Source organism: Legionella saoudiensis (assembly GCF_001465875.1).
Taxonomy (GTDB): Bacteria; Pseudomonadota; Gammaproteobacteria; order Legionellales; family Legionellaceae; genus Legionella; species Legionella saoudiensis.
The window spans coordinates 233187-290857 of record NZ_LN901323.1; the positions used below are offsets into that span (position 1 = coordinate 233187).

A 57671-nucleotide genomic window follows, 5' to 3' on the forward strand; every position below is an offset into this window, starting at 1 on the left:
ATCTAAAAGCGAAGGAAGCTTCAAGGCAGCCCATAAAGCAAAAAAAGACTGATTATCATGTCGTTGTTTGGAGGTTAGGTGTAAGGTATGCTGCGCCGCGGCATTAATGTAATCAATATGCAGTTGTTGGTTTAGGATAATAAAAGAAACATTGAGAAGATCATAGGCTTTACCAAAATTTGGTATTTCTTGTCGCGTTATATTCATCTATTTATTCCCAATACTTTCTTATCTGCACTCTTGATTCGTCTGGATGAATTGAGCAAGTTGTCTAATTGTAGGCGCTGTATACAAATGATTTATCGACACCGAAACCACAAAGGTTTTATTTATTTTTTCGATCAAACTCAATGCTTTTAGGGAATAACCGCCTAAAGCAAAAAAGTCATCATGAATTCCTACTTCATCAATACCCAAGTTCTCTTGCCATAATTGTGCCAATTGCGACTCGACCTCATTGGTAGGTCCTTCATAATTATTTCTTACATTCAACTCCTGGCGCGTCATTTTCGGTTGTATGACTCCTGTTTGCACCGGTGGTTTCAATAGCATGAGGGCATAACGCTCCGGCTCATAATTGGAAATGATCGCTTGCGCATGCGAACGCTCCATTGCCTGTAAAAATAATTTTTGTCCCTCTTGTGGCGAGATATCATTACCCCGACCCAAGTAGCGAACCTCATGCGGGCGTTGCGTTTCCACCGTCATCCCTACCTCACGCCAACTATTCCAATTTAAACTCAAGATAAAGCGAGTAGAAAATAATCGGGTACAAGCAAAGGCATCTAAACTTGCATTTGCCGCACAATAATCCACCTGTCCCTTTTCTCCAGTAATCGCCGCAAGGGAGGAAGTTAGAACCACAAAATCCAAGGTCACTCCCTGTAACGCGCGCGCTAAATTATAAGTTCCCTGAAGCTTCGGTTCTAATACAGCGTCGGCCTTCGCTTTGGTTTTTAGCTGCACTAGCCCACCACCGGCAATTCCTGCAGCATGAATCACTCCATCAATGCGACCCAACTGCTGTTTATAATAGGCCACAACATCACATAATGACGCCTCCTGGCTTACATCAACCTGATGGCAAAAAAGCTTTGCCCCTAGATCCTGTAATTTTTGTAAGCGGCTTACTTTAGCATACAGCGGGTGTTGGCTGTCTTGCAAAATAGCGGCCCATGTTGAAGGAGCACTAATCAGGCTACGCGATAAGAGAATAAATTTAGGCTGAGCAACATTGTTAGCAATAGCCTCGCACAAACTTAACGCAACCCCTCCCATACCGCCAGTAACCAGATAAACCCCACCATGCTTAAAGCGATTTTTTGCATTGGCAACCTTACTTTCAGTATAGGCCAGCTCCCAGCGAAAGCCATGGCGGTAAGCACTAATGGGGCGATGGCGTTCCCATTGCTCCTGTATGCAGGTACGCACAAGCTCATTCACTAACAAGGGGCTATTCGCCGCTAGCTCATCAGGATGTAGGTCAAATACCCGGTACCTTAAAGCCGGGTGCTCGTGCATAATAGCCCGACATGCCCCAATTAAACTGGCATTGGCTGGGACCATCGCCTCCGTGCCCAGTACTTGCTGGCTACCGCGTGTTATTAGCGCACATTGCAAGGGCATTTGCTCACCAATGTGCTGCACATAAGCCTGAGTTAAATAAAGGAGACTATGAAAACTCAAGGCCAATTGCTGCGCAACTTTCTCATTGCGAAGCAAAGCTACGGAGTTATTATCACAGGAGGATAAATGCACAATAATTGGCCGTTTCAGGATATTTTTTAATGTTTTAAATAGGGTGTCATAATGGGTTTTTTCTGCCACATTGATGCTAAAGCGGGATGCGGAATGGGCCATATATTCTTTAGCAGGCTCAACAGAAATGGGGGTGATTCCTTGTGCGCAAAGGAAATCTACAATTTGTGAGCCGAAACCTTGCTGATCATGAATAATAATCCAGCTATGTGCCGCAACTTCCTCTTTATCCAGTGCTAAAGGCGCAAAGTATGCGGGCTGGTGCGACCAGGCTGGAACATAAATTTGCTCCATGCTGGCCGCCGCATGCACTGCATTATCCGGTTCAACCCAATAACGCTGTCGTTGAAATGCATAAGTTGGCAATGGAATGCGTTGCCTTTTTTCATTAGCATGAACGCTGTTCCAATCGATATAAATGCCTTGCTGCCACAACGCGCCTAAAGCAGATAAAAGCTGTTGATAATCTCGTAATGGGGCATGACGATTAGCTAACACCTGGGTCATCGCAATACGCGAGGCATCGCTTCCGGCAACTTCGCGGAGAAAAGTACTTAAATTACGCCCAGGACCTACTTCAATAAAGAACGAGCGCGCATCCGCAAGTGCGGTACGTAGACCACCACAAAATTTCACCGTCTGACGCATATGACGATACCAGTAGTCAGGGTTCGTGGCCTCCTCTGTAGATAACCAAGTGCCCGTAACATTAGAGATTATCGATATTGTCGGCGCAGACAAAGAAATATTAGCGAGCATGTCTTTAAAAGGTCGCTCCACGGATTCCATGAAACGGCTATGGAACGCATGGCTTACCTGCAATTTTTGATAACGTTTACCTTGATTGGATAAATACTGGCTTAACTCAGCAATTTCCGCAGCCGAGCCTGATGCAACGCACTGATTGCTGGCATTATGCAAGGCCAGCTCGACCGGAATAAGTTGCTGATAGGCTGTGAATTCTTCTGCCGTACATTCAATAGCAAGCATATCCCCGCGCTCCGCGCTCGCCATTAATAAACCGCGTTCACATACAATAATGATTGCATCTTCAAAAGAAAAAACCCCGGCCAAGCAAGCCGCGACGTATTCGCCAATACTATGACCAATAAGTACATCTGGCTTGACCCCATAACTCATTAATAATTGCGCCAACGCATATTCAATAATAAATAAAAGTGGCTGCGCGTACTGAGTTTGGTTTAGGCGAACATCGTCAGGATTTCGAATAAGCGCCAACAGATCGCAATTAATGTAATTCTTAGCAAGATGCGCCCCTTGCTCGACTAACAACGCAAACAAGGGGACTTTCTCTATTAGCTCCATTGCCATTAAATGGTACTGCGTCCCCTGCCCTGGAAACATAAATACCACATTGATGCCTTGCTCAGGGCATTGATCAATAGGGTTTTGTGTTAGGCTGTGAATTAATTCATCAACTGTTTTGCCAACCGCAAATCGGCGCCAGGAAAAATCTTCTCGTCCTTTTTGCAACGTATAGGCAACATCGGCCAAATTAATCGCAGGTGCTTTTGCCGCTAAATAATGTATTAGTCTTTCTGTATTTTGCTGTAACGCACGTTTGGTTTTTGCAGAAAGAATAATTAATTGCTCTTTATTAGCAACCATTAAGCTTGGTTCTTGATGGTGTTCCCCTAATACCATATGAACATTGGTACCGCCCACACCAAAAGAACTGACGCCAGCATAACGTAGGCCTCCCCTCGTCGCCCAATCCTGCAATTGGGTATTGATTACAAAAGGACTGTCGTGCAGAAACAAATCGGGATTAGGCTTAAGAAAATTACACATGGGAGGGATTTGACGATAATACAGGCATAAGGCGGTCTTAATTAATCCCGCAATTCCTGAGGTCACATCCGTATGGCCAATATTTCCTTTAACGGAGCCCAGGAAGCAAAACTGTTTTCGTTCTGTTTGTTCTCGATATACGGCGCTTAAAGCCCCTATCTCCACCACATCACCCAAAGCAGTAGCGGTGCCATGAGCTTCAAGATAACCAACCTCATCAGCCTTTATTTGAGCCTGTCGCAACGCTTCGCGAATGCAAGACATTTGCCCGCTGGTGCTTGGGGCAGTAAATCCTAGTTTATCTGAACCGTCATTATTAACACCTCGTCCTTTAATTACAGCATAAATGGTATCGCCATCGGCAAGCGCATCCGTTAGGCGTTTTAAAATAACAACACCGACACCATTGGAAAAAACAGTACCATTGGCCGCAGCAGAAAAAGGGCGACAATGCCCATCAGGCGAAACGATACTCCCCTGTTGGTAAACATAGGCATCTTCCTGAGGCACCATGATTGATGCCGCACCAGCCAATGCAATGTCACTGTATCCGAGAAGTAAATCCTGGCAGGCATGATCAACGGTAGCCAAGCCCGTAGAGCAGGAGGTATTCACATTGATACTACGCCCCTTAAGATTGAGACGATAGGAAATCTGAGTGCTTAACATACTGGCACTCGTTGCTATTCGCTGTTGTAAAAGATCATGTTCCTTATTAAACCAATTATTTTTTAAAAGGTTTTCTTGCAAATAAGTACTATCCGTCATTCCGGCAAAAACACTAATCGATTGGGTTTCTAATTTTTCGGGAGCAATGGCGGCATGTTCTAAGGCTTCCCAAGCGCATTCAAGAAGAATACGTTGCTGTGGATCAGCTATTTGCGCATCGCCAGGATTAAAGCCAAAAAAATTAGCATCAAATTGTTCAATTCCTCGCAGAATACCTCGTACTGGAACGAACTGTTTCTCCGCATCTCGCGATTTATTTGCTAACGATTCCTTATCAAATCGTTGTAAGCTTTCCTTTCCCAAACAAAGATTATCCCAATACTCCTGCAGCGAGTTAGCTCCAGGAAAACGGCAGGACATGCCAATAATCGCAATCTCATTGCCTCCCGCATCATGCACTACTTTTTCGGTAGGCACCTCAATTTGCCCCTCGAGATAGCAGCTTAATTTATAAATAGTTGGGTGCGAAAAGATATCGGCTACTTGCAATTCCGATTGTAATTCCTGATTAATTTTACTGCACGCATCCGTGACTAGCAGTGAGTTTGCTCCCAATTCGAATAGATTTTTATGAACATCAATAACTTTACGGTTTAATAAATGCTGCCAGATTTTTTTTATCGTTTCTTCAATCCGGCTGGATGAGGAAGTATCAATATGGAATGACAAATCAACATGAGGTAGGGAGTCCAATTTGGATTTATCAACTTTTCCAACTAAAGTTAGCGGTAATGCCTCCACCATGACGTACTTGGCAGGTAGCATATAAAGAGGCAATACCTCACTTAAAAAAGCCCGAATCTCATCCGCACTGACCACCGTCTCTGGAGTCGATAAGACAATATAAGCAGTAAGCATCTTATGCGAGCCCCCGCCTACCTCCACTTTAACGGCTGCGAGGCTAACTCCAGGAAAACGCATGAGCTGTGTTTCAATTTCACTCAAATGAATACGAAAGCCACCAATTTTAACTTGATCATCAAAGCGCTCTAAAAACAGATACTCGCCGGAGGCAAGTTGACGCACACGATCTCCTGTCTTGTATAAACGCTGGAATGGTTCAGTCTGACAGAAAGGATTGATGATAAATTTTTCATCATTTTGCTGGGGCGCATTATGGTAACCTAAGGCTAAATTAATCCCACTGACATACAGCTCTCCTTCATTAGTCGGCTGTTTATTTTCGTCAAGAACATACATTCTGACATTATTAATGGGCGTACCAATGCTGGACAATAAATCATCAGACAGCACGCTATGCTCACTTATTCGGTGCCGGCAGACATAAGCCGTCGCTTCCGTTGGACCATAGCCATTAATCAGCTCAATCGCTAATGCTTGCTCTTTACGATAGGCTAAGAATTTTTTTAATAAGCCGGCATTAACTTGCTCACCACCAAAAATAAGAACCCGGATGCCATCAAGGGTGCTTGCTGCTGATTTAATAAGTTGATGGAAAAAACCAGTAGGCAAGCATAAATAACGTACCTGGTTCTTTTCGATAAACTGCTTAAACTGGAAGGGCTCTGTTCTCATTGCATACGGCACAATGGCTAAATGCGCACCATTAAGCAATGCACTCCACACCTCAAAAGGGCTGGCATCAAAGGCAAGATTACTAAATTGAGCAATCACATCTCCCGCCTGCAGCCGAAAATCATTTTGTTCGCATACCAAATTAACCACCGCTTGATGCGGGACAATCACTCCTTTAGGCCTTCCAGTAGAGCCCGAGGTGTACATCATATACAAAGGCGCATCGGCTGTTATGGGAATAGCTAAGTTTTCTCGTGAAAAGCTAATGGACTCCATATGCAAATTTTTGATGAGATGCACTGTGGTCTTATCATCGCTAATCAAAGACAGATATTGCTCATTAGTAATAACCATTTTTGGTTTAGCGTCCTCTAATAGCTCTACCAATCGATTTTGGGGGGCTAAAGCATCTAAAGGTAAATAGGCCGCGCCCAGTTTCACAACTGCCAATACACTGACAATAAAATCGATTCCAGGCTCTAATAAGACTCCCACAAACTCACCAGCCCGCACCTGGTGTTTCTTTAAACAATGCGCTAATTGATTCGCTTTTTCATTAAGAGAATTATAGGTAAGTTGTCTATCGCGCTCACTAACGGCTGGGTGTTGCGGTATGAGCTGAACCTTGGATTCAAATAGTTCAATTATATTATGTTCATAAGCGGTCTTAAGGTTTTTCATTGAACTAACCCTTTGTCTATTAATCTAAAAAACGCAAAAAAACATGCCCATCCTGATGCGGAGAAGTCCGGAGTATCCTAGTATAAATGATTTAAAATTAAACAGCTACAAAACACTTAATATTTTCTTAATGTTTGGGTCAATAATACCCAAAATGGCAAAACATACTCCTGGCGGTACAGGTTTAATTCGCAGCCCTTAATTTAAAATCAAAATTTAAGCGGCCATCCTACGTAAAACTTAAGACCAAAAAGAGCACGCAATAATAAATAATAATATTATCTATTTACCTTTTCGCTATTGTGCAAATCAGTTACTATAACCGCTTGGCAGTTTTAGGTTATTTAATAGTTAATTTTGGTTGTTCATATTGGTAGCTTAGGCCTATTTTTATGAGTCAAAATACTTAAGAATTTAAACGGTATTTGAATATTCCATCATCGAAAAGGTTCTATTGCTTTATAAATAGGGAATATAAAATGGATAATAGGATTAAAGAAATTTTACCGTTAACTAGCTTGCGTTTTGTAACTGCATTTTATGTTTTCTTATTTCATATAGAAATCTACTGGCATCTCATCCCCCATGGCCGATTGGCTCGCGCCCTGGTGAAAGGCTCATGCGGGATGAGCATGTTTTTTATATTATCTGGCTTTGTCCTCGGTTATCGATTTTATAATGGGGTTAAAAATTATAAACATTATGCGTTTAATCGCTTTACCAGAATATATCCTGCTTATTTTTTAGCTGCTTTAGTCACACTGCCTTGGCTCACCTATTCTTTAGCCCCTTATGATTCAGTAACATTACGCTATTGTTTTATTATCTTACTAAATATTGTCATGCTTCAGGCCTGGATTCCCCAGCTTTTTACTATGTGGAATATAGGGGGTAGCTGGTCGCTTTCCGTAGAAATGTTTTTTTATGCTCTTTTTCCCTTTTTAATTAACCACATCAAAAACCTTAGTAATAAACAATTGTATGTGGCCTTATTTATTTTATATATTACTGCCTCGTTACCGGGTATTTCGTGGATTCTGTTTACCGATAAAAAAGTTGATACTTTAATTTTTTATTCTCTCCCCATTTTTAGAGTCTCAGAGTTTATTATCGGTTTAATTTGTGGGCTGCTATTTGCTAAAGGCTTACGGATAGCTCGGGCAAATTTAGGGACGATGCTGAGTTCCATTTTATTATGTGCGTTTCTTGCACTAGGCCCAACCCTGGGATTTGTTGCTATGGCTTATAATTTTGCTACAGTACCGTTGATGAGTCTTCTTTTATTCAGTGCTGCCTCGCTTTCGTCAGGCTGGTTATACCGTTTAATGACTAATCGTTTTTTCCTGTATTTAGGCAGAATTAGCTATTCATTTTATTCATTCCAAGCCTTTGTCCTTATGACCCTAATAACAAAACACGACTCAATAGTAAGTAGATTTCCGGCCATGTCCAATACCTATGTTTTATCTACTGTTGCCTTTTTCGCGCTATTAGCAATAGCATCTACTTCTTATTATTTATTAGAAAATAAGTTTCGCAATTATTTGAATAGAAAATTTGATAAGAAAACTATAACGGTGCAAACAAATATGATTGGGATTTAGAACTTGAGCCTAAGCCTATTTTCAACGTTATATTAACCTAATTAAGCGTTGATGATTTGGAATAGTTTAAAAGATAATTTCATTAAGCTAATATAGGAGCATCTTCTCTTAACTAAGACCATTATGCGCACAATGAGCTTTCTTGATGCCTTAATATCTGAAGTAGACAATGCGCTACGCACAGTATTACCCCCAAGTAAACGGATTAGTAATCGCCATTCTCCGGCAGTAGAAATCGAAGACCACCCACTGAGCTTGCGAGAAAAAAAACATGTCGCAGGCCTAATGCGGGTTAATCATGCCGGAGAAGTCTGTGCCCAGGCCCTTTATCAAGGGCAAGCCTTAACCGCTCAGTTAACACACATCAAGCAACAAATGAGTGATGCGGCTGCCGAAGAAGTGGATCATCTGGCCTGGTGTGAAGAGCGTTTATACGAACTAGGCTCCAAACCCAGCATTCTTAACCCCATATGGTATAGCGGCTCTATTTTACTGGGGGCTCTGGCAGGATTTGCCGGAGACAAAGTCAGTCTAGGCTTTGTTGCAGAGACAGAGCGGCAAGTAACCGCGCACTTAAAACATCATTTGCAAAAATTGCCAACACACGATAAAAAATCGCAAGCCATACTAAAGCAAATGCAAGAAGATGAAGAGCAGCATGCAACGGCAGCTATCGAATCTGGGGGTATTGAACTCCCCACTCCGGTTAAACGGATAATGAGTCTGGTATCTAAGTTGATGACGCACAGCAGCTACCATATATAACCCAGCAAAAAACAGGAGCGTCATTGTATATGGAACATACCACTGTGCTTATACTCATTGCCATTTTAGCCGCTTATAGCTTTGACTTTATCAATGGTTTTCATGATGCAGCCAACTCCATTGCTACTATTGTTACTACGAAAGTACTTAGCCCTCGGCAAGCCGTCTTGTGGGCAGCGTTTTTCAATTTCATTGCCTTCCTGGTTTTTAATTTAACGGTGGCAAAAACTATTGGCCAAGAGTTAATTGACCCGCAAGTAATTGACGCACATGTCATTTTGGCCGCTTTGCTTGGTGCCATATTTTGGAATTTAGTCACCTGGTATTATGGCCTACCCTCAAGCTCATCCCATGCCCTTATCGGGGGGCTGGCGGGTGCAGCTATTGCCAAAGGCGGTTTCACTTCACTGAAAATAATAGGCTTTACTAAGGTTATTGCGGGTATTTTTATTTCCCCATGCTTAGGCTTAACAGTGGGGCTACTCATTACTTATAGCGTGAAAAAATTTTTCCCGCGCCAACGTAAGACCAGTATGAAGCGCATGTTTAAGGGAGCACAACTATGCACCTCCGCCTTACTCAGTTTGACTCATGGTAGTAACGATGCGCAAAAAACTATGGGCATTATTGCCGTTTTGCTCTTTTCAAACGCTTGGCTTCAAGGCCCTTTTTATGTTCCTTTATGGGTAGTTATCTCTTGCCAAGCTGTCATTAGCCTGGGCACCTTGTTTGGGGGATGGCGCATTGTCCATACTATGGGTACTAAAATCACCCGTCTTAATGCCATGAGAGGGTGTGCCGCGGAGAGCGGTGCGGCAGTTTCCCTATTTCTCGCCACCCATTTTGGGGTACCCGTTTCTACAACACATACAGTAACTGGAGCCATTACCGGTGTTGGCCTTACACGTGGGTTTCATGGTGCGCATTGGCATGTTATACGCCGTATTTTCTTTTCCTGGTTATTGACTATCCCTGCTGCGGGTATGGTTGCTGCTGCATTAATATTGCAAGGGATATAGGGATTACCTATTTTGCCTGGATGAGCGGGTTTTCCCATGAGAATAATAAGGCCATAACCTTCCTCAAAATTAAGGTATTTTCAAAATTTATTCCTTTTTTGCTGATTACGCTATACTTAAAAAAAGCGATTTAATACGCATAAATTTTTTATGTTGATTAAACCAACAGCGCTCATGGATTTTTTTTTTCGTATGAGGCAAGGATCACAAATGTCTAAGCCCCTGAATAAACATACTTATACTAAAACACCGCAGTTAACGTTAAGCGAACAACGAGAAATTGATAAAAAAATAGCATTTGAAACATCTTTCTCTTTTCATAGCATGGTTAAACTTGGTGCATTTGCCAATATAATAGGAGCCTTCCTTTATATTCTGGCCTTATATCACTCACCAGAATCTCGATTAAGCATCTATTGGTACTTTACTCTGGTTGCTGCCAATTTGCTTAATGTCATGTGGGGGCTTCGTTTTGAATACAGTCATATTACACTTGTTGAAATCCATAAGTGTCGCAAAGGATTTCTCTATTTGCTGGTAGCAATCTGCTTGATCTGGGGTAGCATCGGCGTCTTATTTATGGATGGTCCTCAACAACAACTTACGACCATTATATTTTTATCCGCCGTTTTGATTTGTTTTACATTCTCAACATCAATGGATTTAACTATGGGGCTGTCTAGCATTGCCTGCTTATTAGCACCCACGATTCTTTACCATTTTTATGCAGCTTTCTTTCTTTTTCCAGGCGCTGCCGATAATCATCGTATCAATATGCCTATTACTGCCGCTTTTTTGATGCTTGGGCTATTCATGGCTATAGCCTGCTTTATTGGTAATAAAATTATTCTCCAGGTAGTTCGCCTAGGCTATGAAAATGAATTACTTATGGAGAAATTAGCCAGTATGAATGCTATTTTGGAACAACGAGTAAGGGAGCGTACTGAAGAATTAGAAACCTCCTTAAAATTAGTCACCTATCAAGCAACGCATGATTTATTAACCGAATTGCCTAATGAGCGCTTACTCTATGAACAAATACATCTCGCGACTGAAAATGCGCTGAATAAGCATTATAGCTTTGCGATCGCCTGCTTTTCCCTAAATGGCATGATAAAAATTAATGACAGTATTGGTCATCAAGCTGCCGCAACCATTATTCATCGTATCGCGCAGCGGTTTGCCCTGTTGTTCGGCAAAAATAATCAATATTTCATTTCCTTACTACGCCAAGATGTCTTTGTTATCTTGATTGACGCTATTTCGGATGAGCTAGATATTAGCACCAGTGTGCACGATTTTTTTGCAGTCATCAAAGATCCCGTATATGTTGCCAAACAAGAATTAAAACTCACCGCAAGTATTGGCGTGAGCATCTTTCCCATTAATGGCAGGGATGCAGATACCTTAATCACCAACGCCGAAGCAGCTCGCGTATTAGCAGCCCAAAGCGGGGGAAATAGTGTACGTATTTACAGTACCATGATTAACGCCGATGCAACTCGGCAGCTCAATATTGAAAATCAACTATATCGTGCCATTGAGAAAAATGAATTAACCATAAATTATCAGCCTTTTATCGACTTGGAAACCGGGAGAATCTGCGGGGCGGAAGCCTTGCTACGCTGGAAAAATCCCATATTAGGCAATGTATCCCCCGTAGAATTTATTCCCATTGCCGAAATGAATAATATGATTATACCCATTGGGGAATGGGTACTGCGCACCGCTTGCCTACAATTAAAAAAATGGCAAAAGAGTGGCTTTAAAAACTTTAAAATGTCGGTTAATTTATCTGCAAGGCAACTAGCGCAGCAGAATCTCGTCGAGTGCATCGCCGAAATACTAGCCACCCAAGATTTGGACCCAAAATATCTGGAATTGGAATTAACTGAATCAGAAGCCTTTAAGAATGAAGCCATCCCCATCATTAATAAATTCCGGGAGATGGGTATTTCTTTGGCAATTGATGATTTTGGTACGGGATATTCTGAATTTAGTAATCTAAAACTATTTAAAGTAGACCAGATAAAAATTGATAAGTCTTTTATTCAAGATATTGATGTCAGTGTCGACAGCCGTAATATTGTATGTAACACCATTGCCTTAGCTAATAGTATGGAAATTAAATGCTTGGCCGAGGGTGTGGAAACCATTGAACAAGTCCAATTTTTGAAAGAAAACGGCTGCCACATCATGCAAGGATTTTATTTCAGTGAGCCTCTAGAACCAAAAGAGTTTTTTAAACTTTTAAAAAAATATTCAAAGAGATCCCATGAAAAGCTGTTAATAGTTAAATGATCACCGGTTGGACTATAACGCCTGCCTTAAAGAGGCCATCTGGGACTGATATATCCCTCTGAATTTATTGCTGTTTATATCCGGGCATACAACGGATATTTTCCTCATCAACTCGCTCAAGATAAGGCAAATTCAACACACTAGAATGGCCCCGTGGATTTAACCAAGTTAAAAGATGTTGTGCCTGATGTCGCATGTATTGTCCGCTGCGCGGCCATTGCTCCATGGGATAAATATTTTTTTTATCTTCCATCTTTGCTAATTCGCGAATCATTCCATCTAAAGGATGCTTTTTTAAAATTTCCATAAGCATTTTATCGATAAGATTCAATCCAGCGCGATAACTTACCGCCCCCAGCACACTGACAAATAAGGCAAGAAAGTTATTGGTATCCAATTCAGAAATAGGTGAGAGCTTACCTGCATTTGCAATTAATTTATTAAGCAAATAAAAAAAACTCAACGGAATTATTTCTTGCCCATAAAATACAATTCCCAACGCATTTAAAACACAGACAAGTATCATAAACCGCAGGAAATCATCGATGATGCATTCCATACCGCGTTGCATATAATAGTTTCCTTGTGAAACTAAACTATTGTTATACGCTTTGAGCTTAACACGGCGAATTGTGCCTATATGTTCATTAAAGGTATTAATTAAATTGGGACTAGTTAGATAGGTAAAATATCGCTCGCGAAAGTCCTGAGCATAACGCGCGATATCTTCTTTCTCAATATATTGAGCATAACCTGGGTTTTCAAAACTAACGACTACATAATGCTTCCCTTTTTCTTTAAGCAACTCATAGCCAACAAGCCCCGCGAGCATACCACCTACAGAATATCCTGTTAAATACAGTTGATTATACGATTGGGTACGAATAAATTCACCCAAGCGTTTAAATACCCCGCGTTGATTCCGCGTTTCTTCTACCAGTTGCTTGGCGCTATTTAGCGTGTCCGGTTTACGGCCCCAAAGCAGAGGAATAATCGTTTTAATATTCGCTATAAGATTACTTAAAGTACTGGCATCCGGCCCACGAAATGCAATAACCATTTCATTTTTATTATTTTGGTAAACAGCAACACCCAGTCCATTAGCACTACTCCAGAAAATGCGTTGCCAATCGCCTAATTTGATTTCATTTTTGTAATATACTTGCTTACTAAGAATCGCGAGCTGTAAATGATCAAGCATGCTAAACCTTACCCTAACTGCATTTCATTTTTTGGGCAGAGTATAAGCGCGCATACACTAGATGTCTATTATTTGACAGGGCCGCGCATTCATAAGACAAAGCATAGCCTCTAATCTTAAATGGGCAGGAGATAGCCTTGATGCATTGCATCAAGGCTTAAAAAATGGCCAACTTTCTTATTTAATAATTTGTGTTTCGCTTACAGGATGTACTTTTCTACAACGCATGCCATAACAAGCTCCAATACAGCTTGAAATTGCACCCACGAAGAATAAGATAAACAATATCCAACTAGTCCATGCCGGATATTTAATCGGCTGGTGAGTAGATGCTTGTCCATTATTCCCCATAGAATTCGCAGGAGTTGATGCAGTCTGTCTATTTACTGCTGGATTAGTAACCGGGTTAGTCGCGTTCGCGCCGGGAGCTATCTGACCATTTGCACCAGCAGAAGCATTAGAAAACTCTGATGCAATCAGCGCAGAATTAACATTATCCGCATAAAAACCCACGTAATGGATGGCGGGAACTACCAGTAAGGCACTAAATATCAAGGCCAGACACCAGGTAACAAAACCATAAACTACGCCGCCATGGCAATAACAATGATGGAAACGCCCCAAATACCCCGCAACAAAGCCTGCCGTTGCCATGGCGACAATCACCCCAATTAATAGACCGATGACGCCACCAATAGCCAGTACGGCATCATTTTGATTCATGGTATATGCGCTTAAACCAATTGCTGCACCAAACAAATTTAATAAAAAGCTGATACCAAATCCAACCAGTGCCCCAGCAATAACAGCCGTCCAGCACATGCTGGTTATTTTATGCTCTTCTACTACTGCTACAGAATTATCCGTAATCATGATTAAGTCCTTATTTTGATTAAATGTGAGAAACAAGCCAAATTAATATCAAAATACTAACAGGAATACCAAGCAACCATCCAATAATATAACCCATAGTTATTCTCCTTTTTAGTTAAGTAAAATGTCTATGTGACTTACTTATCAATTTTTACCTGCAATGCTTCCGTTGTACTTTTCCATGCTCTTTTCATAATTTCAGAGTTAAAAGAAAAACCAAAATCACCCTGACGATTTAATGCGATTACTCCCATTTCTCCTTTTAATCGCTGGTTACGTTCATGCACCACATGATCGCAAGCTTGTTGTAAGGGCATATTAAATTCCATCATCATGGAAATAGTATGCGCAACGACACCACGAATTAAGTACTCGCCTACTCCGGTACCCGAAACTGCACAGGTTTCATTATTAGCATAACAGCCGCTACCAATGATGCAACTATCCCCTATTCGTCCAGGAAGGCTATTGCTGACGCCACCCGTTGAAGTTCCAGCAGCAATATTTCCATACAGATCTAAAGCAACCGCTCCTACAGTCCCCGTCATTTTTTTAGTACGTCGTTCTTCTTTACTTTCACTTAAAAATAAACGTTGAAAGGTTTCATATTGATGCGGTTTGATAAAATAAGACTTAGGCTCCAAAGGAAGTTGATAATCTGTTGCCAACTCTAATGCGCCATAACCGGAAAGAAATACATGTGCAGTTTTTTCCATCACTAAACGCGCAAGGCTGATGGGGTTTTTAACGCATTCAACCATGGATACCGCTCCAGCCTGGAGTGAGCTCCCATCCATAATGGAGGCGTCCATTTCTACCTCTCCGCGACAATTTAAAGCTGAGCCACAGCCTGCATTAAATAAAGAATTATCTTCTAGCGTTTGCACTGCAGCGACAACGGCATCGAGGGCACTTCCTCGTTTTTCCAGCACGCAATAAGCTTCCTCTACTGCTTGAGATAAGCCTTGCTCAATCTCTCGCTGATTTTCACGCAAAAAGTTACTGTCTTCGCTTGCACCACCGTGTACCGCTATCGCAATCTTGTTCATATATCCCTCGAACCTTATTCCTTTCCCGTAGGAATTGCCGGATTTTTTAACGCCCTATTACTAATCGAAAATTGGCAACCTTTGACTAAAAGATGCACCTTGAGGTTTTCAACAAATACGGCCCCGCCTTCATCAACATCGGTAATATTGGTTTGATTAATCTCTCTGCCATCAATAATGACTACCATTCCCGAACCATAACATTCTGCATCGGAACCATGCTTGATTACCAAGGCAGTATCTTCCCCTAAGCCAATGCCTAATTGTTCCGGATTCATAATGATGGCATGCGCTAAACGACTAAATCGCCCCCGCTTAATAAAATGTGTGTCAATGATGCAAGATTGTAAAAAGCCTAACCCAGAGCAAGTGGATAAATTACGATAAATTAAGGCCTCTGATAAACCTCCGCCCATAATCATTACCGACGACATCACCATTGCTCCAGCACTGGTACCACCGATAATTACCTCACTATCTTTATAATAGCGCTCACGGATGATATCGACTATTGGTGTTCCCCCTAGAATAGTCGATAAGCGAAATTGATCCCCGCCCGTAAAAAAAATTGCACCCGCTTCCTCAACCCGTTTCAGGTACTCTTTTCCGCGAGCCTCCGCTCTTTTTTTAATGGGTAGAAAATCAATATTGCCATAGCCCATATTCTGAAAGACCTTTTCATAGTCTTTTTTTACTTCATTTTGAATTTCCGAACCCGTAGTAATAATTTCTATTTTTTTATTTGAAGGAGGCAATAATTCACTCAAAATTTCATAACGCTTAAATTCTTTCCTTTGCTCTGAAACATCTGGTGGAGCATCACCTTTATTTTCTGCTCCACCAATAATAAGCAATTTAGCCTTGGGTATCATCATAAGCCTCACTTTGTACATAAGCGTCTTTTACTTTTTCTCGCATGACGCCGGTCACACTAAATACATTTTCTACAGCACAAAATATAAAGGTATCAGAGCAATTACTATCCAGCACCGTTTCTAATGCATGAACCTCATCCGAAATGATCTTAATAGTTGGCTTTGCCTGCGAACGCTTAATTCCCGTTAATAGCAATTCGGTAATTTCGTCATTCGTGCGTCCACGTCCATCAACATCGTGACGAATAATAATTTCATCAAACATGCCTGCAACATGACAACCGATAGCATGAAAATCTTCGGAGCGACGATCGCCTGCAACCCCGATGATGCCAATTTTTTTCTTGCGATAAATTGTATTCAGATAATTTTTTAATTCTAAAAAGGCACCTTCATTATGCGCATAATCAACCAAAACATCGCAGTTATTCGGCAAATGGAACAGGTTCATCCTGCCTGGCAGATTGTCCGGTGTAGGATGAAAATTAAATACCGTCTCCCGGATCGTTTCTAAAGAAAATTGGCAAATAACTCCAGCAAGAACCGCAGGCAAAATATTCTGAATCATGCTCGTTGCCGTCCCTTTAAAACTGATGGGGATTTTTTTAACTTCGGCTAAAATTTCACGCTTATAGCCATTACGAATCACAATATAACCATCTTTAATATAAACTGCTAAGCCGCCGGCATCGCAATGAGTTTGGATTGCCGCATTTTCAGATAAGGCAAATAAGGCAATTTTACAATTCAACTGAGAGCGCAACCCATAAACCATGGGATCATCCGCGTTTAAGATCGCACAGCCAGACTTTTTGGTGCTCAAGGCCACTACCGCTTTAACCTGAGCTAAATCTTCCAAGGTATTAATACCGTTTAGCCCTAAATGATCATTGCCGATATTGGTAATAATACTGACATCACATTCATCAAAACCTAAGCCAGAGCGCAAAATACCGCCACGGGCACATTCTAAAACGGCAAAATCAACGCTTGGATCTCGTAACACGACATCGGCACTCAAAGGCCCACTGCAGTCGCCGTAGTGAATTAATTGAGTATTTAAATAAATTCCTTCCGTTGTGGTAGCCCCCGTAAAGTAATTGGCACGACACGCCATATGCTCAATCAAACGCACTACGGTAGTTTTACCATTAGTACCTGTAACGGCAACAATAGGGATTTTTGCCGCCTCTGGTGTTGGGTAAAGCATGTTCAATATGGGCTCTGCGACATTTCTTGCTTTGCCATAAGTGGGGGCCAAGTGCATACGTAGGCCGGGTCCGGCATTGACCTCAATGATGGCGCCATGATTTTCATTAAGCGGAATTTGGATATTTGCTGAAACCACATCAATACCGCAAATATCTAAATTGAGCAATTTTGCCGCACGCTCTGCAAAAAATAAATTTTGCGGATGTACCTTATCCGTTACATCCGTAGCTGTACCCCCGGCGCTCAAATTCGCAGTTTCTTTTAAATAAACAACTTGTCCTGGCGCTAAAACGGTATGTAACGTTAAATTATTTTGGGCCAGAATCAAAAGTGTACTTTCATCAATACTGATTTTGGTTAAGGGCTTTTCATGCTCGTCACCACGATTAGGATCCATATTCGCCACATGGATAAGCTGTTCAATGGTGGATAAACCATCACCAACAACCATTGCCGGCGTTCTTTGGGCTACGGCAACCACCTTATAATTCACTACTAAAAAGCGATAATCATTCCCGGCAATGTAACGTTCAACGATGATTTTATCGGAAATGTCCTTCGCCAATTCAAAACCAAAAACTGCTTTTTCATACTCATTGATCTTGGTAGTCACCCCCCGACCATGATTGCCATCATAAGGCTTAATCACCAAAGGATAACCTAATTGCTCAATGGCTTGTGGCAGCTCCTCGATTGAATCGATGGTAATACCTGGAGGGACAGGAACAAAATGATCTTCAAGAATGCGTTTGGTTAACTCTTTATCTGCAGCAATATCCACGCTAATCGAGCTGCTTTTTGAGGTAAGAGCAGTCCATATTTTTTGTTGGTTTCGCCCATAACCAAGCGTAATTAGAGAAGAATTATTATGGCGCTTATAAGGAATTTTTCTTTTACGCGCTTCATCAATTATCGCTTGCGTACTAGGGCCAAATCCTTCTTTTCTTTTTATTTCTTTTAAATGTGCAATATCATCGGCAAAGGATGGATACTCTTTGCCTGCAGCCAAAGCACTCACCAAATTCACCGCAGCATAGGCCGCATAAAGACCCGCTTTTTCCAGTTCATAGGAAAATATGACCTCATAAACTCCGCGGTTATCAGTCCCATAAGTTCTGCCAAAACCGCACTCCATGCCCGCTTCGCATTGCATGACTAACGCAACATGTTCAATGACATGCCCTAACCAAGTACCTTCCTCCATACGCTCCACAAAGCCACCTTCGTAGCCTAAGGAGCAAAAATCATTTTTTAAGCCAGGCAAATATTGCAATAATTTATCTTTAAAACCAGGTAAACAATTTGTAGGCAGCTCTTCATACTGCATTAAATCAATCGTCATTACTATCAATTGCTTACGGTAGTTCGACCAATAATTAGGGCCTCGCATTACTTGTATTTTCAAAATATTCATTATCTATTCCTTATCAATTCCTTTGATAAAAAACGCCTTAAGTAGTTCGAGCGGGTGCTGTTTTAGCGTAGGCAAAATAATTAAAATAATCCATTATTTAGTGAAAATTTTTAGTGATTTTGGCTATTCCTAAATAATTTATTGTGTGCTTGTATTTATTATAGGAATTTTTGTTAAAAAAAGGACTTATTTTATTTTTTTGCCATGGGTAAAATGCCTGCAATTAGCCCTTAAGTTCTTCATGCAGTTAAGTCGAAACCCCCACATAATGTTAATGAAGCTGGATTTTTTATTGGGAGCATGGAGCCTAACCTAGAAATTAATCCGGCAAATCCAGTCCTTAACTTAAGGGCGGTGTTCCCAGACCGGCCTCTATAATGTTGGGTCTCTAGCCACGTAACTAATTGTAAAAGCTGACAAAAAAAAATCCTAATTCAAAGGATGACTTTATTTAACAGTATTGGTAGCATGGCGCTATCAAAAGGGATCGTTTTGCAAATGGAACTTGTTATGCACAATATTATTACTGTGCTCCAAAACCGAGCACATAAATTTCCAGCCCATCATGCGCTTCTTTATTTAGAAGACGGCCAATATGAAACCCCATGGCTCTCTTATGGCGAATTAGACCAACGTGCCAAAGCCATTGCCGCCTATTTACAAAATCATGACATTGTCGGAAAGCGCGTCATTTTATTCTTTCCCGCCGGCACGGAATTTACACTCAGTCTTATTGGCTGCTGGTATGCTGCAGCAATAGCAGTTCCCGTTCCCTGCCCCAATGTGGAGGATTTGCACAAACATCTGGCCTTATTCCATAGTATTGCCGAAGATGCCGATGCCACTATCGTTTTGACTACTGCAACCTATCGTCAGGCATTGGAAACGGTGGTAAGCAACGAGGTCCTTGTCTTGGCGTGCGAGGCCATCGACCCCAACACTGCAGACAATTACCCACTCCCTTCCCTTACCGATGAAAGCATTGCCTATTTACAATACACCTCAGGCTCAACTTCAGCGCCTAAAGCAGCAATCGTTACTCATGGCAATTTAAAACATAGCTTAAGTCAAACCATCAAAGCTTGGCATTACACTAATAAGAGTGTCACCTTAAACTGGGCTCCGCACACGCATGTTTATGGTTTAGTCTGTGGCTTACTCGTCCCCTTATATCATGGCAGTCCGGCAATTATCATGGCACCCACTGCCTTTATTCGAAAGCCAGTATTATGGCTCAAAGCCATTAGCAAATACCGCGCTACTCATGGCGGCGGACCTAATTTTGGTTATGATTTATGCATCAGAGACATTAACGATGCCGAGCTCAACGAACTGGATCTCAAACACTGGAGCGTCGCGGTCAATGGCGGTGAAATTGTTCAACAAAAAACCCTAAGCGCCTTCGCTGCTAAATTTAAGGCCTGTGGTTTTTCTTTAAACCAATTCGCATCGGCCTATGGGATGTCTGAAGTAAGCGGAGCAATTGCCACGACCTATGGACGCCCCCCCGCTAATGGACAGCAACAACGTGTAAGCAGCGGTAAATTACTCGGAGGATTGCAGGCCATCGTCGTAGACCCAGAGCGTGGTCTTCCAGTTGCCACTGGCGAAATAGGTGAAATCTGGTTGTCGGGAAAATCGGTAGTTCCAGGCTATTGGCGCCGTCCGGAGGAAACCAGTATGGTATTTAATGCCTGCGTTCCTGGGGATAAACTCCATTATTTCAAAACCGGTGACTTAGGATTTATTACCGCCAATGAACTTTATCTAACCGGCAGATTAAAAGAAGTAATGGTAATTTATGGAAAGAAATATTACCCCCTGGATTTTGAAACCACTATTGCGGAAGCACTCAACCAATTCCAGCTTAATCTACCGCAACTTGTCTTTTCTACTGAAATTGCCGGAGAAGAGAAAATTATCGTAGTGCAAGAACTGGATCCCCATAGCGAGCCTACTTTGTGGCAAAAAATCCAAGATGCCATTCATCATAGTCTCATGCATCAACATGGTGTGGATGCCTATGAGGTTTTTTTAACCCCTAAAGGGGCTATACCACGAACCAATAGCGGGAAGCTTCAACGCAAAAAATGCCAGCAAGCCTATGAGGCGAAAACCTTAACCGCATTGCAAACAAGCCCCATCCAAAATACCGCATCAGAGGAGCGTGATGCGTTAAAGGCGCAATTTAGCGCTTTAGTGGCTAAGGTATTACAACTTGAGCCCAGCCAAATCGACTTACATATTCCCTTAAGCCGTTATGCGTTTGATTCCATTAATATTATTCAATTAGTTTCGCTGCTTAATGAGCACTATCAATTAAACTTATCCCCCGCAGCCCTCTATGAATATGCAACTTTGGCAGAATTTTTCGCAGATGTTTTAGCTGATCAAACGCTGGCATCAGGAACAAATACGCGCCAAGCCCAAGCTGATACCTGCACGGACATTGCCATTATTGGGATGAGCGGTACTTTCCCTAAGGCTGCGGACGTGGCTGCATTATGGGATAATTTATGTCAAGGGCAAGACTGCATTAGCGAGGTACCCGCCTCTCGCTGGGATTGGCATAATCTTACCGTCCAATGGGGCGGGTTCATGGAAAGCGTGGATCAATTTGATGCCAGCTTCTTTAACATCTCGCCACGCGAAGCCGAATTAATTGACCCTCAGCAACGCCTGTTTTTACAAACCGTATGGAAAACCATTGAAGATGCCGGCTATACCAGCAGTGCGATTGCCGCCATAAAGACCGGGTTATTTGTCGGCGTCTTTAATCATGATTATGCGGAATTACTACAGCAAAATGAGGTTATGGATGCTTATCTGACTACTGGCACCATGAACAGCATGATCGCCAACCGCATCTCCTATTTTTTAAATTTACGCGGCCCCAGTGAAGCCATTGATACCGCCTGCTCCAGCTCCTTAGTGGCCGTTCACCAGGCGGTTAATGCCATTCTTCAAGGCGATTGTGAGCTTGCCATAGCTGGCGGCGTAAATACCTTACTTACGCCAACCTCGTTTATTTCCGCCCAAAAAGCGGGCATGCTCAGCGAGGATGGGCGCTGTAAAACCTTCGACAAACAAGCCAATGGCTATGTCCGAGGCGAGGGGGTAGGCGCTATTTTATTGAAAAGACGCGCGCAGGCTCTTGCGGATGGGGATCATATTTATGGCCTGATTAAAGGAAGCGCCATTAATCATGGCGGCCATGCGAACAGTTTAACCGCTCCCAACCCCAATGCTCAAGCCGAAGTAATTGTAGCTGCCTGCCAACGTGCACAAATCCCCGTTAACAGCATCAACTACATCGAAACACATGGCACAGGAACGCCCTTAGGTGATCCGATTGAAATCAACGGCTTAAAAAAGGCCTTCCAACAACTGGCCACAGAACAGCAACTTGCGGAACTTCCCCAAGGCTATTGCGGTTTAGGTTCGGTAAAAACCAATATTGGCCATTTGGAATCAGCGGCAGGAGTGACTGGTATAATTAAGATGTTGCTGGCCATGCAGCACGAACTAATGCCCGCCAATCTGCATTTGCATGAATTAAATCCCTATATTGAAATAAACGACAGCCCTTTTTACATTATAGATAAACCTATGCCCTGGCCAAAAACGCCTGACCAAAGCCCAAGGCGTGCGGGGGTCAGCTCCTTTGGTTTTGGTGGCACCAATGCGCATGTGATTTTGGAAGAAGCCCCACTGCAGGAACCTAATGCGGCAAAACCCGCAGCCCCTTATTTAATTACCTTATCAGCAATGACCACTGTCGCCTTGCAACAGCGTATGCTGGATTTACGCAACTGGCTGCTACGTCAATCGACTTTACCCTGTATCGCCGCTTTAAGCTACACCCTAAATGCAGGCAGACAACATTTCGACAAGCGCTTTGCAGTTATCGTAGAAAACGTGGCGGAATTAACCGAATTGTTGCAATTTATCCTTGCGGATACCGATGCGACTCATCATTTATCGGTAAACAAACATCCAGCGGCCTTAGTTGAACTGCGTGATGCGTATCTTCAAGGCCAGTCCATTGATTGGCAACAACTTTATGGCGCCTATCAAAAGCGCATTTCATTACCAACATACCCCTTTGCGAAAGAAAGCCATTGGATTGAGAAAAAAAGCAAAGCACGGCCGAGCTTACATCCGCTCATCGATGCAAATATTTCTACCTTAAACGCCCCCGCATTCAGTAAGCAGTTCAACGGCAATGAGTTTTATTTAAGTGGGCATCAAGTACATAATGAATCCGTATTACCCGGGGTAGTTTGTTTGGAAATGGCCCGCGTAGCCGCAGATCTGCTCTTAATTAATCAAGGGGTGGTTACTAATTTAAGTCAAATACTCTGGAAAAAACCGATAAAAGCCGCAGACCTGGCCCAATCATTGCAAATTCATTTAACGCCGCAGGCCAACGGTATATCCTTTGTGCTGAGTAATCCAGAAAAAACCCAGGAATATGTCAGTGGACAAATCCATTACCAGGCCGAAAAAGCACAGCCGCCTGCGACCACCCTTGATCTGCAGCAACTACTACTCACCTTACCCAAACAACAAAATACAGAAGAGATTTACACCTACTTTAAACAATCTGGTTTAGTCTATGGTCCTGAGTTTCAAGTGATTCAAGCATTATATTATGCAGAAAATCATTTACTTGCAAAATTATCACTCCCAAACGCCAAAACGGCTGAATTAGGCTTATATCCGAGCTTATTTGATGGCATTTTCCACAGCACGCAAGCATTACTGAAAAATCGCCATACTTTATATTTGCCGTTTACCCTGGAACAAATGGACATTTATGCGGATTTACCAGAAACCTGTTATGTCTATGCCCAGTTAGTCACACCGCCTGATGAGGAGCAGCTCCCCAGTTTTGACTTGCAAGTTACAAATAAGGATGGGGCCATATTGTTAGTAATTACCGGTTTTACGCTCTGTGCCCTAAATACCATAAAGCCGAAACCAACCCTAGGCTATTATCAACCGGTATGGCAAGAGGCGCCGCTTATCGCCAATGAAACCAAAGCACCTAAGTCCATCCTCATTTTGGGCAGTAATCAAGCGACCATAAATGCCATCCAAGCGCAATTTATGTCAACGCAAACCACCACCCAACTTATTGAAAATTACCATGTCTCCAAAGTTAAAGCACATGTGGGGACTTTACCCGAATACATTGTGTTAGCCTTGGAGGAGCATGACGAGGCAAGTCTACCGATTGCCATGATGATCCAAAAGCATTTGGCGCAAACCTATTATTTGCTCCATTCCTTAACCACCGAAGTAATTAAATTAAAACCCCAACATCAGGTGCATATCTTATGCATCAGTAAGCAAGGGTCTATTTTTGCACGTGCCTTGGCAGGCTTAGCTAAAAGCCTGCACCAGGAGCAACCAGGTCTTACTTGCCGTGTTATTGAGATGCATGATTTGCAGATGCTAACCCATGAATTAGGTCAAGATGCGGTGCAAGTTCGCTATGATCAACACAATCGCCGTTATATTAATAGCTACGTTCCATTGGCTCCAGCAGCGCCAGCACCACGGCTAAAACAGGCTGGAGTTTATCTAATTACCGGCGGTATGGGTGGATTAGGCTATCTTCTAGCACAATATTTAGCCATCAACCAACAAGCTAAGCTGGTCTTAAGTGGACGTTCCTCGCTTACTAAAATGCAATTAAAACAAATCGCCGAGTTGGAGCAACATGGTGCTTCCGTACTCTATGTACAAGCGGATATATCACGCTCCGATGAGGTACAAGCCTTAATTCGCCAAGCAAAACAACATTTTGGTGGCATTAATGGCATCATTCATGCTGCGGGCATTAGCAAAGATGGTTTTATTAACCAAAAAACTACGGAAGAAATAGCCGCAGTTCTAGCTCCTAAAGTTCAAGGAGCATGCTATTTACATGCAGCAACCAGCAAAGAGACCCTAGATTTCTTCGTGGTATTTTCTTCGGTTGCATCCATCTTTGGTAACGCAGGGCAAAGTGACTATGCCTATGCGAATTGCTTTCTTGATGAGTTCGCCCATGAGCGTGAGCAACAAAGAAGTCAGGGCCATTGTTCGGGGCTGACCCTAAGCATCAACTGGCCTTTCTGGGAAGAGGGAGGGATGGCTCTCGCTCCCGAATACCAGCAAGAGCTGGAGCGTAACTTAGGGATTGTCAGTCTTGCCAGTGCCCAAGGCTTAGCCGCCTTCGTATATGCCTTAGAGCATACCGATACCCAATGCATTGTCTTGCCTGGATATCAAAACCAATTACTACACGCATTACAGAGTCATTCACGCATCACCTTGAACGCTACGAAGCCTATAATCGCAACTAACCCCGAGCTACACACGCAAACTGAGACTTTATTAAAAACATTTATTGCAGAAACTCTAAAGTTAGCCCCGGAACAATTAGATAAAAACCTGACATTTGAACACTATGGAATTGATTCATTGATGATTATTCAATTAAATCAACGCCTAGAGCAAGAGTTTAGCGCCTTACCGAAAACCTTATTCTTTGAACACCAAAATTTGGCTGCCTTAACCGATTATTTTGTCACGCATCATGCTCAACAATTAGCGCTGCGCTTTAATGCTGCCACAACAATCGTTCAAACAAGTACACAGAATGTCCCGTTAACAATCGCTACGAAACGTCTGCAGCTCCCAAGCAATAAAACCGCAAAGCCAGCTGCCAAGGATGATATTGCCATCATCGGCATTAACGGTCGTTTCCCCCAAGCGCAAAACCTGGATGAATTTTGGCAAAACTTGCAAGCTGGAAAAGATAGTATTACGGAAATCCCTCGCGAACGCTGGGATTTATTGCATTATTTTGATCCTAATAAAGAAGCGCTGGGTAAGAGCTATAGCAAATGGGGTGGGTTTTTAAGCGATGTCGATAAATTTGATCCCTTATTTTTTAATATCTCACCTCGTGAAGCGGCACTGATGGATCCACAAGAGCGCTTGTTCTTAGAAACAGCCTGGAAAACCATTGAAGATGCAGGATACGCCCGCGAACAGTTGGCTGGTAGAGAGGTAGGGGTCTATGTAGGCGTCATGTATGGCGAATATCAATTATTTGCTGCGGAATATGAGAACACAGGACAGTTTACACCAACTAATTCTGTATTTGCCTCCATTGCCAATCGGGTATCTTACTTTTTCGATTTTCATGGTCCAAGCATCGCTGTAGATACCATGTGTTCGTCGTCACTTACCGCCATTCATTTAGCTTGCCAAAGTCTACGCGAAGGCGAATGCCAATTAGCACTTGCAGGTGGTGTCAATCTGTCTTTACATCCCAATAAATATTTATTACTCAGTCATGGTAAGTTTTTAGCCAGTGATGGGCACTGCCGCAGTTTTGGCGAGGGTGGCGATGGTTATGTTCCCGGGGAGGCAGTGGGGGCGGTTTTATTAAAGCCCTTATCCCAGGCTCTGCAGGATGGCGACACCATTTATGCCGTAATTAAAGGCAGTCAACTTAATCATGGCGGCAAAACTAATGGTTATACCGTACCTAATCCTCATGCGCAGGCAGAGGTACTTGCACGCGCCTATCAACAAGCCAATATTGACCCCAGCCTGGTGAGTTATGTGGAGGCACATGGAACCGGAACCGCCTTAGGGGACCCTATTGAAATTGCCGGATTAAATAAGATCTTTAAGAATAATGGGCAACACCACTATGCTCTGGGCTCGGTAAAAGCGAACATCGGTCACTGCGAAGCCGCTGCCGGTATTGCCGCACTGACTAAAGTAGTACTGCAATTACAGCATCAGCGTCTGGTGCCCTCTATTTTCTCCGAAAACCTAAATAGCAATATTGACTGGGCAAACACGCCCTTTATAGTACAACAAAGCTTAAGTGAGTGGCCTGTCTCACAGCAAGGACCACGCCTCGCCGGGATTAGTTCTTTTGGTGCCGGTGGTGCTAATGCCCATTTGATTCTTGCCGAAGCGCCGAACAAACCTTCCCTAAGCTCAAGAGCAAAATCGCATTATTTATTGACCCTATCGGCGAAAACCGCTATAGCCTTAAAACAACGTATGGCGGATCTGCGTCACTGGCTAGAGCAACATCCAACAGCAAATCTGGAGCATGTAAGCTATACCTTAAACGCCGGCAGAAGCCATTTTGATTGTCGCTGTGCCCTGGTGGTCAACTCCCTTGAAGAAGCCATCCAACTACTACACCAAGCGGATGCATCTACTTTACCTGCCCAATTATTTATACAATTGCAGGGCAAATCGAAAACAGAACAAGAAGTATTCGGCAATACAATTATTCCCATACTGATGCAGCAATTGGCTTCAGGACAACAGTATAAAGAGAATTTACTTGCCTTAGCGAAATTTTACGTTGAAGGCTATGCACTTGATTGGCAGCAGATACATGAGCATGAAAGCAAGCAAAAAATAGCCTTACCTACCTATCCTTTTGCTAAAGAACGTTATTGGTACAGTGATGTAGAACCATTAACGGCAATAGCAGAACCACAAGCCGTCCCAAATTTAGACAGCTTAAGCGATAAAGTAGACGCATTTTTAGTACGACAAGTATCCCAGCTCTTAAACATTGCCCCACATCGCCTCATCGCAGAAAAAAATCTAGGCGAATATGGCATGGACTCGGTGCACTTTATTGAATTAGCCAAACGAATTTCCCAGCATTATGGCGCGGAATTTACTCCCGCAGTATTTTATACCCATAGCAGTATTCTGGAAATTAGCCAATATATTATGAGCCAATTTCCTCAGGCGCCGATACCAAGTCATCAAAGTACCCAGTCCTTAACCACTAAGATTTATACGCCGAAGGTACGCCAATTCCGGCCTGAGGCAAGCCATGATATTGCCATTATTGGTATTCATGGCGTCTTTCCGCAGTCGGAAGATTTAGCCACTTTTTGGCAACATTTGCTGGATGGCCATGATCTGATCACCGAAGTACCACCGGATCGTTGGGATTGGCGTACCCATTATGGGGATAGCACCCAGCACCAGGATAAAAGCAATTCCAAATGGGGCGGTTTTATCCATAATATGGACCAATTTGATGCGGCCTTCTTTAACCTTTCCGCCCGTGAAGCAAATCTAATGGATCCGCAGCATCGCCTTTTTTTAGAAAGCGTGTGGAAAACTATTGAAGATGCAGGTTACAACCCACTAGAGCTTGGGACGGCAAAGGTTGGGGTTTTTGCAGGAATTGAATTTAACGAGTACCAAACCCTCATTGCCAAACAGCAAACAGACTTCCATGGTTTTATTGCCACCGGAAACTCCCATAGTATGCTGGCCAATCGAGTTTCTTACTTTTTTAATTTTCAAGGTCCTAGTGAGGCAATAGATACTGCCTGCTCCAGCTCACTAGTAGCGATTCATCGTGCAGTGCAAGCCATCCGTTATGGCGAATGCGCGGTTGCAATTGCCGGAGGGGTCAGTTTAATGCTCAACCCGGATACGCTCATTGTCACGAGCCAATTAGGAGCGCTGTCTGCCGATGGTCGTTGCAAGACCTTTGATAAGGCCGCCAATGGTTATGTCAAAGGTGAAGGGGTTGGCAGCATCTTACTTAAGCCCTTAGCTCAAGCGCAACAGGACGGGGATCATATTTATGCGGTTATTAAGGCTTCTGCGGTGAATCATGGTGGCAAAGCGCAATCGCTAACCGCACCTAATGCTAAAGCTCAAAGCGAATTACTCATCAATGCCTACACTCAGGCCAATATTAGCCCCGAGACTATTAGCTATATTGAAACGCATGGCACCGGCACCGCCTTGGGTGATCCGGCTGAAATTGAAGGGCTGAAACTAGCTTTTGCCAGCCTGCTAGGAACACAAGGCAAACCTGGCAGCATTGGTCTAGGCTCGGTAAAAACGAATATCGGCCATTTAGAGCCAGCCTCTGGTATCGCCGGCTTGTTGAAATTAATTCTGGCAATGACCCATGAGCAATTACCAGGCCTCTTGCATCTGCAGGAATTAAATCCCTTTATTAATTTGGCAGATAGCCCATTCTACATTGCCCAAGAAACACAGCGATGGTCGCGCCAACGAAATACTGCTGGCGAGGAAATACCTTTGCGCGCCGGAGTTAGCTCCTTTGGTTTTGGTGGCACCAATGCCCATGTGGTATTAGAAGAAGGCCGTCCGCATCAGCAATCCATAGAACTACAGCAGCGCAAATCTTATTATTTGCTTACCCTATCCGCAAAGCAGGCACCAAGTTTACAACACAAGATCAAAGAGCTAAAACACTGGTTAGAGCAGCAGCAAAACCCTGTATCATTAAGTGCGCTGAGTTTTACCCTCAACTTGGGGCGTGCGCATTTCTTGCATCGTTGTGCCTTAGTCGTTGCTTCCGTAGAGGAATTATTAGCCGCCCTAGGCAGCTTAAGTAATGAAGAAATTCCCGAGTTTTGCCTAGTAAATGAAGGGCAAACTTACTCCATGCAAGGTCCCGTTTTACATGAGGTTTATCAAGCTGCTCTCAATGCCTTGCAGCAGGTTGAGGATGCAAGCCTCTATCGCCAGAAGCTATTTATTTTAGCAGACCTATATACCAAACATTACCCTATTGATTGGTCCATCCTCTATGCGGATGAACCCAAGCAACGTATTGCTTCCTTACCAGCCTATCCGTTTATCAAACAACGTTATTGGTATGATTTGGAATTATCAGCAACAGCAACGGCCAGTAAAACTCTACCACTAGGAGCAAATCATCTAGCCTCTGGCGATGTAAACGACTGGGCATTGAACTACTTAAAGCAAATATTTGCCGAAAAATTGCGTTGCCCTGCCGAGCTTCTTGACGCCCAGGAAACCTACGAGGTTTATGGGGTTGATTCCCTTATTGGTTTGGAAATTACTAACCGCTTGGAGAAAGACTTTGGCAGCCTGCCCAAAACCCTGCTTTATGAACGTAATCGTCTTAAGGATTTAGCCGCTTATTTGGTAAAAAAGCACCGCCAACAATTAATTGCCTTAGGCGCTAATGAGAGCTTGGTCGTTAATTTAGAAATGCCAACACCAAATCCCCAGGAAAAGCAAACCACGCCGAACCTCATCCCCACCAGCTCCCGTGATATTGCCATTATTGGCTTAAGCGGTACTTTTCCCATGGCAAACACTATGGATGAATTTTGGCAAAATTTAAGTTCCGGACGTGATTGCGTGGGTGAGGTACCCAGTGATCGCTGGGATTATAAACACTATCCGGTGGTCATTGGGGGCAAGGAACACTATTTTCCTCATGGCGGGTTCATTCCCGATGTGGATAAATTTGATCCCTTATTCTTTAATATTTCCCCACGAGATGCCGGATTAATGGATCCACAAGAACGTTTATTTATGCAATCAGTTTGGTCCACCTTAGAAGATGCAGGTTATACCCGTGAAAAATTAAAACAAAGCACGAATAGTGCGGTAGGTGTCTTTGCCGGAGTTACCTATAATTTCTATCCCTTATTTATTGCCGAAGAATGGCAAAAAGGCAATCAGGTACCTTTAGATATTCAGTCCTTCTCGATTGCCAATCGGATTTCCTACTTCCTGGACATCAATGGTCCCAGTTTTGTGGTGGATACGGCCTGTTCTTCATCCCTTACCGCCATTCATTTAGCATGTGAAAGCATTCTTCGCGGTGATTGTGCGATGGCTATCGCAGGCGGAGTTAATCTGTCCTTACACCCAAGCAAATACCATTTCTTGGGTAGCTTCAATTTTATGTCCGAGCAAGGTCGTTGCACTAGTTTTGCCGAAGGCGGCACCGGTTATGTACCCTCAGAAGGTGTGGGTTCCGTCTTGTTAAAGCCTTTGCAGGCTGCCCTTGCCGATAACGATATGATTTATGGCGTCATTAAAGGCAGCAGTATGAATCATGGGGGTAAAACCAGTGGCTATACGGTGCCCAATCCTAATGCTCAGGCAGCGGTAATTCTGCAAGCCTTAAAAGTAGCGAATATTAATCCGCGCACCATCTCCTACATTGAAGCGCATGGTACAGGCACCTCCTTAGGCGACCCCATTGAGATTCGAGGCTTACAAGAAGCTTTTGAAACCTTTAGTCAAGATACGCAATATTGTGCGATTGGCTCGGTTAAATCGAATATAGGTCACTTAGAATCAGCCGCAGGAGTCTCTCAACTCGCGAAAGTATTACTGCAAATGCGTCACCAACAACTGGTGCCAAGCTTGCATGCCGAGCAATTAAATCCTTTTATCGATTTCCAAAACTCGCCCTTTTACGTTCAACGCCAATTGCAAGACTGGCAGACTGAGAATAATACGCCACGCCGTGCCGGCCTCAGCTCCTTTGGTGCGGGTGGTGCTAATGTGCATATGATTGTTGAAGAATACCAAGCTAAAACTCCAGCAGCGACATGCAACACCGGTCCTTATCTCTTCATTTTCTCCGCATTAAATGAGGATCGATTAGCTGCGCGCGTGCAACAAATGCAGCAATATTTGCAAAGTAATCCACATACGGATACGTCGGAGTGGCTTGCTAATGCCTGCTATACCTTACAAGTAGGCAGGGAAGCAATGAGCGCACGCTTTGCCATTCTTGCTGCAAACAAAGCGGAATTGCTCGCAGCCTTAATCAGTTATCCGCAAACGGTCCCTAACACCTGGCTCAATTTGCAAGCCACCCACATCATGCCACCTGCCGACTTAGCAGCATTAATTCAGGAGGCTCGACATGCTGACTTAGCAGCGCATTGGGTTGCAGGCGTTAAAATTGATTGGCAGCAATTATATATTCAAGAACAAAGACAAATCATTTCTTTACCCACCTACCCATTTACCAAGCGTCGTTGTTGGATCCCTACTGTGGAAGTAGAGGTAGCTGCGGTTGCTCCAGTAAGCCCTTCATCGCAACCGACAGCAATAGCCGCTCCTTACGCATTGGATGCACAAGAGTGGCTATACGCCACTCATTGGGAAAAAAATCCTCTGCTGCCAACAAGTAACAACCAGCCCCCTTCAGGAAAATGGTTAATCTTTAGCGATCAAGAATTAGGTTTACTTGTGCAAGATGAACTAGGAGCTGCAAACTGTATTTATTGTTTTGCTGCTACAGACTATCACCAACACAACGAGCAAGTGTATTACATTAATCCTCAGCAACAGGCAGATTACCAGCGGCTGTTTGCCAGCATTCACCAAGAACAAGGTGAGCAACTGCAAGGGGTTATTTATTTAGGTAATTGCGCCTCTGTTGAGCCTACTTTAGCTTTATTCTATTTATTTAAAGCGATGATTCAGCATATTTGGGCCGCGCCATTAAAATTCGCCTTAATCTCTCAAGAGGCGCAACAGGTAAATAAAAGCGATTGTGTCAACATGTGGCAACATCCCCTTTGGTCTATGGCTCGAATTTTTGCGGCTGAACAGGCAAATTATCAGGTCCTGCTCTTAGACTTAGATGCCAAAGCCAGCCTACGCCAAAATACACAAAATTTGATTAAGGAGCTTGGAGTACTGCAAGCAAATCAAAACCATATTGCCTATCGCAATCAAGAGCGTTATAGCATTCGTTTTACTACAGAATTATTACCCTCTGCGCTGCCAGCATGGACGGCACCTGTGGCTGCCTTAATTACCGGGGGTTTAGGTGCTTTAGGGTATGAAGTAGCACAATATCTCATAGCTCAGGGAACTCGCTTTGTGTTATTGACCGGTACCACAGAACTCTCAGCACAAACTAGTGAAAAAAATACCTGGTTAAACCAATTGCAAGCCCAAGGCATCCAGGTTAACTATGCTGCTGTCGATGTGGCGAATAAAGAAAAAATGTACCAGCTTATCCAGGACACCGAAAAAGCCTGGCAACAACCCATAGATGGAGTATTTCATTTAGCCGGAGTCACCACTGATAACGTACCAATTGCCGAAATGGAAGAAAGCTTATGGCGTGAGGTGCTCAAAGTTAAGGTTCAAGGAGCCTTGATTTTGCATGAATTATTTCTGCAAGCCCCCTTGACCCATTTTGTGCTCTTTTCTTCCATTGCCGCAGTACCGCATTTTGGCATGGCTGGACTTAGCGCCTACGCCGTTGCTAATGAGTTTCTCAGTGGTCTGGCCCTTCATCGTCATAGCCAACAATTACCAGCCTTAAGTATTAATTGGGTGGCCTGGTCCGAAAAAGGCATGAGTCATCGTCATAATCATGATGCCTTTTTGGATGCAGTAGGTATGGCTTCTTTAAGTATTAAGGATGGCATTAGCCTATTGAATACCTTGCTACGCAGCAATTTAACCGAAGTTACCGTATGTAAAATGCACTGGAAAAAGTTTTTCCAGGTGAATGCTAGCGCCAAGCAACTGGACTTTTTTGCGCATTTTGCCGCCGAATATGCGACCAGCAAACAGACGGCAATGGGTACGCATCTAAATCCTGAACAAATTGCAGCTCTGGTTTTGCAACTCTTTGCCAAGGTTTTAGCCCTGGAGGCGAATGAAATCGATGTTCTAACCCCGTTTGAGCAGTATGGAATGGATTCCATTACAGGCATTAGCTATGCCGAACAATTGGGTACTCATTTCCCAGATGTAGTCTCGCCGATGGATTTATATCGCTATCCCACGCTACAGCAATTAACCAAATACATTGTACAACGGGTACAAGCTGAGCCTCCTTTAACACCGCCGCCTGCCTTGATTCAGGAAGAAGACACGTTAAATTTGGATCAACTGGATTATGCCCAATTGAATGAACTTCTCGAAGCAGAATTAAAAGAGCTGGAGTTGGCTTATGACTGATACGACGACCCTGAAAAACGCTTTATTAATGATCAAAAAACTGAAAAAGAAATTACAGGAACAACAAGAGCGGTTATTTGATCCGATTGCCATTATTGGCATGAGTTGCCGTCTGCCCCAAGCGCAGAATTTACATGAGTTTTGGCAGTTATTAATCCAAGGTAAAAATATTATTAGCCCCATCCCTGATGAGCGTTGGGAGTTACTCAAAGAAACCAAGGAAAAGGCGCAACGTGATCCCAATTTAGCCTATTGGGGAGGCTATTTGGCAGACATCGATGCTTTTGATGCTTATTTTTTTGGGATTAGCCCTCGCGAAGCCTTGCGAATGGACCCACAACAACGCCTGCTTTTAGAAGTCGCCTATGAGTCGCTGGAAGATGCCGGCTTAACGCAGGATGCCTTAAGTGGTTCAAATACTGGGGTATTCTCCAGTTTATATGCCAGTCAATTTAGCCATTTACAACAACTTGATTCCGATATGGATGCCTTACTGATTCCTACGGGAGGCGCCATTAGCATGGGGGCGAATCGGCTGTCTTATTTATTAGATTTACATGGCCCCAGTATGGTATTAGACACGGCCTGCTCTTCATCCCTGATTGCCGTGCAATTAGCATGCTTAAATTTGCAAGCCAAATTGTGTGATCAAGCGCTGGTCAGCGCCGTTAATATTAACCTTTTGCCCTCCATTCATGCAGTATTAGCCAAAGCCACCATGCTCTCTCCTACTGGGCAATGTCATACCTTTGATGCGCAAGCTGATGGTTACGTGCAAGGAGAAGGCGCGGGGGCTATTGTCTTAAAGCCTTTGTCACGCGCCTTACAGGATAACGATAAAATCTATGCCGTTATCACTGGCAGTGCGGTAAACCAAGATGGAAAAACTAATGGCCTTACAGCACCCAATGGTTTGCAACAGGAGCAATTATTGCGCAGTGCATATCGCAATGCGCAGGCCGACCCTGCTCATATTTCTTATATCGAATGCCATGGTACCGGTACCTTCCTGGGTGATCCCATCGAAGTACAGGCTTTAGCTGAGGTTATTGGCAAGAGTCGTGAACAGCAAAAGCCCTGCTGGATTAGCTCGGTGAAAACGAATGTGGGACATTTAGAGCCTGCGGCAGGCATCATTAGCATGATCAAAACTGCCCTTATTTTAAAAAATGGCATTATTCCGCCGCATCTCAATTTTCGCCAACCAAACCCCCACATCCCTTTCGCTAAATATCACTTATCCATCCCACAACAGCTCGAACCATTACCCCGATATGGGAATGTTGCCATTGCCGGTGTAAGCGGCTTTGGTTTTGGTGGGGCAAATGCTCATATCGTTCTGCAGGAATTACCCTTAAGCGAGCAATTTGTATCGGCCCCAGAAATTAGCGGTCAGCATGAATTGTTTACTATTTCGGCAAAAGATACGCAGGCCTTCCGTAGTTTAATTTCTCTATGGCAAACTTACTTAAAAAATAATGCCGGCCTTAACCTTAGCCAACTTTGCTATAACCTCCACTTACGGCGCACGCATTATCCCTTGCGGCTGGCCATTATTAGCAATTCTATTGCGGATCTATCGCAAAAGCTTAGTGCTCTGAGTATTAATCTTCAGCAACCTATTGCTGACATTTATATAAACCTTGAGGCAAAAAAGATAAACAATGCCACTAAAATCGATGAGTTTCCGGATTTAACTGCTTTAGCAACCGCTTATGTGCATCAGGCAAACATTGACTGGGTAAAATATGAGAGTGCGCGCTCTTTCGCTGCCCTCGACTTGCCTTTATACCCTTGGCAGCATAAAAAATATTGGCCACGTCTCGGGCATGAACCGCAACATGAACCCGTCATTAGCTATCCGCTACGTGGTAAACTACTGCCTTCTCCTTTAGCCTCGCAGCAATTTGAATTCATCTTCGATCATCAGATATTACCGGAAATTCAAGACTCATTTTCTGTCTTACACTCAGGTTATTATGTGGAAATGCTTGCCTATGCTGCCAAACAACTCTCACCACAAGCACAAATACGCATCCAAGAGCTGCGCTTTTCATCGCCTTTATTAGTACTCGCAGGTAAAACCGTATGGGTCCAACTTGTTATGGAGTCGACCAGTAACAATCAGTCCATAGGGTTTAGTTTTTACAGTAGCGACAATCAAAAAGACTGGATAAAACATGCCCTTGGCACCTTAAGCTTACAGCCCCAATCATCACCACAGACAATAAGGGACCAGGAGTTACCTCATCAATATCATGGAACAGCCGAAACTTTTTACCAACGGATTATCAATATGGGCATGCCTGCAGGTGCAAGCATTCGTTGGACGGAACAATTTTGGACCAAAAACAGGCAACTTCTGAGTGAGCTACGCCCCCCTAAAACGACTGAACGCAGTGAGCAATTTGTCCTGCAAATGCATCCAGGGATTCTTGATGCCTGTATTCAAACGCTCTTTTTACTGTTACCGCCACAATTCATGAAACCTTATATTGCTTCACAGATAGGCCAGTTAGAAGTTCATCGTCATGCCATACCAAAATATATTTATACCGTTTTAAATGAATTGCACCCAGAGGGCAAAACCATTCGGGGTGATTTCTACTTGTTGGATGCACAGTATCAAGTATTAATGAGATGCAGTGATTTATGGATGACACAGTTAAATGACACCATACAAATCGATAAAATGATGCAAATTCAAACGCAATTTCAATGGGATACTTCACTACCCTATGCAGAGTGCAAAACCCAACTTATTCACTATTTAGCAGAACAATTCGCCCTTATTTTCGCCATGCCTATTGCTGATATAAACGTGCATCTTTCCTTACATGATTTAGGCATGGATTCCTTAATGGCCTTAGCCGTAATTCGCGTCATTGAAGCAAACTTAGGAATTAACTATCCATTACCCTTTATCATGCAAGGTCCTTCCATTCAAGAACTTGTCGAGCAGATAATGCAGGATAAAGGCATTAAGCAGCAAGCTGCGCCACGAGCCATAAAGGAGCATACTCCGTGGCTGGCCAGTCGCAAAATAAAGGCGGGGGCAAAATTACGCCTATTTTGCTTTCCTTATGGAGGCGGAGGTGCCTCTATTTATCGAGAGTGGCAACAAGAATTTCCTGATTTTATTGAAGTCTGCCCTGTTCAATTGCCGGGCCGCGAAAATCGTATGGATGAGCCACCCATCACCCATATTGATACGCTAATTCCGCTACTGGCTACTCAGTTACACCCTTATTTTGATTTGCCCTTTGCCTTTTTTGGCCATAGCTTTGGTTCACTCCTGGGCTTTGAGCTCACACGTTATTTACGTCGTAATCATCTGCAGCAGCCAGCACATCTTTTTGTATCAGCCTATCCCGATCCACGTCTGCCCTCCAAAAGCCTGGATAACCTGCTGCGTACCTTAAAGCAAATGCAGGTGAACTTATTTGATTTAGACCAGGAGCGTTTAGGGCAATTGGATGAGCAACAGTTAAGCATCCTAGCCAGGGTCTTTAAAGATAATGGCATTGTGGATTATAGCGATGAGCGAATGAATAAGAGTATTATTCAAGTGTTACTGCCTATTTTTGTCGGCGATATGAATATAGTAAAGAGCTATACTTATACTCCTGAGACCCCATTGCAACTAGCTATTACGGTGTTCTTAGGGCAGCAGGATAGTTGGGTGAGCCCTGAAGACCATCAGGGCTGGAGCACTCATTCTCTACTAGGTTGTGAGTTTAAATCGTTTAATAGCGGGCATTTATTTATTAGAGAACAACATATAAGAACCCAAGTTATACAAAAAATTACCGAGGCCCTAGGTCATTTTAATGAAGTAGCATATGAACTATAAATTATAAGGAAATAATAATGTCTGACATGGCTAAAATTGTGCGTTTTCATTCAACAGGAGATGCTGAGGTATTAAAAATTGAAGAACACCCTCTACCTCAGCCAGCTCCTGGTGAAGTACGTTTAAGGGTACATGCTATTGGTGTAAACCGAGCTGAAGTTATGTTTCGCAAAGGGCGCTATTTAGCTGATCCCAGGCTACCCTCTAAAATAGGTTATGAGGCCTCTGGAATTGTGGATGCGGTGGGTATGGGGGTTGACGCAGAGCTAATTGGTAAAAAATTTAGTACGATACCTTGCTTTGATATGAGCCGATATGGAGTTTATGGCGATGTTGCCATTGTGCCGGCATACGCTCTTGCCGCCTATCCGGAAGCGCTTTCTTTTGCAGAAGGCACCTCCATTTGGATGCAGTATTTAACTGCCTACGGTGCACTAGTCCATTATGGCAAGGTCAGCAGAGGCGACCATGTTCTCATTACTGCCGCCAGTAGTAGCGTGGGGATTGCAGCCATTGAAACAACCAAGGCGCAAGGGGCGATTAGCATCGCCGTCACACGTACAGCGAAAAAAGAATCGGCCTTACGAGAGCTTGGCGCAGACCATGTTATCGTCACAGACAAAGAAGATTTACCAACGCGTGTTCAAGAAATTACCCAAGGCCATGGCGCCCGTGTTGTTTTTGATCCCATCGGCGGGCCTGGAATTGAACAGCTTGCCGCGGCAGTAGCAAACCAAGGGATAATCTTCGAATATGGGGCCTTATCCAGTGAGCCAACTCCTTATCCTTTATTTACTGCTTTAGCAAAGGGCTTTTCTATTCGTGGTTATACCTTATTCGAACTAACAAGTGCCCCTCACACACTAGCCCAAGGTGTGAAGTATGTTTATGAGCAGCTTAACAATAAGGTTTTTAAGCCTAAAATTGCCCGGACCTTTACCTTGGAGCAAATTGTAGAAGCGCATCGATATATGGAATCTAATGAGCAAATTGGTAAAATTGTGATATTAGTTTCCTAAGAAGCAAAGCCTGATTGCAACCAACCAATACATGCCTTTCATAGGGTTAGATTATTGCTCTCATTTTGCACCTAAAATTAGGTGCAAAATTTATGGTCTAAATAATTTACCGTCTGCATACTAATATCATTGAATTGGCTTTTTTCACCACCCCGCCTCTCTGTCTGAGCAAATAATCGGCCACGAAAAGAGCCAATACTTTGTTTATCGCGAACATCCTGCAAAAATACCGCAAATAACTCATGCTCATCCGCTGAAAAATCACGCTCTTGCACACGCAACTCTAGCCTATCCTTTATTTGCCCCAAATACTTCTCATATTCGGCCATTACTGACTTTAAACAAGCAATGCCCAATATTATTAAGGTTGAGGTGCTGCATTCATCCTGTTCTTCCATTAGCTGCGCTAACGCAAGTTTGTTATAAGTACTTAATTGATTGGTCGCTAAATGATAAATAGCTGCGATATATTGCGCATGAGCGCGCTCATTAGCAAAGGAATTGAAATATGAGTTAAACCGTTCTTTGCAAATGGTTTTATCATTCCCTGCTAAATTAATAATAGATACTTCCCCGGCAACCGTTTCTGCAGAGCTTATTTCCGGCTCGCGACTTATCTGCCTTCGTGCATGATATTTCTTCTTTATTTTTTGCATAATTGCGTCTATTTTTTTCATAAGTACCCTTATTTAAATATAAAGCTTAGCCTCTTCCTACTGATTTGGGGAATAATCCCATGCAAAAAGGCAGGAATTCACATGGAGCATCAAATGGCAAATACACGGATCGATTTTTATAAAACATCGCCTGAAGCACTTAAAGCGATGATGGGTGTTGAAAAATATGTTAATGGTTCTACCTTAGATAAATTATTACTCGAACTGATAAAGCTGCGCGTGTCACAAATCAATGGATGCGCCTTTTGTGTTGATATGCATTGCGCCGATGCCATTAAAGCAGGGGAATCACAAAGACGATTAAATACCATTGCGGTATGGCGTGAGACCCCATTTTTTACGCAACAGGAACGAGCAGCCCTAGCTTGGGCTGAGGCGGTTACCTTATTATCAGAAACCCATGTACCCGATGAGATATACCAAGAAATGCGCATTCATTTTAATGAGCAGGAGGCAGTAGATCTGACTATGGCCATTATCGCCATTAATGGCTGGAATCGCCTGGCCGTAAGTTTTCGCAAGCTACCTTCATAATGGCAGTAATTCGTTCAATAATGGGATTAAGATCTGAGCATTTATAAGAAGCCCTGATTGTACGCAACCAGAGTACATGATTTTACTATAGCACATAAGACTTACTTATATTCCTAGCAGGCTCAAGCCTCTAGGGCAATATTCGAGAAACGCATCAAAGGTGGCTATAATTTAATTTGTACACATAAATTTGTGAGCTAAGCAATGGATAGGCATGAAAACAAACAAAGAAAGCCAAGCTTTCTTTGGAAAATAAGGCCAATTAAGTTAAACAAATTCATGTTGAATAGTTTATTTATTATCGCCTTATTAATTTTAGCGATGATTAGTGGTAAATCCTATTGGCAACTTAAATCCTTAACAGAAGCCAATCGCTGGGTTGTGCATACCTATGAAGTAATCGAGCAGGTGGATAGCGCCTTGTATACTCTAACCGCAATGGAATCAGCCCAACGCGCTTATCTAATTACCGAGAACAACAATTTTCTCAAAGATGTAAAAGCATTAAAACCAACCCTGAATAACTATTTAAATGAACTCAAAACCCTTACCAGAGACTATGCCGAGCAAAATGCACGAGTACTGCAATTTATTAAATTAGCCGAAGAGCGCGTTGCATTGCTTACCCAGATAGCTGAACTAAAAAGCAAAGAGCAATTTAACACGCCTGCGGGCTTGGCAAATTTTTATGAAAATAATGAAGTTTCCGAGCAGGCAAAAAGTTTAGGCGGAGAAATCAAAGCAATAGAACAAGTTTTGCTTAAAGATAGAAATGACGCCTTAATGCAGGGCGTCTATGCCAGCGAACTCTTTATCATTTTTGGTAGTATTTTTAGTATGGTCCTACTCGTCGTGCCCTTCATACTGGCGAATTTTGAATTAATTAACCGTAAAATTATTGAGCACAAAAACCGCGATGTGCGCAATTACTTAAAACAAATTCTTGAAAGTACCAGTGATGGTATCGCAGCTTTAGATGAAGGCCACCAAGTGCAAATTTTTAATGAATTGTATCAAACGCAATTTAAAAAAATATTTGATTGCTCTTTAACCCAAGGGATGACATTCGAAAAAGCCTTTGCCAATGTTCCAGACAATAAACGTACATTGACTCAATGCTGGCTGGACTCTCTACGTTACGACAAAGAAATTACGGTTCTTGAATTTGAGCACGAAGGAAAAAGGAATATTTTTGAGTTAAGCTCCAGCCCTATTATTAATGATCGTAATGAGATCCATGGCTTGGTGCATAATGTTAGTGATATCACTAATCGCGTGCGCGAACACACCGAACTGGAGGAGTCCTATAAAAAGCTAACTGCCAGCATCAAAGAATTAGAGATTAAAAACGAACAAATAACCCTCATGATTGATATGAGCGATATTATGCTTGCCACCAATTCTTTGGAGGAATTAAGCAGTATTATGGGTAAGTATGCCCAACAATTACTCAACTTTTGCAGTGGCTATCTTTATGTTATGCATCCCTCAAAAAACTTCTTAGAAATGGTGGGCAGCTGGGGAAAACCATCCGCGCAGGAATCTATTTTTAACCCTGAACAATGCTGGGCAATTAGGCTTGGACGCCCTCATAAAATCGTTAAATCCCATCATGAACTGGTTTGTGATCATTTCCACTTCGAAGATGGCATAACAAATACCATCATGTGTGTACCCCTAATGGCACAAAACGATATTTATGGCTTACTGTATATGGAAAGTTCCAAAGAATCATTCACATTAAGTCACGATCAGCAGCTTCTTATCACCGCCTTTGCAGAACTAACCGCCTTAGCTTTAGCTAATGTGCGCTTACGGGATAACTTACGCCATCAATCCATACGCGATCCATTAACCGGTTTATTTAACCGACGTTTCCTGGAGGATGGGCTTTTTAAGCAAAAATTACGCGCTAAAAGCGAAAAGAGCTCATTTGCCATCTTAATGCTTGACCTGGATCATTTTAAAAAAATTAATGATACCTTCGGCCATGATGCTGGCGATATGGCATTAAAAGAAGTTGGTTCCGTATTAGAGCATGCCACGAGAACCGGAGATTTGGCTTCCCGATATGGAGGGGAGGAATTCGTTCTTATTCTTCATGATATAGATAGTAAAAATGCTCAGGCACGAGCAGAAGAAATAAGACTTGCGGTAACCAAAATACGCCTGAAATATGGCGCTCAGCCCATTGGCCCCATAAGTATCTCTATTGGTATTGCCATGTACCCAACCGACAGCGAAGATACAGAAAAGCTTATCGAATTAGCAGACAAAGCCCTATATGCAGCTAAGAAAAAAGGCCGTAATGCGGTAGTCACTTTTGCAGAGATGGGATAATTGCTGGTAACCAGTTTTATTAAAAAGGCCATCTAGAAATAATAAAAAAACCATTAACCTAGAATGGGTATCTGATTAGCTTTTAAAACAAACCTGGCTGCAAACACCAGGCTCTATTTAAGATTGTCTTAGTGAGTATCTTTAAAGCCAAATAAGCCTTTTATTTTATTGAAGAATCCTTCCGCCTCTTCTTCAAAACTTTCTAATTTTTGTACTAAACTTAATTCTTCTTCATCAAGTTCGACGCCAATTTTACTCAGAGCCTCTTGAGGGCTTGCTTTTAATTCTTCTAAGAAATTAGGATCATTTTTTATGGCTTCAAGTACAGTCAGGACTTTAGGACTTTGGCTCATTAGGTGATTAAAATCCATGATATTACTCCTTGGTTCCTTAAAAATTTATAAGGGTTCTTATTAATTATAGTTCAAAAAATAAACTATCTTTCTTTAGGAATCTTTAGCCAATACTCCAATTCACCTGACCACCAATTACGGTTGTTTGCGTATTTGTATGCCCTTTAAGCGCTGTCAATTGCGAGGCATAATTAATCGGCATTTGCTTAAAGAAGGAATGCCCCACCCCAAAATCAAAACCTAACATCTCTGCGGCTTGAAAATGCGCCCCCACTGCAGCAACCGTAGCACTACCTATCGGGTCAGCAACGCCTCGGTCTTGGTTATTAGAAGGCGTATTAATAAATTGCACCCCACCACGCAGCAACCACTTATTCGTCGCCTTAAAGGTCGCCCCAACGGAATAATCAAAGCAATTATGATAATTGAAGGGAATAGTCACCGACATAGGCATACCAAATGGAGTTTCCGTGTGCTTCATGGTGATTTTATTAAATGTTTTCCAATTCGTATAAAATGCGGTAAACATCCCCGTCCAACGCGTGGTGAAATCATGTTGCACGCTTAACTGAGCGCGAGCAGGTAGTGCGGCATCGGTTTTTTGAGCTGAGGTACGAAAGAGTGCGGGACCATTATCTGGAGCATAAACGGTGCTATGGCCAGAAGTGTGAATAGAAATTAGCGAATTATAACTAAAACCAATCCGCGTTTGCTCAGTTACCTCAAATAAAGCGCCAGCATTCCATCCATAACCCCAGCCAGTTAAATGATTTTTTAGGGTTGAATCACCCGCAGAAGAAAGAGGAGGTCCATATTTATTATTTAACGTAAAGGCAAGCCGTAACGCATCAAAACCCGCGCCAACCGAAAAACGCTCGTTAATTTTAACCGCCAGGCTTGGCCCCATATCCATACCAATCACCTGGGAACGTGTTGCAGCATAGCGTGTGATTACATCCGGGGTGGAACCATAATTCGTACCTAATCCAAATGGGGTGGTAAAATGCACACCGGCACTAACACGCTGGGTCAGCGGCCCGGTATAATAAAAGGAAGGCATAAAGGCATTAATTCCACTGTGAGCCACGCCAGACTGCACAATCGGCTCAGGAAATGGAAAAGCAGGCGTACGTGCGCTACCCGTAAAATTGGCCGTACCGGTAATCCCCAAAGCATTAATAACCACCTGTTGATGTGGCAATTTCACCATGCCGGCTGGGTTCGTATAAGCCGTACTGGCATCATCGGTGGCCGTTGCCCAATCTGCATAGGCAACCCCTAAACCGGCTGAATTCACAAAAGGCAAACTAAAGTCAGAGGCCAAGGCTTGAGAAGCACAGCACAACGAAACAAGGGCAAAGGATAAATGAGAGAATTGTCGCACGTTAACGTCCTTTTAAACAGATCTAACTCATTGTATCTAATGTTATTGTTGTGGGCAATTGTCGTTAATTGGTAGGTTGGTCAGACCAACCTACCCTATCATACTGCTACGCCTTATTATTAATTCGGCGCAACAAACCACTTAATACCGTTCCTGGACCAATTTCTTGAAATTGAATATGAGGCTTAGCCTGTAAATATTCAATGGTTTTAGTCCATAATACCGGTTGCGCTATCTGCTGAATTAAATTGCTTTTAACCACTGCAGGATGGTAGGGAGCCGCATCGACATTGGCAATTACCGGAATGCAGGGAGTAGCAAACTCCAGACCTTGCACAAATTCGGCAAAAGCTTGTTGCGCACTGAGCATATACAGCGAATGAAAGGCCCCGCTCACTGATAAGGGAATAAATGAAACCTTATTCAGCCCAGCAAAGAAGGACTGTGCCTGTTGAATATCCGCCTGCGGCCCTGAAATAACCATTTGCCGGTAAGAGTTATAATTGGCAATCCGAACTCCTGACAGTCCGTGCTCATCGAGTAGGGAGGTCAGTTCTTGACTTGATAAGCCAACCACTGCAGCCATGCCCCCTCCTTTCATTTGGCTCATTAACTCCCCACGTTTTTTAACCAAAGCCAAACCAGTAATAAAATCGAAAACACCAGCGGCAAATAGTGCATTATATTCGCCCAAGCTATGTCCGATGACATAATCAGGCTTAGGTTGCCCCTCCGCTAGTGCCTGCAAATAAGAAAAGGCGTTAACGACATACAGTGCCGGCTGGGTATATTGGGTATTATTAAGCTGTTGCTGGCTATCCTCCAGGCATAAAGCGCGTATGGAATAACCCAGTAATGCATCTGCTTGAGCCGTATATTCAGGAAATTGTTCGAATAAACCATGACCCATTCCTCGTTTTTGCGAGCCTTGTCCAGGAAACATATAAGCCAACATTAAATAACTCCATCTTTTAATAAATTAATAATGGTGGCAATTTCTTCCGACATGGGACGACAATGTTCTAGAGTTGGTGAATATTGGCGGATTACCTTATAAATGGATTGCGCGTTCGTGCTGGCTTTCTCAATACCTCGTAACTCCAAGGCCTGACTGGCCGCAAGGAGTAAGATTGCAGTAAGCCGTTCCAAGTTCGCAACTGCTTCCTGAAAATCCAAAGCAGCATGAGTCCCTAAACTATTCACATCTTGATTATCGCCTTCCGTAGGTAGGGTATAGGCTTGATGCGATTGCGCCAACTTACGGTTTTGTACCGCCAAGGCCGCCGATAAGAGCTGCATGGAACGAAACCCATTATGCTTACTGGGGTTAGGGACCAAATTCACCGGTAACTCATGATTTTTACGTGGATGTACTAAATTGGCCAGCAGAGCATGGATCCAGGTGGAGGCCTGAGCAATATTCATTTTCAAAATATCGCAAGCATCGGTCACATAGTAGCCCATGAAATTGGCGCTATGATGGATATTTTGCTCAGCCACATCAATGACAGGATTATCATTGACTGAATTCATTTCATTTTCAATCCAGACAATAGCTCGTTGCAGATTTTCCTGGAATGGGCCGAACCCTTGGGGGACGGAGCGAATAGAATAATAATCTTGTACGGGCTTGTGCGTATAGTCTGTGGCGCGTAACTCATCTAAATCGGTTAATAATTGGCTACCCTGCCAAAAATCAATAAAAAATTGATTAATGTTGCATTCACCTACCTGTTGTTTTAATTGATGCACCATAGGATGGTAGGCGCTATTAATCACCAATAACGCTTCTAGCGTCATTGCAATAGCTGCGAGCATTTGCTGAAAAAGCCGTTGCAAATCATGTAAGGCTAAACTGGCAATTGCCGTCATAAATGAGGTGCCATTGATCAGTGCTAAACCATCGCGCATTACCGGTTTATATGCTTTAAGCCCCGCGCGCTGAATTGCCTCCGGCGCCATCATCACCTGGCCCTGATAGTTAACTGCAACCTCCTCCCCAATTAATGCAGCAGCAATCATCGCCAAAGGAATAAGATCACCACTGGCACCAATAGAACCATAACAGCGCACTATCGGGGTAATTCCCGCATTCAGAAAATCCACCAAAGCATTAATTAATTCAGGATGGACTCCCGAATAACCTTGAGCCAGGCAATGCGCACGGAGCATCATCGTTGCCCGCACAATATGAGGAGATACGATACTACCTAAACCACAAGATAAGGAACGGATAATATTTTCTTGACGTTCATTAATCTCACTATGGTAATCCATAGCTTCCGTTTCTTTAATAGCCGCGTCAATATAACGTACTTGATCACCAAAATTGGTATTTACACCATAAATAGGTACGCGAGAGTCAACATGAATTTTTAAAAATTGATACGCTGCATCCACAGATTGAGCAGCCTGTAATGATAAAGCGATTGATGTCGTCTGCTGGGTCAAAAGTTGCGATGATGCAATCGTCAACCGGCACCCATCCCCAATGGTAATCAACGTTTTCTCTGCTTTTCTGTCAATAGCATTATCCTGAGCATGCACTGATTGTAACTGTTCCATTTCGTTACCAACTCCTGTCTTAACCAAAGAGGGCCTTAGTTTGTACCCTTTTAAAGCCTTTTTCAATTAAAGATTTTCGCTGATATGTATTTGAAAAATAAAAATTTGCATCGAGTGCAGTAAACAAGGACTAAGGTATTAATTTGTGTTCTGCGGAGCTCTTCTTGGCTAAAACACTATTTTTATAGCTATAAATAAAATAAATGAACAAGCCAATGGCCATCCAAACGATAAATCGCACCAAGGTAACCCAAGGCAGGTGTATGACCAAATACAGACAGCTAAATACACCTAAAAGCGGTACGTAAGGCATTCCTGGAGTTCTAAATGGCCGCTCTAACTCAGGGTGTTTATATCGTAAATACAATACACCGATACACACAATAATGAAGGCAAATAAGGTACCGATATTCACTAATTCAGCCAAAACATCAATGGGAACAAATGCAGCTAAAATGGCCATAAGAAAACCACATAGCAAAATAATTCGTGCTGGCGTACGCTGATTTTCAGTAGTTCTTGCAATATTTTTTGGTAATAACCCGTCACGCGACATCGCTAAAATAACGCGCGTCAAGCCATAAAACAATACCAGCATAACGGTAGTTAAGCCTGCAATTGCGCCCACACTAATAAGTCCTGCAGCGGCTTTGTAGCCAAGATGTAATAATGCATGACTAATGGGAGAGGCTACATTTAAGGAGGAGTATGGAGCAATGCCAGTGAGTAAACCCGCGACGATGATGTATAAGACCGTACAGATTACTAAAGAGCCAATGATACCGCGTGGCATATCACGTTGCGGATTAATGGCCTCTTCCGCCGCTGTTGAAACCGCATCAAAGCCAATATAGGCAAAAAATATTAATGAAGCCCCATCAATCACCCCCACCCAACCAAAAGGCAGAAAAGGCGACCAATTTTCAACACGCACCTCTTTAATGGCGATAAGAATAAATAAAAGGATGACTAATAATTTAATCGTTACAATGAGGTTATTCATTCGCGAACTGGATTTTGCACCTGCAATTAATAGTGCAGTTAAGCAGGCAATAATGAATACAGGCGGTAAATTTACAATGCCTCCATAAGCAGGCCCATGCAAAAACAAGGGAGAAAGATGAATTTTTATGGCCATGAGAAAATCATTTGCATACCCGCCCCAACCCACAGAAACGGCAGATACCGAAATAGCATATTCTAATAGCAAATCCCAGCCCACAACCCAAGCAATTAATTCACCAAAGCCGGCATACGCATAACCATAAGCACTGCCACAACCACCAATCATTGCCGCCAACTCAGCATAAGACAAGGCGGAAAAAATACTAGCACCTCCCGCAAGCACATAGGAAAAAACGATTGCCGGCCCGGCTTTGGTTGCCGCAACGACACCTGTTAAAATAAAAATCCCCGCCCCAATAACCGCCCCCACCCCGAAAAAAATAAGATCAACTGCGGTCAAACATCTGTTTAATTGCGATTCACTCTCCAATGAGCTACTAATCTCTTTTTTGCGAAACAAGTCCATGATAGTATGCACCCTGTTTTATGGCTTTATTGTTACACATTGCATTAAAGACTATGCTTTTAATTCTAGTTGAAAAGCCTGGTTATAGGTTAAATTTAAATGAGAAAGTTAGTTATCGGCATACTAATGCTGTTTTCCTTAACCGCATTTTCTGCCGAAAAAACAGAAAATTGCAGCCATTGGCTCACATTCTTTAAACCCGTTTGTCAACGATTTCACCAAATATGGACCGAAGGTAAAACCGACCTTTACATTTCAGGATACGCATGGCACAACCGCTATACTTATAGCCCTAAGCGCATACGTGAGAAAAAATATAATGAATTGGCATGGGGCGGTGGATTAGGCAAAGGCTTTTTTGATGAGCGGGGCAACTGGCACGGTCTTTATGCTTTTGCTTTTCTCGATTCCCATAAAAATGTGGAACCCGTAGTTGGCTACGCCCACTTGTTTGTGGCCTCACTCAACAAAGACATTAAAGCGGGATTAGGTTATTCGGTGCTAATCACTGCACGTCCAGACATCATGCATAATATTCCATTCCCAGGAGCTGTTCCTTGGGCTGGATTTTTTATCCATAGAGTATCTCTAAAAGCTGCTTATATTCCTGGCTCCTCAAGCAACGGTAATGTGCTTTACATGGTAGGAACTTATACTTTTGATTAACTAGCCTATTATTGCTTTTCATGATTATGTGCTATGTTTTTAAGAGTAAAACTACTATTTGGACACTAAAATGAAATCCTTTGTTGAACAAGCACAGTTTTATGCAACTTATCACCAAAACGCTACGACTCGCTATACGCATTTTGCCGGAGTTCCACTGATTGTTCTTTCTTTGATGATTTTATTGGGCTTCATTCAAATTATCATTCCCGGAGTTTTCGTCAGTAATCTTGCCTGGTTCGCGACCATTGCCATTTTAGTCTATTATTTTCTTTTAAATTGGCAGCTGGCTTTAGCCATTACCCCCATTATGTTGTTTTTATTGTGGATCGCTCATTGGTTTAGTGCCGATGGGCCAACCACCCTAGGTATTTGGGCATTTATTATTACCTTCGTTGCCGGTTGGGGCCTACAGCTTTATGGTCATTACATTGAGGGCAAAAAACCTGCGTTTATGGATAATTTATCCCAACTTTTAATTGCTCCTTTGTTTCTAGTGGCGGAGCTTTTTTTCATGGCTGGATACATGAAACCATTGCAGGCGCAAATTTATGGCGGGGTAATTGAAGAAAATAAATTGTAGTGATGTAGGCTGGGCTGTTAAGCCCAGCATTGGAGACACACAGAGATATCGCTGGACTTAACAATCCAGCTTATGCAAACTGGCGCATCCTGATTTTAAAACAATGATGGATCTTATGATTCCGTTTAAAATCCTGATCGATTGTTTGCGCACTTATATCCTGCACCGCATACTTCTCCAGCAACTGTGGATCCAACTTAAACTGACGGAAGTTGGTGGAAAAATATAAAGTTCCATCCGGATTTAATAAGCGCATCGCCTCCTTCACCAGCGTTACGTGATCTCGTTGAATATCCAAAGTATCCGCCATGCGCTTTGAGTTAGAAAAGCTGGGTGGGTCTAAAAAGATCACGTCAAAACGATCCCGTGTAATACGTAGCCATTCACGGCAATCATATTGGATAAACTGATGGCGCGATAAATCCAAATGGTTTAGACGGAAGTTTTCTTCCGCCCAGCGTAAATAAGTGTTAGAGAGATCCACATTCGTTGTTTGCGCCCCAGCTAATGCCGCATGCACACTTGCCGTCCCGGTATAACAAAAACAATTAAGAAAACGCATGCCGGGTTTTAATTTCGCAAAACTTAAACGAATTGGACGATGATCTAAAAACAAACCCGTGTCCAAATAATCGTACAAGTTTACTTTTAATTTTGCTTGGCCTTCAGTCACCACCATCGTATGACGAGTTTGACTTAACTTTTGGTACTGCTCACTGCCCTTTTGCTGTTTACGCTGTTTCACCACCACTTTATCTGCGGCAATACCTAAAGCTTGGGGCACAACTTGCAATACCTCTAAACTACGACGCTCTGCCTTGTGGGCAGGAACACTTGCAGGGGGCGCATATTCCTGCAGTACAGCATAATCATTGTAAATATCAATTGCATAAGCATATTCAGGTAAATCTGCATCATAAACGCGATAGCAAGAAATATGATTTTTTTGCGCCCATTTATGTAAGTGCTTGTAATTCTTTTCTAAGCGATTACATAACATTTGCGCATTTTCAGATAAGGTGCTGCTCATTGCCCCTTTCAACTCATTCCTACCGCTAATATCGAAACAATATAATTTGCACTCTAGCGCGCCGTTGTACAGGGTATATTGCTTATTAGAACGTAAACCTATTGCTTTGGCTAAAATAGGACTTGAGGTAATTACTGCCGCTTTCCAGCCTTGATAATGCTCATGCATGGCCTGGCCTAGCTGTTGATACACAGGTACTAATTGGGTGGTATCGCCCAAACGCTCACCATAAGGAGGATTACTGACTAATAAGCCCTTTCCTACTGGCGCTTTAATATGAGTCATTGCCAGCATATTAAATTCGACTAGAGGAGCCACCCCTGCGCGCTCGGCATTTGCACGCGCAAGCTCAATTGCTTTACGATCCGCATCGGTACCTAATAATTTAACGGATAAAGGCTTAACCTGTTGCAAGGCATCAGAGCGTAATTTTTCCCATAAAGACTCTTGGTGCGAAGCCCAGTATTGCAACGATTGATCCTGACGCAATAAGCCTGGAGCAACATGCGTTGCCATCATGGCCGCTTCAATGACCAAGGTGCCCGAGCCACAAAACGGATCATGTAAGGTATAACCTTGAGCTGCCAACTCTGGCCATTTAGCACGAATTAATAAGGCTGCAGCCACATTTTCTTTAATGGGAGCCTTGCCAGATTGAGTCCGATAACCCCGTTGGTGCAAGCTATATCCGGTTAAGTCAAAACTTACGGTAATTTGATCGTTTTTCAAATAGGCATGGATTAAAATCTGCGGGTTTTCTTTATCAACCGAAGGACGCTCTCCTTTCAAACGGCGAAAATGATCAACGATCCCATCTTTGACTACTTGTCCGCCAAACATCGTATTGCGGATATGTTCCGAGCTGCCATGAAACTCAATAGCCAATGTTTTATCTGGAGAAAAAACTGTCTGCCAGTGAAAATCCGTACATAATTGATGCAGGGCTTGCTCCGTACTACCATAGCCGCTAAACAGAATAAGTTGAACGCGATTGGCAATTCGCGACCAAAGGCATATTTGGTAAATAACGGTGAGACTGGCTTCGCCATAAACTCCTTGCGGACTAACACGAGTTACGGCTAAGCCTAAAGCTTTTACTTCTGCCTCCAATAGATATTCTAACCCTCGGGGGCAGCTTACGAATAAGGAATAATTCATAGAATGCATGACCTTAAATAGCGAAAAAGAGCTTTGGCAGCACCGGTATTTTTTTCCTTTTGCTGATCATCCACTGCTTTTTTGATGAGTTGTCTTAATTGTTGAACTTCTTCCGGATTATAAGTCTCAATAAATTCGGTTAATGCGGTCTTGCCCTCATTAATTAAGCGGTCACGCCAAACTTCTACCTCATGAAATGACGCGGTAACCGAACTTTCTTCCTCGACGATGCGTTCATAAGCAGCAAGAATTTCTTCATGATCAGCGGCCCGCATCAATTTACCAATCAACTGCGCCTGCCTTCTTTTGGCGCCATGGCTTTTAATGGCTTTCGCGTCAACAATTGCCTTGTAAAGATTATCAGGAAGAGGTAGTAAATCCAGCTTAGCCAAACTAAGATCGATAAACTTCACACCGGTTTTTTGTAAAAAATCGGCATCTCTTTTTTTCTGTGATTTACTGACTGGCTCATCCATAGTACATACTTTTTTAATAAAATGGGGGCTAATTATACTATATACCCAAGCGACTCCAAAATGCTTGTTGCCCTTGGGTACTAGCGAGGAAGTTATTCTGCAGCTGCTAGCGGTACTGAAGAGGAAACTTGCGCGTAACGTTTGCCCAGGCGATTGCGCAAATAAGTACGCGTAACAGCTTGAAAATTATAAACAAGGATGCATAAAAGTAATAAATGCAGCCAACTAATCGTTAAGTGCTTAAACAAGGGGATAGTCACTAAAACCCCAAGACATCCTGCAAGGCTTAACACCAAAGTTTTCTTTAAAGGAATTTTATCTTGTTGTAAAAAGACTAGGGTTGTTAAGGGCTGCTGCATGGCTCCAGCAGTAGTCATAATGGGAAAGGCAACGGCTGGCGATACGTTCAGCAAAAACAATACACCTTGAACCATCACAAATAAACCCACTCCGACCGAAGTGAGGGCCCCACAGACCATCAACGCAAAAAAGCCAATAACTAATTTCCAGGAGTGTAGCGCGGTTAACTCTCCACCGATGGGAAGCCAACGATATTGATGCGCGATTAATAGAAAAATAATTACGGCAAAAGCACACATCATGGCTAAACGTACCGCCTGTTTGCTCAGACGGCTCATCACAAAACCACCCAATAAACCTCCAATACAGGTGCCACCAACCAGGATCAGTAGTGTCGTCATATCCACATCGACTAATCGCATAAAAAATAAGGATTCAATCGTTCCCGGAATTACTTGCGCTCCATTATTCACCGCAGGCATTTCATCATCACGAAAAGTGCCCATTAATTTGGCAAGCGTAATGTTAACGGCAAAACTACCAACCCCCAGGGTATCGGCAATAAAAGCAATAAATCCACTCAGCGTAAGTTTCACATATTGAATCAGAGAGAGCGGTTCTGCTGGTTGGCGATAAAGCTTAACGACCATTACGCCAACACAAAGCAGGGTTAATACTAATATACCCAAGATAATCAAAAAGTTAGTCATTCCATTCCTGATTGAAAAAGAAAAAAATTAAGAAAAAGAGCAGATTATTATACACTAAAAATTGATTGGCAGACAGCATTTAGAGCAAAAAACGAGCTCAATGCGTCATAAATAAACTAGCCTGTAACCCGTATTAGACGAAATCGTAATACGGGAAGAATTCGCAGCGCAGACAGCAGTGACTAAAGAGCACAGGCGGTAGTTGGAACACCTACCTGGCCAAAAACCGTTTTTACCATGTCGGTATCAACCGCTAAATCTCGTGCGCCATAAAGTACACCGCAAGCGCCCTGCTCAAAATTGGTAGTTGGAGTCCAATACTTACTGTTGGCAATCACCATCATATGATAGGCTTTTTTAATACCAATATTTTTCGCCATTAAGTAAAAGGCTTTATTAAATATGCCACTGGCGGTATGTACAATAAAACTTTGCTGGTTTTGTGGTCCAGGAATATTTGCCTGCGCATAATTCACTACATCCTCATAGCTAATCGCGCAATAAGCACCATTGCTTTGTGCCAAATTCTTATCCATACAATCGGCAGAGCTTCCATCTGATGAAGGGTAATCCATGAAGCGTAACGCCTTGCCAAACTCATCACGCATAATCGTTTCCCCGATTCCCCAAGTAATTACATTCGCTTCCAAATACACCTTATTATACAGTTGTGGCGCCGTTTCCAATAAGTAAGCACGTGCAGCCTGCCCCCCCATATCCGATAAGGACTCATTCAAGGCTCCGGATTGATCATAATACTCAAGGTTTGAGTGCTGCTCCGTAAAGCCATGGGTTACTTCGTGGCCTGCTACATCCAACGACACCAAAGGATACATTTGCGCGCCATCACCAAAGGACATGTATTGACCATCCCAAAATGCATTATCATAATGCGAACCAAAATGCACGCGCATGACCAACTGGCTAGGCGAACCATCCGGTTTTTGCAAAGCATTTACCCCATACCAATCGCGGTACATATTCACAATTGTATGCCCAAAATAATAAGCATCATTTCTTGGTGAAAAAGCACCATTGATGCGCTCTTCTTGATTATTATTACATTGATAGCTAAATGGGGTAGAAATCCTGCCACTCCAATCCCAAGCGGAATTTAGATTAACTAATTTCACCATGGGAGATTCCATAGTGCATACAGTCCCCATTTGTTTTACTTCCAATGCAGGCAAACCCTCTTTGCCGTACCAATATTCATGAACCTTTTCATTACCGCCAGGACCCACGTCAGCAAAATTCTTCACATTATTCCACTGTTTAAGGAGCTCTCCAGTTTGCGCATCGACAAGGAAAAAGGGCCAGGCCGGCTTGTTATTGGTTTCCATGCTTTTAAAAGAAACCTGATAAACCAGCTTTAACTCAGTATCCGACTCGGCACGGATTTGTAGTTCAACCTGTTCGGCTTGAGTGGGCGTTTGTGGATTAAACGTAAGCCAGGATTTTTTCGCGACATCTAAGGCCTGTTGCTTGCTTAGGGTGGGCTGAGTATTGAGCTGGATGTTGTCAAGCAAATGTCCATTTACTTGAGCATTGCTGTTCGTTACGCTTTTGGAATTGGTTCCAGCACTAATCATCACTTGGGCACCAATTACGGGAATGCCGTGGTACAGTTGCTGATAGCGGGTAATGATCTGGGAGTCTTCCTTGGTTTGATTCACTTCCTGTAAAACACTGGCATTCGTAGAGTCGGGGGTCGCATTGCTGCTCGTGGAACGAGCGGTCATTTTTTTTACCCCTTGCTTAAAGGGAAAATGCTTTAAATTACTTAATGGAGCGTGATATAAATTTACAGTTTCCGTTGCAAAAGCATCGGCCGCAAAGCAAGCCAATGTGATTCCAAGGATTTTTTTCAACATAAATCTTACTCACTAATTAGATTTTGAACATAATGCCACAAAAACGATCTGAACGCAATTAAGGATGATGATGTTTAATACTAAATTTATTTCCCTCGGCGCAAGTTTATACGCCATGAGTTTATTAAGTCATGCAGGCCCTGTTGAACGTTACATGCAGCAGCAATTGGAAGCAAAAAACAGCATCCATAACGTGGCGACCATTCAGCAATACCATTTCCAACAATTGATTGACCATAACAATCCTGCCCGAGGTAGCTTTTCACAACGCTACTATATTGATGAAAACTACGGCCCAGAAACTAATGCACCGGTATTTTTCTATATTTGTGGAGAGGCTACCTGTAACCCCAGTGCCCTTAACGGAGCAATTAGACATTATGCGCAAAAATTTCATGCCAAACTCATCGCCTTAGAGCATCGGTACTATGGTGCCAGCATTCCCGTTACCAACTTATCGACTAAAAACTTACGTTTTTTAACTACGGAAGCCGCATTGGATGATTTAGCTTATTTCCAACGCCACATTAGCCAACAAAAAAACTGGACCGGAAGTTGGATTGCGTTTGGTGGTTCATACCCTGGCTCTCTTTCTGCCTATTATCGCTTAAAATTCCCCTATTTAGTGGCCGGGGCTCTAGCCTCATCCGCGCCTGTAATGGCGAAAGAAGATTTCATTGAATATGACCAGCATGTTACAGAGGTAGTCGGCCCTCAATGTGCCGAACTGATGCGAGAAGTAGTCCATACCGTAGAAGCAAGCTTAGATGACCCAAGCCAATTGGCGCAAATAAAAGAGCTCTTTGGCGCAAGCAACGTGGTAGACCCAATCGATTTTCTCTACCTAATTGCAGATATTGGTGCTGGCGCTGTACAGTATGGCGAAAAAGAAAAATTTTGTGCGACACTTGCCTCCCGTGCAAGCCCTCTGATTGGTTATGCTGAAATAGCTCATGACCTGTATAAAAGCTCAGGGCTTAATGCGGTTGATTTTACCGCACAGGGAGCGATGGATGAAACGATTAATCCAGATGTCCAGAGATTATCGATGCGGCAATGGTATTATCAATCCTGTACGGAATACGGGTACTGGCAAAATGCTCATCCGAATCCGCAGTTATCTACACGCTCGACTTTAATCAATTTAGATTATCACCATCAGGTATGTAAGCGTTTGTTTCAGTTGACACAACCGGCGCAAACCACGAATCTTAATGCTACCTTTTATTATCCCTTAATGGACGCCTTAGTATCTAAAATTTTCTTTACCAATGGCGAACAAGACCCCTGGTCAACCTTGTCCTTGGCAGAAAAAAATGGCAACGCCAGCAACTCAAATCTAAATTATCAATTAATTCTCGGTGCAGCACATTGTGATGATTTGCATAGGCCATCGCTTAATGATTCAGCTTCATTACAACAAGCGCGTAAAACAATGGAGTTATTGTTGAGCCAATGGTTGGCAAATGGTTAATGTACGGTGAAGGATTAAATACTGTTAATTGCGAATACCGCGAAGCAACCCAGGGTTCCCTACTCCAAACCCTGGGTGATCTAATTTATTTAAAACCGACCCTGGCGAAAATCATCCAATGCTTGCATGACCTCTCCTGGAGTATTCATCACGAAAGGCCCATGACGTGCAATAGGTTCATGCAACTTCGCCGCTGCGATTAGCAAACATTGGCTATCCTTCTCAGCGCTTAAAGTTAAAACATCACCTGCGCTCAGCTTGGCTAGTCCGCCTTGTGGTATTAATTGTTCTCCAACCAAAATCGCTCCAGAAACTACTAATAACACCGCCTGATAATCTGCGGGAATATGCTGCTGGATACTACTTCCTAGAGGCAAACTTATATCAAAAAATAAAGGGGCCGTGGCAATGTCTGTAATTGGTGAGGTAGTTCCTTTGTCGGTAGTACCTGCAATCACTTTAATTATTGCACCAGAATTATGATGCTCTAAGGGCAAATCACTACTTTGAAGTTCTTGATAACGGGGCTCACGCATTTTCTCAGCAGCAGGTAAATTCAACCATAGCTGCAGGCCTGTTAAACGCCCACGTTCTGCTGAAGGCATTTCCGAATGCACAATTCCCTTACCAGCAGTCATCCATTGCACATCGCCCGGACCGATAGTCCCTTTATGCCCTTTATTATCTTCATGGGTAATACTTCCATCAAGCAAATAAGTAATGGTTTCAAAACCACGATGAGGATGAGGGGGAAAGCCGGCCATAAAATCCATGGGGTTATTACTGTCAAAATAATCCAGTAAAAGCAACGGCTCAAATTCATTTGTTCGCTCAATACCGATGTAGCGATGCAACTTAACGCCTGCGCCTTCGCGCACCATCATGCCATAAGTTAATCGCTCTACTTTAATATCATGCATGGCGCCACCTCCTATTCAATCAAAAATCCCGGTACAAACAGGAAATTGACTTTATTGGCTGCCTAATTTAAGCATAGTTCAAAAAAGATCCTTTTCCCACTGAGGTATTTTTAGATGGATGCTGGGAATATAATTTCAAGGGCTGAGTTTACTTAATTAATCTAGTTTTGAAAAAAAGCACCCATCATAACGATGGGTGCTTCTAAGGAGTGATAGAAAATTATTCTTCGTCATGACAGCTTTTAAATTTCTCTGCCATTTTGTCTTCCATTTTCTTCATCATACCTTGCAATTGCGTTTTTTGTTGATCATTAAGCACGGCATAAATTTGATTTTTAGCATTAACTTTTGCTTTAATCATATCACCAATTAGTTTAGTCTTTTTATCAATTAAAGCACTCACCGCAGATTGGTCCATGTTAGGTGAAATAGCTTGATCGTTGATTTGCTTACTCAAATCCCGCATTTGGTCCCCACTTTGTTGCATGGTTGTTTTCATGTTTTCCAAAATAGGTTTAATTTTTTGCTTTTGAGAGTCATCCAGTTTTAAAGACTCCAACATTTGCTTCATGCCTTCGCCACATGAATTTGCAAAC

General features: G+C 42.8%; 31 protein-coding genes (2 of these 31 cut by a window edge). 12 read left to right on the top strand and 19 right to left on the bottom strand.

All coding sequences use genetic code 11. The features are described from left to right. Positions 1 to 207 carry the start of an ATP-binding protein gene (locus tag BN3124_RS07485; RefSeq protein WP_058534177.1) on the bottom strand. It extends 2220 nt beyond the left edge of the window, so 207 of the gene's 2427 nt are visible here — the first part of the coding sequence; it begins with the start codon at positions 205 to 207; the stop codon falls past the left edge of the window. Positions 208 to 228: 21 nt separating this feature from the next. Continuing rightward, a complete protein-coding gene (locus BN3124_RS07490) occupies positions 229 to 6516 on the bottom strand; it encodes a type I polyketide synthase (RefSeq protein ID WP_058534178.1) in 6288 nt (2095 codons plus the stop codon). 479 nt (positions 6517 to 6995) lie between these two features. Here BN3124_RS07490 and BN3124_RS07495 point away from each other — a divergent pair, with 479 nt between their 5' ends. The 4 genes from BN3124_RS07495 to BN3124_RS07510 all read left to right on the top strand — a co-directional run bounded on the left by BN3124_RS07495 (position 6996) and on the right by BN3124_RS07510 (position 12205). Beyond that, positions 6996 to 8120, top strand: coding sequence for an acyltransferase family protein (locus BN3124_RS07495; protein ID WP_058534179.1), 1125 nt, complete (start codon positions 6996 to 6998; stop codon positions 8118 to 8120). 123 nt (positions 8121 to 8243) lie between these two features. Continuing rightward, positions 8244 to 8885 (top strand): 2-polyprenyl-3-methyl-6-methoxy-1,4-benzoquinone monooxygenase, encoded by a 642-nt coding sequence (coq7, locus tag BN3124_RS07500; RefSeq protein WP_058534180.1) that lies wholly within the window; start codon positions 8244 to 8246, stop codon positions 8883 to 8885. 29 nt (positions 8886 to 8914) lie between these two features. After that, complete coding sequence (locus BN3124_RS07505; protein WP_058534181.1) at positions 8915 to 9904, top strand: inorganic phosphate transporter; 990 nt, start codon at positions 8915 to 8917, stop codon at positions 9902 to 9904. 210 nt (positions 9905 to 10114) lie between these two features. Then, entirely contained in the window at positions 10115 to 12205 is a 2091-nt protein-coding gene (locus BN3124_RS07510) for a putative bifunctional diguanylate cyclase/phosphodiesterase (RefSeq protein ID WP_058534182.1), read from the top strand. Positions 12206 to 12269: 64 nt separating this feature from the next. On the opposite strand, the gene BN3124_RS07515 is transcribed toward BN3124_RS07510, so the two are convergent. From BN3124_RS07515 to cphA, 5 genes are all read right to left on the bottom strand, one after another. Continuing rightward, on the bottom strand, positions 12270 to 13406 hold the full coding sequence (locus tag BN3124_RS07515) for an alpha/beta hydrolase family protein (RefSeq protein WP_058534183.1): 1137 nt from the start codon (positions 13404 to 13406) through the stop codon (positions 12270 to 12272). Between the two features lie 177 nt (positions 13407 to 13583). Further along, positions 13584 to 14279, bottom strand: coding sequence for a hypothetical protein (locus BN3124_RS07520; RefSeq protein WP_058534184.1), 696 nt, complete (start codon positions 14277 to 14279; stop codon positions 13584 to 13586). A 137-nt stretch (positions 14280 to 14416) separates the two neighbouring features. After that, positions 14417 to 15328, bottom strand: coding sequence for an isoaspartyl peptidase/L-asparaginase family protein (locus tag BN3124_RS07525; protein WP_058534185.1), 912 nt, complete (start codon positions 15326 to 15328; stop codon positions 14417 to 14419). 14 nt (positions 15329 to 15342) lie between these two features. Next, positions 15343 to 16203: a cyanophycinase gene (locus BN3124_RS07530; protein ID WP_230849117.1), complete on the bottom strand. Its 861-nt coding sequence runs from the start codon at positions 16201 to 16203 to the stop codon at positions 15343 to 15345. Further along, complete coding sequence (cphA, locus tag BN3124_RS07535; RefSeq protein ID WP_058534187.1) at positions 16184 to 18829, bottom strand: cyanophycin synthetase; 2646 nt, start codon at positions 18827 to 18829, stop codon at positions 16184 to 16186. The genes BN3124_RS07530 and cphA overlap by 20 nt, the downstream gene beginning before the upstream one ends. Before the next feature lie 510 nt (positions 18830 to 19339). On the opposite strand from cphA, the gene BN3124_RS07540 reads away from it, so the two are divergent. Genes BN3124_RS07540 through BN3124_RS07550 form a run of 3 tightly spaced genes read left to right on the top strand, consistent with a single transcriptional unit; the run spans position 19340 to position 38500 of the window. Then, complete coding sequence (locus BN3124_RS07540; RefSeq protein ID WP_058534489.1) at positions 19340 to 33628, top strand: SDR family NAD(P)-dependent oxidoreductase; 14289 nt, start codon at positions 19340 to 19342, stop codon at positions 33626 to 33628. Further along, positions 33621 to 37481 (top strand): beta-ketoacyl synthase N-terminal-like domain-containing protein, encoded by a 3861-nt coding sequence (locus BN3124_RS07545; RefSeq protein WP_058534188.1) that lies wholly within the window; start codon positions 33621 to 33623, stop codon positions 37479 to 37481. Before BN3124_RS07540 ends, BN3124_RS07545 begins: the two co-directional genes overlap by 8 nt. A 17-nt stretch (positions 37482 to 37498) precedes the next feature. Next, positions 37499 to 38500 carry a zinc-dependent alcohol dehydrogenase family protein gene (locus BN3124_RS07550; RefSeq protein WP_058534189.1) on the top strand — a complete coding sequence of 334 codons (1002 nt, stop codon included), beginning with the start codon at positions 37499 to 37501 and terminating at the stop codon, positions 38498 to 38500. Between the two features lie 77 nt (positions 38501 to 38577). Here the strand turns inward: BN3124_RS07550 and BN3124_RS07555 are convergent, their stop codons facing one another. Further along, positions 38578 to 39177 (bottom strand): hypothetical protein, encoded by a 600-nt coding sequence (locus tag BN3124_RS07555; protein ID WP_058534190.1) that lies wholly within the window; start codon positions 39175 to 39177, stop codon positions 38578 to 38580. Positions 39178 to 39270: 93 nt separating this feature from the next. On the opposite strand from BN3124_RS07555, the gene BN3124_RS07560 reads away from it, so the two are divergent. Beyond that, positions 39271 to 39711, top strand: coding sequence for a carboxymuconolactone decarboxylase family protein (locus BN3124_RS07560; RefSeq protein WP_058534490.1), 441 nt, complete (start codon positions 39271 to 39273; stop codon positions 39709 to 39711). 204 nt (positions 39712 to 39915) lie between these two features. Beyond that, a complete protein-coding gene (locus BN3124_RS07565; protein WP_058534191.1) occupies positions 39916 to 42051 on the top strand; it encodes a diguanylate cyclase in 2136 nt (711 codons plus the stop codon). A gap of 128 nt (positions 42052 to 42179) precedes the next feature. Here BN3124_RS07565 and BN3124_RS07570 read toward each other — a convergent pair whose 3' ends face one another. The 5 genes from BN3124_RS07570 to BN3124_RS07590 all read right to left on the bottom strand — a co-directional run bounded on the left by BN3124_RS07570 (position 42180) and on the right by BN3124_RS07590 (position 47884). Further along, positions 42180 to 42422, bottom strand: coding sequence for a hypothetical protein (locus BN3124_RS07570; protein WP_058534192.1), 243 nt, complete (start codon positions 42420 to 42422; stop codon positions 42180 to 42182). Positions 42423 to 42507: 85 nt separating this feature from the next. Further along, positions 42508 to 43788, bottom strand: a complete 1281-nt coding sequence (locus tag BN3124_RS07575) for an OmpP1/FadL family transporter (protein WP_058534193.1) — start codon at positions 43786 to 43788, stop codon at positions 42508 to 42510. A 106-nt stretch (positions 43789 to 43894) separates the two neighbouring features. Beyond that, complete coding sequence (fabD, locus tag BN3124_RS07580) at positions 43895 to 44743, bottom strand: ACP S-malonyltransferase (protein WP_058534194.1); 849 nt, start codon at positions 44741 to 44743, stop codon at positions 43895 to 43897. Next, positions 44743 to 46353 (bottom strand): HAL/PAL/TAL family ammonia-lyase, encoded by a 1611-nt coding sequence (locus BN3124_RS07585; protein WP_058534195.1) that lies wholly within the window; start codon positions 46351 to 46353, stop codon positions 44743 to 44745. The genes fabD and BN3124_RS07585 overlap by 1 nt, the downstream gene beginning before the upstream one ends. A gap of 130 nt (positions 46354 to 46483) precedes the next feature. Next, on the bottom strand, positions 46484 to 47884 hold the full coding sequence (locus tag BN3124_RS07590) for an amino acid permease (protein WP_058534196.1): 1401 nt from the start codon (positions 47882 to 47884) through the stop codon (positions 46484 to 46486). A 99-nt stretch (positions 47885 to 47983) separates the two neighbouring features. On the opposite strand from BN3124_RS07590, the gene pagP reads away from it, so the two are divergent. After that, entirely contained in the window at positions 47984 to 48550 is a 567-nt protein-coding gene (gene pagP / locus BN3124_RS07595; RefSeq protein WP_058534197.1) for a lipid IV(A) palmitoyltransferase PagP, read from the top strand. A 70-nt stretch (positions 48551 to 48620) separates the two neighbouring features. Continuing rightward, complete coding sequence (locus tag BN3124_RS07600) at positions 48621 to 49133, top strand: Mpo1 family 2-hydroxy fatty acid dioxygenase (RefSeq protein ID WP_058534198.1); 513 nt, start codon at positions 48621 to 48623, stop codon at positions 49131 to 49133. 70 nt (positions 49134 to 49203) lie between these two features. Here the strand turns inward: BN3124_RS07600 and rlmKL are convergent, their stop codons facing one another. The 4 genes from rlmKL to BN3124_RS07620 all read right to left on the bottom strand — a co-directional run bounded on the left by rlmKL (position 49204) and on the right by BN3124_RS07620 (position 54681). Continuing rightward, a complete protein-coding gene (rlmKL, locus tag BN3124_RS07605) occupies positions 49204 to 51321 on the bottom strand; it encodes a bifunctional 23S rRNA (guanine(2069)-N(7))-methyltransferase RlmK/23S rRNA (guanine(2445)-N(2))-methyltransferase RlmL (RefSeq protein WP_058534199.1) in 2118 nt (705 codons plus the stop codon). Then, complete coding sequence (yjgA, locus tag BN3124_RS07610) at positions 51318 to 51797, bottom strand: ribosome biogenesis factor YjgA (protein WP_058534200.1); 480 nt, start codon at positions 51795 to 51797, stop codon at positions 51318 to 51320. Before yjgA ends, rlmKL begins: the two co-directional genes overlap by 4 nt. 92 nt (positions 51798 to 51889) lie before the next feature. Beyond that, positions 51890 to 52807: a sulfite exporter TauE/SafE family protein gene (locus BN3124_RS07615; RefSeq protein WP_058534201.1), complete on the bottom strand. Its 918-nt coding sequence runs from the start codon at positions 52805 to 52807 to the stop codon at positions 51890 to 51892. Between the two features lie 182 nt (positions 52808 to 52989). After that, a complete protein-coding gene (locus BN3124_RS07620; RefSeq protein WP_058534202.1) occupies positions 52990 to 54681 on the bottom strand; it encodes a M4 family metallopeptidase in 1692 nt (563 codons plus the stop codon). Positions 54682 to 54751: 70 nt separating this feature from the next. Here BN3124_RS07620 and BN3124_RS07625 point away from each other — a divergent pair, with 70 nt between their 5' ends. Continuing rightward, on the top strand, positions 54752 to 56155 hold the full coding sequence (locus BN3124_RS07625) for a S28 family serine protease (RefSeq protein ID WP_230849118.1): 1404 nt from the start codon (positions 54752 to 54754) through the stop codon (positions 56153 to 56155). Between the two features lie 89 nt (positions 56156 to 56244). Here the strand turns inward: BN3124_RS07625 and BN3124_RS07630 are convergent, their stop codons facing one another. Continuing rightward, positions 56245 to 57075, bottom strand: a complete 831-nt coding sequence (locus BN3124_RS07630) for a pirin family protein (protein WP_058534204.1) — start codon at positions 57073 to 57075, stop codon at positions 56245 to 56247. A 220-nt stretch (positions 57076 to 57295) separates the two neighbouring features. Continuing rightward, positions 57296 to 57671: the 3' portion of a Spy/CpxP family protein refolding chaperone gene (locus BN3124_RS07635; protein WP_058534205.1), read on the bottom strand. The gene runs 62 nt beyond the window's last position; the window shows 376 of its 438 coding nt (coding positions 63-438); its start codon lies beyond the right edge, outside the window; the stop codon is at positions 57296 to 57298.

What these genes read in the sequence shown, in the direction of transcription:
- BN3124_RS07570 (WP_058534192.1), bottom strand. Translation starts at nt 42,422, where the DNA reads ATGGATTTTAATCACCTAATGAGCCAAAGTCCTAAAGTCCTGACTGTA.
- yjgA (WP_058534200.1), bottom strand. Translation starts at nt 51,797, where the DNA reads ATGGATGAGCCAGTCAGTAAATCACAGAAAAAAAGAGATGCCGATTTT.
- BN3124_RS07620 (WP_058534202.1), bottom strand. Translation starts at nt 54,681, where the DNA reads ATGTTGAAAAAAATCCTTGGAATCACATTGGCTTGCTTTGCGGCCGAT.
- BN3124_RS07530 (WP_230849117.1), bottom strand. Translation starts at nt 16,203, where the DNA reads ATGATGATACCCAAGGCTAAATTGCTTATTATTGGTGGAGCAGAAAAT.
- pagP (WP_058534197.1), top strand. Translation starts at nt 47,984, where the DNA reads ATGAGAAAGTTAGTTATCGGCATACTAATGCTGTTTTCCTTAACCGCA.
- BN3124_RS07505 (WP_058534181.1), top strand. Translation starts at nt 8,915, where the DNA reads ATGGAACATACCACTGTGCTTATACTCATTGCCATTTTAGCCGCTTAT.
- BN3124_RS07615 (WP_058534201.1), bottom strand. Translation starts at nt 52,807, where the DNA reads ATGACTAACTTTTTGATTATCTTGGGTATATTAGTATTAACCCTGCTT.
- BN3124_RS07565 (WP_058534191.1), top strand. Translation starts at nt 39,916, where the DNA reads ATGGATAGGCATGAAAACAAACAAAGAAAGCCAAGCTTTCTTTGGAAA.
- rlmKL (WP_058534199.1), bottom strand. Translation starts at nt 51,321, where the DNA reads ATGAATTATTCCTTATTCGTAAGCTGCCCCCGAGGGTTAGAATATCTA.
- BN3124_RS07600 (WP_058534198.1), top strand. Translation starts at nt 48,621, where the DNA reads ATGAAATCCTTTGTTGAACAAGCACAGTTTTATGCAACTTATCACCAA.
- BN3124_RS07560 (WP_058534490.1), top strand. Translation starts at nt 39,271, where the DNA reads ATGGCAAATACACGGATCGATTTTTATAAAACATCGCCTGAAGCACTT.
- BN3124_RS07520 (WP_058534184.1), bottom strand. Translation starts at nt 14,279, where the DNA reads ATGATTACGGATAATTCTGTAGCAGTAGTAGAAGAGCATAAAATAACC.
- BN3124_RS07550 (WP_058534189.1), top strand. Translation starts at nt 37,499, where the DNA reads ATGTCTGACATGGCTAAAATTGTGCGTTTTCATTCAACAGGAGATGCT.
- BN3124_RS07625 (WP_230849118.1), top strand. Translation starts at nt 54,752, where the DNA reads ATGTTTAATACTAAATTTATTTCCCTCGGCGCAAGTTTATACGCCATG.
- BN3124_RS07585 (WP_058534195.1), bottom strand. Translation starts at nt 46,353, where the DNA reads ATGGAACAGTTACAATCAGTGCATGCTCAGGATAATGCTATTGACAGA.
- BN3124_RS07555 (WP_058534190.1), bottom strand. Translation starts at nt 39,177, where the DNA reads ATGAAAAAAATAGACGCAATTATGCAAAAAATAAAGAAGAAATATCAT.
- coq7 (WP_058534180.1), top strand. Translation starts at nt 8,244, where the DNA reads ATGCGCACAATGAGCTTTCTTGATGCCTTAATATCTGAAGTAGACAAT.
- BN3124_RS07540 (WP_058534489.1), top strand. Translation starts at nt 19,340, where the DNA reads ATGCACAATATTATTACTGTGCTCCAAAACCGAGCACATAAATTTCCA.
- cphA (WP_058534187.1), bottom strand. Translation starts at nt 18,829, where the DNA reads ATGAATATTTTGAAAATACAAGTAATGCGAGGCCCTAATTATTGGTCG.
- BN3124_RS07590 (WP_058534196.1), bottom strand. Translation starts at nt 47,884, where the DNA reads ATGGACTTGTTTCGCAAAAAAGAGATTAGTAGCTCATTGGAGAGTGAA.
- BN3124_RS07490 (WP_058534178.1), bottom strand. Translation starts at nt 6,516, where the DNA reads ATGAAAAACCTTAAGACCGCTTATGAACATAATATAATTGAACTATTT.
- BN3124_RS07545 (WP_058534188.1), top strand. Translation starts at nt 33,621, where the DNA reads ATGACTGATACGACGACCCTGAAAAACGCTTTATTAATGATCAAAAAA.
- fabD (WP_058534194.1), bottom strand. Translation starts at nt 44,743, where the DNA reads ATGTTGGCTTATATGTTTCCTGGACAAGGCTCGCAAAAACGAGGAATG.
- BN3124_RS07510 (WP_058534182.1), top strand. Translation starts at nt 10,115, where the DNA reads ATGTCTAAGCCCCTGAATAAACATACTTATACTAAAACACCGCAGTTA.
- BN3124_RS07630 (WP_058534204.1), bottom strand. Translation starts at nt 57,075, where the DNA reads ATGCATGATATTAAAGTAGAGCGATTAACTTATGGCATGATGGTGCGC.
- BN3124_RS07525 (WP_058534185.1), bottom strand. Translation starts at nt 15,328, where the DNA reads ATGAACAAGATTGCGATAGCGGTACACGGTGGTGCAAGCGAAGACAGT.
- BN3124_RS07515 (WP_058534183.1), bottom strand. Translation starts at nt 13,406, where the DNA reads ATGCTTGATCATTTACAGCTCGCGATTCTTAGTAAGCAAGTATATTAC.
- BN3124_RS07495 (WP_058534179.1), top strand. Translation starts at nt 6,996, where the DNA reads ATGGATAATAGGATTAAAGAAATTTTACCGTTAACTAGCTTGCGTTTT.